At 53.1% G+C, this 57,671-nt stretch carries 49 protein-coding genes, 1 tRNA gene and 3 pseudogenes (2 of these 53 cut by a window edge); 29 read left to right on the forward strand and 24 right to left on the reverse strand.

All coding sequences use genetic code 11. The features are described from left to right. A protein-coding gene (locus ACKQAD_RS08485; RefSeq protein ID WP_409159756.1) for an alkylhydroperoxidase domain protein crosses the window boundary here: on the forward strand, window positions 1-415 show its 3' portion. The gene continues 719 nt to the left of window position 1, outside the view; only the last 415 of its 1,134 coding nucleotides appear in the window; its start codon lies off the left edge, out of view; it ends in the stop codon at window positions 413-415. 51 nt (window positions 416-466) lie between these two features. On the opposite strand, the gene ACKQAD_RS08490 is transcribed toward ACKQAD_RS08485, so the two are convergent. Then, on the reverse strand, window positions 467-976 hold the full coding sequence (locus ACKQAD_RS08490; RefSeq protein WP_409159757.1) for a phenolic acid decarboxylase: 510 nt from the start codon (window positions 974-976) through the stop codon (window positions 467-469). 102 nt (window positions 977-1,078) lie between these two features. Here ACKQAD_RS08490 and ACKQAD_RS08495 point away from each other — a divergent pair, with 102 nt between their 5' ends. Further along, window positions 1,079-1,951 (forward strand): LysR family transcriptional regulator, encoded by an 873-nt coding sequence (locus tag ACKQAD_RS08495; protein ID WP_409159758.1) that lies wholly within the window; start codon window positions 1,079-1,081, stop codon window positions 1,949-1,951. A gap of 45 nt (window positions 1,952-1,996) precedes the next feature. On the opposite strand, the pseudogene ACKQAD_RS08500 reads toward ACKQAD_RS08495, so the two are convergent. Then, window positions 1,997-2,089 (reverse strand): annotated as a pseudogene (locus ACKQAD_RS08500) (LysE family translocator); the annotation flags it as partial. 472 nt (window positions 2,090-2,561) lie between these two features. Between ACKQAD_RS08500 and ACKQAD_RS08505 the strand changes: the two are divergent. After that, window positions 2,562-2,681 carry a hypothetical protein gene (locus ACKQAD_RS08505; protein WP_409159815.1) on the forward strand — a complete coding sequence of 40 codons (120 nt, stop codon included), beginning with the start codon at window positions 2,562-2,564 and terminating at the stop codon, window positions 2,679-2,681. A 34-nt stretch (window positions 2,682-2,715) separates the two neighbouring features. Here ACKQAD_RS08505 and ACKQAD_RS08510 read toward each other — a convergent pair whose 3' ends face one another. Continuing rightward, window positions 2,716-3,621, reverse strand: a complete 906-nt coding sequence (locus ACKQAD_RS08510; RefSeq protein WP_409159759.1) for a siderophore-interacting protein — start codon at window positions 3,619-3,621, stop codon at window positions 2,716-2,718. A gap of 254 nt (window positions 3,622-3,875) precedes the next feature. On the opposite strand from ACKQAD_RS08510, the gene ACKQAD_RS08515 reads away from it, so the two are divergent. Together ACKQAD_RS08515 and ACKQAD_RS08520 are read left to right on the forward strand one after the other, a co-directional pair. Beyond that, a complete protein-coding gene (locus ACKQAD_RS08515) occupies window positions 3,876-4,127 on the forward strand; it encodes a type II toxin-antitoxin system Phd/YefM family antitoxin (RefSeq protein ID WP_409159760.1) in 252 nt (83 codons plus the stop codon). Continuing rightward, window positions 4,124-4,426: a type II toxin-antitoxin system RelE family toxin gene (locus ACKQAD_RS08520; protein WP_409159761.1), complete on the forward strand. Its 303-nt coding sequence runs from the start codon at window positions 4,124-4,126 to the stop codon at window positions 4,424-4,426. The genes ACKQAD_RS08515 and ACKQAD_RS08520 overlap by 4 nt, the downstream gene beginning before the upstream one ends. A gap of 550 nt (window positions 4,427-4,976) precedes the next feature. Here ACKQAD_RS08520 and hutG read toward each other — a convergent pair. From hutG to hutU, 4 genes are read right to left on the reverse strand one after another with little or no spacing between them, the layout of a single operon-like run. After that, window positions 4,977-5,780 carry an N-formylglutamate deformylase gene (gene hutG, locus ACKQAD_RS08525; protein ID WP_409159762.1) on the reverse strand — a complete coding sequence of 268 codons (804 nt, stop codon included), beginning with the start codon at window positions 5,778-5,780 and terminating at the stop codon, window positions 4,977-4,979. Further along, window positions 5,773-6,981: an imidazolonepropionase gene (gene hutI / locus ACKQAD_RS08530; RefSeq protein WP_409159763.1), complete on the reverse strand. Its 1,209-nt coding sequence runs from the start codon at window positions 6,979-6,981 to the stop codon at window positions 5,773-5,775. The genes hutG and hutI overlap by 8 nt, the downstream gene beginning before the upstream one ends. Window positions 6,982-6,991: 10 nt before the next feature. Continuing rightward, window positions 6,992-7,147 carry a hypothetical protein gene (locus ACKQAD_RS08535; protein ID WP_409159764.1) on the reverse strand — a complete coding sequence of 52 codons (156 nt, stop codon included), beginning with the start codon at window positions 7,145-7,147 and terminating at the stop codon, window positions 6,992-6,994. Further along, window positions 7,148-8,824 (reverse strand): urocanate hydratase, encoded by a 1,677-nt coding sequence (hutU, locus tag ACKQAD_RS08540; protein WP_409159765.1) that lies wholly within the window; start codon window positions 8,822-8,824, stop codon window positions 7,148-7,150. It lies immediately after the preceding gene. A 501-nt stretch (window positions 8,825-9,325) separates the two neighbouring features. Here hutU and ACKQAD_RS08545 point away from each other — a divergent pair. Genes ACKQAD_RS08545 through ACKQAD_RS08580 form a run of 8 tightly spaced genes read left to right on the forward strand, consistent with a single transcriptional unit; the run spans window position 9,326 to window position 17,108 of the window. Next, window positions 9,326-10,423, forward strand: a complete 1,098-nt coding sequence (locus tag ACKQAD_RS08545; protein ID WP_409159766.1) for an ABC transporter ATP-binding protein — start codon at window positions 9,326-9,328, stop codon at window positions 10,421-10,423. Beyond that, entirely contained in the window at window positions 10,420-11,064 is a 645-nt protein-coding gene (locus ACKQAD_RS08550; protein WP_409159767.1) for an ABC transporter permease, read from the forward strand. Before ACKQAD_RS08545 ends, ACKQAD_RS08550 begins: the two co-directional genes overlap by 4 nt. 3 nt (window positions 11,065-11,067) lie before the next feature. Further along, window positions 11,068-11,748, forward strand: a complete 681-nt coding sequence (locus ACKQAD_RS08555; protein ID WP_409159768.1) for an ABC transporter permease — start codon at window positions 11,068-11,070, stop codon at window positions 11,746-11,748. Window positions 11,749-11,781: 33 nt separating this feature from the next. After that, window positions 11,782-12,669 carry an ABC transporter substrate-binding protein gene (locus tag ACKQAD_RS08560; protein WP_409159769.1) on the forward strand — a complete coding sequence of 296 codons (888 nt, stop codon included), beginning with the start codon at window positions 11,782-11,784 and terminating at the stop codon, window positions 12,667-12,669. A 13-nt stretch (window positions 12,670-12,682) separates the two neighbouring features. Then, window positions 12,683-14,242, forward strand: coding sequence for an HAL/PAL/TAL family ammonia-lyase (locus ACKQAD_RS08565; RefSeq protein ID WP_409159770.1), 1,560 nt, complete (start codon window positions 12,683-12,685; stop codon window positions 14,240-14,242). After that, window positions 14,235-15,431, forward strand: coding sequence for a CaiB/BaiF CoA transferase family protein (locus tag ACKQAD_RS08570; RefSeq protein WP_409159771.1), 1,197 nt, complete (start codon window positions 14,235-14,237; stop codon window positions 15,429-15,431). The genes ACKQAD_RS08565 and ACKQAD_RS08570 overlap by 8 nt, the downstream gene beginning before the upstream one ends. A gap of 20 nt (window positions 15,432-15,451) precedes the next feature. Continuing rightward, the gene (locus ACKQAD_RS08575; protein WP_409159772.1) at window positions 15,452-16,348 is read left to right on the forward strand and encodes a 3-hydroxyacyl-CoA dehydrogenase family protein; all 897 of its coding nucleotides are present in this window, start codon (window positions 15,452-15,454) and stop codon (window positions 16,346-16,348) included. Beyond that, on the forward strand, window positions 16,341-17,108 hold the full coding sequence (locus tag ACKQAD_RS08580) for an enoyl-CoA hydratase/isomerase family protein (protein WP_409159773.1): 768 nt from the start codon (window positions 16,341-16,343) through the stop codon (window positions 17,106-17,108). Before ACKQAD_RS08575 ends, ACKQAD_RS08580 begins: the two co-directional genes overlap by 8 nt. Here ACKQAD_RS08580 and ACKQAD_RS08585 read toward each other — a convergent pair. From ACKQAD_RS08585 to ACKQAD_RS08605, 5 genes and pseudogenes are all read right to left on the reverse strand, one after another. Continuing rightward, window positions 17,095-17,673 (reverse strand): HutD/Ves family protein, encoded by a 579-nt coding sequence (locus ACKQAD_RS08585; protein WP_409159774.1) that lies wholly within the window; start codon window positions 17,671-17,673, stop codon window positions 17,095-17,097. The genes ACKQAD_RS08580 and ACKQAD_RS08585 overlap by 14 nt on opposite strands. Next, window positions 17,670-18,431 carry a histidine utilization transcriptional repressor HutC gene (hutC, locus tag ACKQAD_RS08590; protein ID WP_409159775.1) on the reverse strand — a complete coding sequence of 254 codons (762 nt, stop codon included), beginning with the start codon at window positions 18,429-18,431 and terminating at the stop codon, window positions 17,670-17,672. The genes ACKQAD_RS08585 and hutC overlap by 4 nt, the downstream gene beginning before the upstream one ends. Window positions 18,432-19,032: 601 nt before the next feature. Continuing rightward, window positions 19,033-19,198: pseudogene (locus ACKQAD_RS08595) on the reverse strand (IS256 family transposase); the annotation flags it as partial. Window positions 19,199-19,543: 345 nt separating this feature from the next. Continuing rightward, window positions 19,544-20,899, reverse strand: coding sequence for a glutathione-disulfide reductase (gene gorA / locus ACKQAD_RS08600; protein ID WP_409159776.1), 1,356 nt, complete (start codon window positions 20,897-20,899; stop codon window positions 19,544-19,546). Between the two features lie 128 nt (window positions 20,900-21,027). Further along, a complete protein-coding gene (locus tag ACKQAD_RS08605; protein WP_409159777.1) occupies window positions 21,028-21,870 on the reverse strand; it encodes a 23S rRNA (adenine(2030)-N(6))-methyltransferase RlmJ in 843 nt (280 codons plus the stop codon). A gap of 228 nt (window positions 21,871-22,098) precedes the next feature. On the opposite strand from ACKQAD_RS08605, the gene ACKQAD_RS08610 reads away from it, so the two are divergent. Next, complete coding sequence (locus ACKQAD_RS08610) at window positions 22,099-22,827, forward strand: DUF1266 domain-containing protein (protein WP_409159779.1); 729 nt, start codon at window positions 22,099-22,101, stop codon at window positions 22,825-22,827. After that, window positions 22,827-25,532: a J domain-containing protein gene (locus ACKQAD_RS08615; protein WP_409159780.1), complete on the forward strand. Its 2,706-nt coding sequence runs from the start codon at window positions 22,827-22,829 to the stop codon at window positions 25,530-25,532. The genes ACKQAD_RS08610 and ACKQAD_RS08615 overlap by 1 nt, the downstream gene beginning before the upstream one ends. Window positions 25,533-25,572: 40 nt before the next feature. Here ACKQAD_RS08615 and ACKQAD_RS08620 read toward each other — a convergent pair. Beyond that, a pseudogene (locus tag ACKQAD_RS08620) lies at window positions 25,573-27,263 on the reverse strand (Hsp70 family protein). 65 nt (window positions 27,264-27,328) lie between these two features. Between ACKQAD_RS08620 and ACKQAD_RS08625 the strand changes: the two are divergent. Then, on the forward strand, window positions 27,329-27,622 hold the full coding sequence (locus ACKQAD_RS08625) for a DUF2623 family protein (RefSeq protein WP_409159816.1): 294 nt from the start codon (window positions 27,329-27,331) through the stop codon (window positions 27,620-27,622). On the opposite strand, the gene ACKQAD_RS08630 is transcribed toward ACKQAD_RS08625, so the two are convergent. Continuing rightward, on the reverse strand, window positions 27,619-27,903 hold the full coding sequence (locus ACKQAD_RS08630; RefSeq protein ID WP_409159817.1) for an energy transducer TonB: 285 nt from the start codon (window positions 27,901-27,903) through the stop codon (window positions 27,619-27,621). The two genes, ACKQAD_RS08625 and ACKQAD_RS08630, sit on opposite strands and share 4 nt — an antisense overlap. A gap of 499 nt (window positions 27,904-28,402) precedes the next feature. On the opposite strand from ACKQAD_RS08630, the gene prlC reads away from it, so the two are divergent. From prlC to ACKQAD_RS08645, 3 genes are all read left to right on the forward strand, one after another. Beyond that, the gene (prlC, locus tag ACKQAD_RS08635) at window positions 28,403-30,445 is read left to right on the forward strand and encodes an oligopeptidase A (RefSeq protein WP_409159781.1); all 2,043 of its coding nucleotides are present in this window, start codon (window positions 28,403-28,405) and stop codon (window positions 30,443-30,445) included. Next, window positions 30,442-31,188 (forward strand): 16S rRNA (guanine(1516)-N(2))-methyltransferase RsmJ, encoded by a 747-nt coding sequence (rsmJ, locus tag ACKQAD_RS08640; RefSeq protein ID WP_409159782.1) that lies wholly within the window; start codon window positions 30,442-30,444, stop codon window positions 31,186-31,188. Before prlC ends, rsmJ begins: the two co-directional genes overlap by 4 nt. A gap of 152 nt (window positions 31,189-31,340) precedes the next feature. After that, window positions 31,341-33,236, forward strand: coding sequence for a bifunctional metallophosphatase/5'-nucleotidase (locus ACKQAD_RS08645; RefSeq protein ID WP_409159783.1), 1,896 nt, complete (start codon window positions 31,341-31,343; stop codon window positions 33,234-33,236). Window positions 33,237-33,294: 58 nt separating this feature from the next. On the opposite strand, the gene gdhA is transcribed toward ACKQAD_RS08645, so the two are convergent. Both gdhA and uspA read right to left on the reverse strand, forming a co-directional pair. After that, window positions 33,295-34,638 (reverse strand): NADP-specific glutamate dehydrogenase, encoded by a 1,344-nt coding sequence (gene gdhA, locus ACKQAD_RS08650; protein WP_409159784.1) that lies wholly within the window; start codon window positions 34,636-34,638, stop codon window positions 33,295-33,297. A 290-nt stretch (window positions 34,639-34,928) separates the two neighbouring features. Beyond that, window positions 34,929-35,366 (reverse strand): universal stress protein UspA, encoded by a 438-nt coding sequence (gene uspA / locus ACKQAD_RS08655; RefSeq protein WP_015842285.1) that lies wholly within the window; start codon window positions 35,364-35,366, stop codon window positions 34,929-34,931. A gap of 574 nt (window positions 35,367-35,940) precedes the next feature. Between uspA and uspB the strand changes: the two genes are divergently transcribed. Further along, window positions 35,941-36,276, forward strand: coding sequence for a universal stress protein UspB (gene uspB / locus ACKQAD_RS08660; protein WP_409159785.1), 336 nt, complete (start codon window positions 35,941-35,943; stop codon window positions 36,274-36,276). Between the two features lie 167 nt (window positions 36,277-36,443). On the opposite strand, the gene pitA is transcribed toward uspB, so the two are convergent. Further along, the gene (gene pitA / locus ACKQAD_RS08665; RefSeq protein WP_409159786.1) at window positions 36,444-37,949 is read right to left on the reverse strand and encodes an inorganic phosphate transporter PitA; all 1,506 of its coding nucleotides are present in this window, start codon (window positions 37,947-37,949) and stop codon (window positions 36,444-36,446) included. 277 nt (window positions 37,950-38,226) lie between these two features. Here pitA and ACKQAD_RS08670 point away from each other — a divergent pair, with 277 nt between their 5' ends. Both ACKQAD_RS08670 and ACKQAD_RS08675 read left to right on the forward strand, forming a co-directional pair. Continuing rightward, the gene (locus tag ACKQAD_RS08670; protein ID WP_409159787.1) at window positions 38,227-39,426 is read left to right on the forward strand and encodes a BaiN/RdsA family NAD(P)/FAD-dependent oxidoreductase; all 1,200 of its coding nucleotides are present in this window, start codon (window positions 38,227-38,229) and stop codon (window positions 39,424-39,426) included. A gap of 92 nt (window positions 39,427-39,518) precedes the next feature. Further along, a complete protein-coding gene (locus ACKQAD_RS08675; RefSeq protein ID WP_409159788.1) occupies window positions 39,519-41,126 on the forward strand; it encodes an EAL domain-containing protein in 1,608 nt (535 codons plus the stop codon). 40 nt (window positions 41,127-41,166) lie between these two features. Here the strand turns inward: ACKQAD_RS08675 and ACKQAD_RS08680 are convergent, their stop codons facing one another. From ACKQAD_RS08680 to ligB, 4 genes are all read right to left on the reverse strand, one after another. Continuing rightward, a complete protein-coding gene (locus ACKQAD_RS08680) occupies window positions 41,167-41,697 on the reverse strand; it encodes an Ail/Lom family outer membrane beta-barrel protein (protein ID WP_409159789.1) in 531 nt (176 codons plus the stop codon). 420 nt (window positions 41,698-42,117) lie between these two features. Continuing rightward, window positions 42,118-42,194, reverse strand: a tRNA-Pro gene (locus ACKQAD_RS08685). A gap of 131 nt (window positions 42,195-42,325) precedes the next feature. After that, complete coding sequence (gene eptB / locus ACKQAD_RS08690) at window positions 42,326-44,005, reverse strand: kdo(2)-lipid A phosphoethanolamine 7''-transferase (protein ID WP_409159790.1); 1,680 nt, start codon at window positions 44,003-44,005, stop codon at window positions 42,326-42,328. A gap of 243 nt (window positions 44,006-44,248) precedes the next feature. Continuing rightward, window positions 44,249-45,946: an NAD-dependent DNA ligase LigB gene (gene ligB / locus ACKQAD_RS08695; RefSeq protein WP_409159791.1), complete on the reverse strand. Its 1,698-nt coding sequence runs from the start codon at window positions 45,944-45,946 to the stop codon at window positions 44,249-44,251. Window positions 45,947-46,268: 322 nt separating this feature from the next. On the opposite strand from ligB, the gene gmk reads away from it, so the two are divergent. The 7 genes from gmk (at window position 46,269) to ACKQAD_RS08730 (ending at window position 55,564) form a co-directional block, all read left to right on the forward strand. Then, a complete protein-coding gene (gmk, locus tag ACKQAD_RS08700; RefSeq protein ID WP_409159792.1) occupies window positions 46,269-46,892 on the forward strand; it encodes a guanylate kinase in 624 nt (207 codons plus the stop codon). A gap of 53 nt (window positions 46,893-46,945) precedes the next feature. Beyond that, window positions 46,946-47,221, forward strand: a complete 276-nt coding sequence (gene rpoZ, locus ACKQAD_RS08705; RefSeq protein ID WP_005968230.1) for a DNA-directed RNA polymerase subunit omega — start codon at window positions 46,946-46,948, stop codon at window positions 47,219-47,221. An 18-nt stretch (window positions 47,222-47,239) separates the two neighbouring features. Next, window positions 47,240-49,339, forward strand: coding sequence for a bifunctional GTP diphosphokinase/guanosine-3',5'-bis pyrophosphate 3'-pyrophosphohydrolase (spoT, locus tag ACKQAD_RS08710; protein WP_409159793.1), 2,100 nt, complete (start codon window positions 47,240-47,242; stop codon window positions 49,337-49,339). Between the two features lie 5 nt (window positions 49,340-49,344). Next, entirely contained in the window at window positions 49,345-50,037 is a 693-nt protein-coding gene (gene trmH, locus ACKQAD_RS08715) for a tRNA (guanosine(18)-2'-O)-methyltransferase TrmH (RefSeq protein ID WP_225086302.1), read from the forward strand. Next, a complete protein-coding gene (gene recG, locus ACKQAD_RS08720) occupies window positions 50,037-52,118 on the forward strand; it encodes an ATP-dependent DNA helicase RecG (protein WP_409159818.1) in 2,082 nt (693 codons plus the stop codon). Before trmH ends, recG begins: the two co-directional genes overlap by 1 nt. Window positions 52,119-52,326: 208 nt before the next feature. Next, a complete protein-coding gene (locus ACKQAD_RS08725; RefSeq protein WP_409159794.1) occupies window positions 52,327-53,715 on the forward strand; it encodes a nucleobase:cation symporter-2 family protein in 1,389 nt (462 codons plus the stop codon). Between the two features lie 157 nt (window positions 53,716-53,872). After that, complete coding sequence (locus tag ACKQAD_RS08730) at window positions 53,873-55,564, forward strand: AsmA family protein (protein WP_409159795.1); 1,692 nt, start codon at window positions 53,873-53,875, stop codon at window positions 55,562-55,564. 239 nt (window positions 55,565-55,803) lie between these two features. Here ACKQAD_RS08730 and fabY read toward each other — a convergent pair whose 3' ends face one another. The 3 genes from fabY to yihX form a co-directional block, all read right to left on the reverse strand. Beyond that, on the reverse strand, window positions 55,804-56,745 hold the full coding sequence (gene fabY, locus ACKQAD_RS08735) for a fatty acid biosynthesis protein FabY (protein ID WP_409159796.1): 942 nt from the start codon (window positions 56,743-56,745) through the stop codon (window positions 55,804-55,806). 103 nt (window positions 56,746-56,848) lie between these two features. Next, the gene (gene dtd / locus ACKQAD_RS08740; RefSeq protein WP_409159797.1) at window positions 56,849-57,286 is read right to left on the reverse strand and encodes a D-aminoacyl-tRNA deacylase; all 438 of its coding nucleotides are present in this window, start codon (window positions 57,284-57,286) and stop codon (window positions 56,849-56,851) included. A gap of 62 nt (window positions 57,287-57,348) precedes the next feature. Next, window positions 57,349-57,671: the 3' portion of a glucose-1-phosphatase gene (gene yihX / locus ACKQAD_RS08745; RefSeq protein WP_409159798.1), read on the reverse strand. 289 nt of this gene lie beyond the right edge of the window; 323 of the gene's 612 nt are visible here — the last part of the coding sequence; its start codon lies off the right edge, out of view — the gene reads right to left on this strand; it ends in the stop codon at window positions 57,349-57,351.

The following is a 57,671-nucleotide window of genomic DNA, read 5'->3' on the forward strand; positions in this document are numbered from 1 at the left end:
GCGCACACTGACGGATAAAGGGATTTTCTATACCGCTGGCGGCCTGCCGCGCAAAGAACGCGAACTGATCGCCGCCGTCACCAGCAAGGTCAATGGCTGCATTTACTGCGCCTCGGTACACGCGCGTAAAGCCAGCCAGCTTTCCAAACAGGATAGCGATGTGCAGCGGCTGCTGGATGTCGTTCCCGGTGGCGATTTGGGCATCGGCCAAAGTCCGCGTTGGCAGGCGATTATTGATTTCTCAGCGCGCCTTTCCGCCACACCCGCGCAGGTCAACGCCAACGATCTGAAGCAGTTACAAGAACAAAGGCTGGATACAATGGAAATTGTCGATGTGGTGCAGTCAGCCGCCTTCTTCTCATGGGCCAACCGACTGATGCTAACGCTGGGCGAACCGTTCTGGCCGGAGCATTAACCCAATGCCTGCGCAAGCGGGCGGCACGGCATCCGTGCCACCTGTTGCTGCCTATTTTTTCAGGTTGGCAGGGAAATCCGCAGGCAATTCGCTGGCAGGACAGTTGATGACATCATTGTTGTTCTCTCCACAATCGTGGATGAACGTGATGGTGGCGAACTCATCAATGACTTCTGTAGGGTACGCCGGGCCCGCTTCGCGATACGCTTCCATTTCAGCGATGTGTTCGTTCTGGAAGCACACCGTTTTCTCTGGATTATTGATGATCCAACGCGGGAAGAAGATAGTGCCGTGAAAGAGCTTATCGGCAATGTTAACAATCAGGCTGACGTCTGTCCCCGTTGGCTCTGTCCATGAAATTTTATAAACCTCGCGGGCGACCTGCACGATATACACCTGCTGATCCTTCACCCAACGGTTGCCAACAAGACCGCTATGAATACGGTAGTCTATGGTGTTGGCATTTTTGACATACAGTTCGTAATTCCAGCCATTATCATAGGTATAGACCAGATGTTTTCCCACAAAATGGCTCAGATCGTGTTGATTAAATGATGGCATGATAGTTCTCCTGAAGTAGGTAAACTCACTCTATAGTTTTATTAATTCGATTAATAATGCTATTTTTATGGGTAAATAATTCAATATTTAGATATATTAACAATGATGGCAAAGACGACGCTGGAACAGTGGGAAATCCTTCAGGCGGTGATTGATTTGGGCGGCTATACGCAGGCGGCAAATGCGCTTCATCGCAGCCAGTCTTCAGTTAGCTACCAGCTTTCTCTGTTACAAGAGCGACTGGGCATCGCGCTACTCACCATCCACGGACGCAAAGCCGAGCTGACGCCAGAGGGTGAAAGCCTGCTGGCACAGGCGCGACCCGTAATACGGTCCATTCATGTATTGGAAACCCGCGCCCACTCTCTAAAAATGGGCGAACAGGCCAGCATCAATCTGGTTGTCGACAGTACCTTCCCCAAAGATCGCCTATTCCAGTTGCTCAGCGCCTTTCAAAAACAGCATCCGGCCACACGTATCCACCTGACCGAAGTGCTGCGTAATGAAACGCCGGAACAATTGAAAGCACGCGAGGCGGATATTTATGTCATCACATCGCGTGAACTCGACGGCATCGCCGGACAATGGCTGATGAACGTTGATTTCATCGCTGTCGCACACTGCCACCATCCACTTTTCTCACTCCCCACGCCGTTAAGCCATGAAGCACTGTCTCGCTACCCCTGCGTAGAGATTGTGACGCGCGCGACGCCGCATACGCAGCCCTCTTCTGCCGAAAGCTGGACATTCACCACGTTTGAAGCGGCCACACAGGCCGTTTTACATCAAGTGGGTTACGGCTGGTTGCCAGAAGCGCGGATTGCAGATCACCTCAATCGGGGTGAATTACAAATATTGCCGTTACAGCAAGGGGAAAGGCGCACCACCCCGCTCTATCTGTTAGCCGAAGAGAAAGGGCAGCCGCTCAGCAAAGAGATTCTGACGCTCATCGCACTGCTGTTCGGCAAGATTTGATGTCTGGGGGGATTGTCGATAATTTCGATACGTAACTCATGCCGCCTACCGCCGGGAAAGCGCCAGGCGCGCGGCGAAGGCCAGAAAGACAACACCTGTCGTTCGGTCCATCCATTTCACGACCGAGCCGCGACGCAGAAAACGCAACAGCGGGCACGTCGCGGCAAACGTAAAAGCCATCAGCGATTCGGTCAAAGTCACGGTGATTCATCACGCCAACAGGAAAACCACAGAATGCGCTATCCTCATCAAGAATGATGCAAGTTAGCTAACACACTAGCTTATTAGCGATCTCTGCCGACTATACGATAGGGCATGACCCCCCTTATTTTCAGTCAGGCCATACAACTCAACAGCACACAACGACAGCGAAAAATGAGACGCGCAGACTCAATGATCTAGAAAGCTGGTTAATCAATCAATTGCCTGAAGTAGCAGAAGATCTAAACCCCGGCGCAACGCAAAACGAGTCCGTGCCTACATACAGTCGGTGTGGCAGTGCCGAATGATTTTCTCGCGCTGTATTGCTGGCACTACGGGAAACGTATGACACAAAACACTGTGGGTTCCCTTCGCGTATAACTGGGGCGGTAACTATCTGGCTGTCGATCTGGATCCCGATGTACAAGGCACCCGTGGACAGGTGATCAACTGTGGACGTAACGAAGACAGAAAAATAGCCATTTCTCCCAGTCTTGATGCATTTCTCCACTGGACGATGGGGAAATAAACGCAGGAGGGAATCGCCCTCCTGACATTTTCTTTTAGCGGCGCGACCAGTAGGCCATAAAGTTGATCGTTTCTTTATCGAGGTGGCGCTCGTCCAGCAGGTAGCGGCGCAGCCGTTTGATGGCAGATGATTCCCCCGCCGCCCAGGCGTAAAACGGACGGTGCGCCGTTGCCCGCTCCCATAGTAGTTCATCTTCCGGCGTCTCCTGTGCGATCTCATCACGGTTGGTACAGGCGCTGGCGGGGATCTTCACGTCCTGTTGCACCGCAGCCAGCAAGCGTTCGCCCCATATCGCGCTGCCCGTTTCCTCACGCGGCAACCAGTGGATTTGTGTAAACGGGAAGTTTCCCGACGTTACGCAGTCCGCCGTTTTTGGTACTTCAAAAAAAGCCTGCACCGACGGCGGAGAAGGCTGGGTCGCCAACAGTTCGAGAATCCCCATTGCCGCTGGCAGCGCCGTCTCATCCGCAATCAGCAGCACCTGCTCAACACCATCGTGCGGTGCCCACTCATAGCCGCCGCTGTCGCCATCGGCTTCCGCGTTGGGCGCGACAATCTGTAACGTATCGCCCGGCTTGGCGTGGTTCGCCCAGCTTGAGGCTGGCCCGGTATCGCCGTGCAATACAAAATCGATCGACGCCTGCTGTGACTCACGCGAGACGGAGCGCAGCGTATAGGTACGTAAAATCGGACGACGCTCGCGCGGTAGCGCCAGATAGTCCTGATACCAAGTATCGCTCACAGCCATCGGCGTCAGTTCCCCGCTTTCACTGGCGAACAGCAGCTTGATACGCTGATCCGGCGCGTCCAGTTTCATCTGGCGCACTTCCGGCCCGGTAAACACACAGCGAGCTAATGAAGGCGAGAGCAGCGTCTTACTCTCTAAGCGTAAGTTGAACAACCGATAGGCTGAAGACGTTGTACGGGTAGCTGAAGACATAGTAAGAAAGCCGTATGTTTTGTAAGGAAAAATCAGTCAGCGGGATCAAACCCATTTGATGCAACTTACCATAAACAAAACACTAACGATAATCATTATCACCATTCAAGTAAATGCCGTGATAAAAGCAGCATTTTCTCCATTCCGTGGCAGGAAGCTATTCGGCACAGGCACAAAAAATCATCAAAAGACGTGTTAACAGGTCTTGGCTTACTTATTTTAAAGACCTGCTAACCCGTCATTACAGGTCTATCATGCCGAATATTATATTAAGTGATACCAGTGCCTGCGTCAGTGAACTGAAAAAGAGCCCGATGGCGACGGTCAACGCTGGCGGCGGCCTACCTGTCGCTATCCTGAACCGCAACCAGCCGGCGTTTTATTGTATTCCTGCGGGTCTCTACGAAAAAATGCTGGATGCGCTGGACGATCAGGAGCTGATTAAGCTGATCGGTGAACGAAAAAACCAGCCGCTCGTTGAGGTGGATTTGGATAGTTTCCTATGAACTATCGCGTCAAATTCAGGGAAGAGGCGCTAAAAGAATGGCTCAAACTCGATACGACTATCCAACAGCAATTCGCCAAAAAACTAAAAAAATGCTGCGAAAATCCCCATGCTCCTTCGGCAAAGTTACGGGAGATGAAGGATTGCTACAAAATAAAGCTCCGAACGTCAGGCTTTCGTTTGGTTTACGAAGTCATTGACCACATATTGGTTATCGCCGTGGTGGCGGTAGACAAACGTGAGCGTAGTGGCGTTTATCATCTGGCGAGTGAGCGAATGAGGCTGTCCCATATCCTATAAATTAGTGGGAGGTCACTACGCATCTTCATGATGTCTTTGCCATGGCTTCCTGACAGGACTCCAATGCCTTTAAACCAGGACGTATTTACGGGCTATTTGCTCGTATCCCGCAGTGGTTATCTTTGTGCAGTTCTGCATCGATGTCCACATCATGAAGCCTGGAAGGGATACCGCCTTCGCAATACCACTCTGACATCTGAAGGTAGAGATGTTTGAACTGCTGCTTAATCGCGATAACATTTCCCAGACTGTTTTTATTGTGAAAAAAGCGAGCGTTCGCCCCCCACAGTACATCATCAAACTTTATCGCCTTAAGAGTCCAGGTTGTGCACCGCCACTGCGCTTCCGACAGCATAGTTCATGGAAAGGATATTTTTAAAACGCCTTTCCAGTTTCCTAACCATGAACCAAGGCCTTCAGCTTTTTATTTTCCCAGAACGGCAACTAACCGGGCAGACGGACTAAGCCATTCTGCTGGATTTTATGACCCTTGCCTCATCTGCGCACCCAATGATGCCGGCAGATAAGGGGAAGGGGAAAAATGTAACGTTCAGGAGGCACCGTACTGCTCCCTCCCCCAGTGTAATGCAGTATTAATCAGCTTCTCCAAAAGGCGTTGCACCTGCCGACCCTTCTCAGGAAGATAGGCAAAGCTCTCTTCATCCATATAGCAGCACTGAGACATTTCCATCTGTACCGCATGAATATGGTTCGCGGGATCGCCGTGGTGGCGAGTGATATACCCGCCCTTAAAACGGCCGTTGAGTATTCGGCTGTAGTTCGGGAACGCCTCGCAGCTTGCCAGCAGCGCTCGGCTGAGTGATGGCGAGCAACTGGCACCATCGGCCGTGCCGAAGTTCAGATCTGGCAGACGCCCTTCGAACAACCGCGGTACCACGGATTTGATCGAGTGTGCGTCCCAGAGTAGAGCATAGCCAAATTTCTCACGCAGACGCACCAGTTCATCAGCTAACGCCTGATGATAAGGCTGCCAGACGTTTTCCAAAATCGCGGCCTTCGCCTCTTCATCTGGAGCACCTCCTGGCTGAAACAGGGCTTCGCCGTCAAAAAAGATATCAGTAAACAACCCGGTAGTCGCCGTGCTATAAAGCGGCTTATCGTCCGCCGGGCGGTTGATATCCACCACGTAGCGGGAATAGCGGGCGCACAGCGTACTGGCCCCCATGTCCGCGATGGTCTGATAAAGCAAGGGAATATGCCAGTCAGTATCTTCCAGACGCTGCGCCCTGGGCGTAAGGCCACGGGCGACCTCTGGGGTTAATAACGTTCCTGGATGGGGCATGCTAACCAGCAGCGGCAGGTTCCCCTGCCGGAAATCAAACGCCTTAATCACGATAAACCTCCTTACCTTGATAAATCACCTGTTTCGAAAGGGAGCCCCCCATCCAGTAGCTCAGTTCCGCCGGATGGTCAATATCCCACACCACAAAACTGGCCTCTTTTCCGGCTTCCAGAGAACCGCAAACCGCCTCCAGCCCCAGCGCCTTCGCGCCGTTAAGCGTCACCCCGGCCAGCGCCTCTTCTGGCGTCATGCGAAACAGAGTACAGGCCATATTCATCATCAGACGCAGGGACAACACCGGCGAGGTGCCGGGATTTAAATCGCTGGCGAGGGCAATAGGCACCCGGTACTGGCGCAGCAGTTCCAGCGGCGGAAGCTGTTTTTCACGCAGGAAGTAGTACGCGCCGGGCAGCAACACGGCCACCGTTCTCTGGCGAGCCATCTCGGCAATGTCTTCTTCGCACAAATATTCCAGATGATCCGCCGACAGCGCCTGGTAGCGAGCGGCCAGCGCCGCTCCATGCTGTAGCGACAACTGCTCGGCGTGGAGTTTTACCGGCAGACCCAGTTGCTGCGCCGTCTGGAATACCCGCTCCACCTGTGAAGGTGAAAAAGCCAGGTGTTCGCAAAACGCGTCCACTGCATCTACCAGCCCTTCCTGATGCAGCTCCGGAAGCAGTTTCTCGCAGATATAATCAATCCAGGCGTCAGCCCGATCCTGATACTCTACCGGCACCGCATGGGCCGCCAAACAGGTGCAGCGCACGGTTAGCGGCAACGATTCGCCCAACTGGCGAATCACCCGCAGCATTTTGCGCTCGTTTACCAAATCAAGGCCGTAGCCGGACTTTATTTCCAGCGCAGTCACGCCATCTTGACACAGCGCCTTAACCCGCTGCCAGGCATTTTCCAGCAGTTCGCTTTCACTGGACTGCCGCGTGGCGTTCACCGTGCTGGCGATGCCCCCGCCCGCTGCGGCAATTTCTGCATAGCTCGCTCCGGTAAGGCGCATTTCAAATTCACAGGCCCGATCGCCGCCAAATACCGCATGACTATGGCAATCTACCAGCCCCGGCGTGACGACCCGGCCCTGTAAATCCACACGGCGGGCGATGGGCAGATCCGGCAAATCCTCCTTGTTGCCGACCCAGAATAACGTTGCGCCGTCGGTCAGCATCGCACCATCAGCAAGCAGCTGGTAGCGGCCGCCCTGCATAGTGGTAATCTGACAGTGGTGCCAAAGGGTATACATGTCGCTCTCCTTAACGAGTTATCGCAGTACCAGCCTCCGCGTCGGTGGTCTGAATTTTGCGCAAGATGTAATACAGCGATGCCGGAATCGCCAGCGCGATAATCACCGCCAGCGCCACCAGAGGCGAAGGGGAACCCTTGCCGTCGCGTCCGCTTCGCCGTGGCAATTAATCCGCAATCATTGGCAGGTTGAGCCCTTGTTCCCTAGCGCATTCAATCGCGATGTCGTAACCCGCATCGGCGTGACGCATTACTCCGGTCGCCGGATCGTTGCTCAGCACTCTGGCGATACGTTCCGCCGCTTCGTCGCTGCCATCACAGACGATGACCACGCCAGAGTGCTGGGAGAATCCCATCCCCACGCCGCCGCCGTGGTGCAGAGAAACCCAGGTCGCCCCGCTGGCGGTGTTCAGTAAGGCATTCAGCAGCGGCCAGTCGGAAACCGCGTCGGAGCCGTCCTGCATTGCTTCGGTTTCCCGGTTTGGGCTGGCGACGGAGCCAGAATCCAGATGGTCGCGGCCAATTACCACCGGTGCTGACAGTTCGCCGCTGCGCACCATTTCGTTAAAAGCCAGCCCCAGTCGGGCGCGCTGCCCCAGCCCCACCCAACAGATACGCGCCGGCAGTCCCTGGAAGCTGATGCGCTCTCTGGCCATATCCAGCCAGTGGTGCAGGTGCTCATCATGCGGGATCAGCTCTTTCACTTTCGCGTCGGTACGGTAGATATCTTCCGGCTCACCGGAAAGCGCCGCCCAGCGGAACGGGCCAATCCCCCGGCAGAAGAGCGGACGGATATATGCAGGCACAAAGCCCGGGAAATCAAAGGCATTTTCCACGCCCATCTCTTTCGCCATTTGGCGGATATTGTTGCCGTAATCGAAGGTAGGAACCCCTTGCTTCTGGAAGGCAAGCATCGCTATAACGTGTTCGGCCATCGAGGCCTTCGCCGCTTTGATCACTTCCGCCGGATGAGACTGCGCGCGGGCGCGATATTCTTCCCAGCTCATGCCCAGCGGCAGGTAGCCGTTGAGCGGATCGTGGGCGCTGGTCTGGTCGGTCACCATATCTGGACGCACGCCGCGTTTGACCAGATCCGGTAAAATTTCCGCTGCATTGCCGTGCAAGGCAATAGATACCGCCTTCCCTTCTGCGGTATAGCGGGCGATGCGGGCCAGTGCATCATCCAGATCGCTCGCCTGCTCATCCACATAGCGGGTACGCAGGCGGAAGTCGATACGCGACTGCTGGCATTCAATATTCAGCGAACACGCTCCCGCAAGCGTAGCGGCCAGCGGCTGAGCGCCACCCATGCCGCCGAGGCCAGCAGTCAGCACCCAGCGCCCACGCAGGCTACCGTTGTAGTGTTGACGCCCGGCTTCCACGAAGGTTTCGTAAGTGCCCTGTACGATGCCCTGGCTACCGATATAGATCCACGACCCGGCCGTCATCTGGCCGTACATCGCCAGCCCTTTGGCGTCCAGTGCGTTAAAGTGCTCCCAGTTGGCCCAGTGCGGTACCAGGTTGGCGTTGGCGATCAGCACACGCGGTGCATTGCTGTGGGTTCTGAAAACCCCCACCGGTTTGCCGGACTGGATCAACAGAGTTTCATCATCATTGAGCTGCTTCAGGGTCTCAACTATCTTGTCGTAGCATTCCCAGTTACGGGCCGCCCGACCAATACCGCCGTATACCACCAGTTCTTTGGGATTTTCAGCCACATCAGGATCGAGATTATTCATTAACATCCGTAGTGGGGCTTCAGTCAGCCAGCTTTTAGCATTTAACGTGGTACCGCGTGGTGCCCTGATTTCAACATCACGATAACGGAAAAATTCACTGCTCATGCGCTTCACCTTCTGTCTTTTATTAAATCGGAGAGATGCTCGCTGAAAAATGGCATCTTTTTAAAAAAACACCCCTACATGTATATACATGCTAAGCACATATAATGCCAAAATGACGATTTTATTTTAAACCCAATAAAAACAATAATATAAAAATATTTTTTCAAAAAAAATTAATGAAAAATAAAACCCTCGCTTTAAATGCACTAATTTTGTGCGTTATATTTTATTTTTCACACCAAATTGATGCAAAAAACGATAGATTTTACCTAAAAACAACAAAACCACGCGCTGTGTATACCGAATACAGCCAATGAACACCACTCACCCTTCTCCCAAGAAATAAATTAACTAATTGTTATTTAATAAATTAAAAAATAAAAAAATAAAAAATTAATGTTATGGCATTTAATTTGCCTGTTGTACATACAACAATATACATAAATGATTTTACACGGACGTTTTACCAGTACGACAGAACGATGACCATAAGGCGTGACGATGATTACTTTTAATAATGTGACCAAGCATTACGACGATGGCACGGTAGTGGTGGATGGCCTGGATTTGGTTGCGCCGAGCGGTAAGATTACTGTTCTGGTAGGGCCTTCCGGGTGTGGCAAAACCACATCGCTACGGATGATCAACCGACTGGTGGAACCCTCCTCCGGCACCATTTTGCTTAATGGCGAAGCCACTAAGCTGATGGATGTGGTGCAACTGCGGCGACGGATTGGCTACGTTATTCAGAACGCCGGGCTGTTTCCACATAAAGATATCATCGACAACATCGCCACTACTGCCATCCTTAATGGCGTGGTGAAAAGTAAAGCCAGAGCCAGAGCGGCAGAACTTCTGGACGTTGTCGGCCTGTCTCCGCAACTGGCGAAGAGATACCCGTGGCAACTTTCCGGTGGTCAGCAACAACGTGTTGGCGTGGCTCGTGCGCTGGCTTCTGATCCGGAATTTATGCTTATGGACGAACCCTTCAGCGCCGTCGACCCGGTCATTCGCGAGCAATTGCAGGAAGAATTCCTGCGCATTCAAAAAGAGGTGGGTAAGACCATTATTATGGTCACTCACGATATTGACGAAGCCATGAAACTTGGCGATCAGGTCGCGGTTCTCAAACCCGGCGGTAAACTGGCACAACTGGCTACCCCTGGGGCATTACTCAACTCGCCGCAAAGTGAATTTGTCGCCGATTTTATTGGCCGCGACCGTGGCTATCGCAAACTGAGCTTCCACCACTCTGACCTGTTGCCCGGCTTGCAAGCAGAACTGACGGTGGAAATAGGCACCCCTGCTGCCCACGCTCGGAGCCTCACCACCCAGCACTGGCTGCTGGTCACCCACAACGGTAAAGTCTGCGGCTGGTTCGACACCCGACAGCAGGTTGCGGCGATTGTCCCGGAAGCTATCAACCTTGGCGCCACGTTTTGCCCGCAAGGCGGCACCTTGCGCCAGTTGCTGGACTCCGCGTTGAGCTCGCCATGTCATCGTGCAGTGGTGGTTGACGAACGGCTCGCTCTGGTGGGAACGCTGTCTCTTGAGGATGTTCTGGATGCCTGTAAATCAATGACCGAGGAGGAATCATGAGATTTGACTGGCTGTGGGGGCAAAGAGACCATATCCTCAATTTATTACTCTGGCACTGCTATTTATCCATTACGCCGATTGTGATTGGCCTGCTGTTGGCCATTCCAGCCGGCTGGGCGGTATATAGCATGCCGAGGGTAAAAAACATCATTCTCAACCTGTTCGGTTTACTTTATACCATTCCGTCTCTGGCGCTGTTTGTCCTGCTCCCGCCGCTATTGAACACGAAAATCCTCGACCCGATTAACGTAGTGGTAGCGCTGACGATTTATAGCTTTGCTCTGCTGGTGCGCACCGTGTGCGACGGACTGGATTCCGTCTCCACCGATACCCGCCAATCTGCCTTTGCGTTGGGTTACCAACCAATACAGCAATTTTTCCAGATCGATCTGCCACTCGCCGTACCAGTGATTGGTTCAGGCATGCGTGTGGCGGTGGTTTCTAACGTCAGCATTGTCTCTGTTGCCGCGCTGATAGGGGCTCCGCAGCTCGGCTCTCTGTTTACTCAGGGATTCCAGTTACAGTTTCTGACGCCAATCATCGCGGGCATCGCATTGTGTATTGTGCTGGCGTTTGTGCTGGATTATCTGGTGGTCGCAGCCACCCGTGCGTTATGCCGTTGGCAACCGAAAAGAGGATGATGTATGTCTGAATGGTTTTTCAATCTCAGCCACTGGTTCGGCGATGATGGCATCGTTCCTTTACTGTTGCAGCATATCGCCTATAGCACAGCGGCGCTGGTTATCGCGATTGCTATTGCCTTCCCAATCGGTTGCTACACCGGGCACACAGGAAAAGGCGAAGCACTGCTTATCGGCACCACCAACGCCCTGCGTTCCCTGCCCTCATTCGGCCTGATTATTTTACTGGTGATCCTGATGTCGAGCTGGTTTGAGTCGGATCTGGCCTTCATGCTGCCCTGCATTATCGTGCTGGTGGTATTGGCGCTTCCTCCAGTGGCACTAGGGGTTCACGCCGGGATTCGCTCTGTTGATCCCAGCGTGCATGATGCGGCTATCGGCATTGGTCTGACACCATTTCAGGTGTTGATGCAGGTGGAACTGCCCTGCGCCACGCCGCTGATTATCTCCGGAATTCGCAGCGCTGTCCTGCAAATCGTCTCTACCGCGACCATTGCCGCGTATGTATCGCTGGGCGGACTGGGGCGATTGATTATCGATGGACGGGCGGCGAACGATTTTGCTCAGATGACCGCAGGGGCGGTGCTTGTCGCACTGCTGGCTCTGCTCATCGATCTCCTTTTCTCTTTCTCCGAGAAAATTATGGTATCGCCGGGTCTTTCCCGACGAACCAAAAACCAGTGATGTCCAGCCCTTTAATTACAGAAGGTTTATACGATGAATATCAAAAAACGCTATTTGACGCTGTTCAGTGCCGCCATGCTGTCTGTCGCCTCTTCTGTCTGGGCAGTGCCCGCGGCGAGCACGAAAGTGATTATCGGTTCAGCAGATTTTCCGGAAAACCAACTGCTGGCGACCATTTACGCTCACGCGCTGGAAGCGCAACATATCCCAGTAGAGAAAAAACTCAATATCGGCAGCCGCGAGGTCTATATCCCAGCGCTGTTAGACGGCTCCATCACTGTTATCCCCGAGTACAGCGGCGCGCTGCTGAGCTACCTGGATGCCACCAATCAAGCCCACAGCTCGGAAGATGTTGCCAGTTCGCTGATGAGTAAACTGCCGAAGAACGTGAAGATGCTTAACCTCTCGACGGCGCAAAACAGCGATGTCCTGGCGGTGACCCGCAAAACGGCCGAAAAATACAACCTGAAAACGATTGATGACCTGAAGCCGATCGCTGGCGAACTGGTGCTCGGCGGCCCGGCCGAGTGGAAAACTCGCCACGAAGGTGTTCTCGGTCTGCGTGATGTATACGGCCTAAACTTCAAAAACTTCAAAGTGCTGGATGTCGCCGGCCCGCTGACAATCAACGCGCTGAAAAATAACCAGATTCAGGTCGCTGATTTAACCTCCACCACGCCAGAAATCAAAAAAGACCGCTTTGTCGCACTGGCCGATCCGAAACACCTGTTTGCGGCGCAGAATATTGTGCCGATTGTCGCCAGCAACGTGCTGACCCCAGAAATTGAAAGTACGTTGAATAAGGTTTCTGCGCAACTGACCACCAAAGACCTGATTGCCATGAACGAACAGCTTGGTGAATTCGCCAACATTGATGAGGTCGCGCATCAATGGCTGGTGAAACACGGTCTTAACAAATAAGGAACGGTTGCAGATGACGACACACGCCTCTTCTCCCGAACAGCATCAGGATGCCGTAATTTTAGGCAGAACGACGACCACTATCGAAGAGCTGGTACGTATCGCTGACGGCACGCCGGTCATGTTGGATCCTGAAGCGCTGACACATATGGATCATGTGAGCCGCTATATTCACCACGCCATTGCCGACGGCAAAGTGATTTACGGTCTGACGACCGGTGTCGGGGATCTGGTGACCAAACGTCTATCCGCAGACCAGATTGGCCTGATGCAAATGAACATGCTGCGCAGCCACGCTTGCGGCATGGGGCCGGCTCTCCCGGAACGGGAGGTGCGCGCCCTGATGGCAGTGATGCTGAAATCGCTATTACAGGGATACAGCGGCGTCAGCGCTGAGCTGGCGCGCCACATGTGCCAGATGCTCAATCAACGCATTACCCCGTGGTCACCTTCTGGCGGCTCGGTGGGTTATCTGATCGCCACTGCCCACATCGGGCTATCGGTTTTCGGCGAAGGACAGTGCTGGTATCAGGGCCAACTTCTGCCGTCTGACGTAGCGCTAGCCCGGGCCGGGATCGTCAAGCGAACGCCTGGCCCTCGTGAAGGTCATGCCTTAATCAGCGGAACCTATGAAATTACCGCCCTGGCCTGCCTGGTAATAGGCGATTTTGAACAATTACTGCCAGTAGCCGATATGGCGGGCGGCATGTGCCTGGAAGCCCTGAAAGGCAATACGCGCGGCTACGATGCCCGCCTGCATGCTCTGCGCCCGCACGACGGTCAACAGGAAACCGCACGTATTTTGCGCTGCCTGCTGCGCGATAGCGAGATCCTTGCGCAGTATCGCAATCACCGGGTACAGGATGCGCTTAGCCTGCGCTGCATTCCGCAGATCCACGGCGCCGTTCGCGATCAACTGGCTCACTGCCGCCAGATTGTGACCATCGAACTGAATTCCGTTACCGATAACCCGGTATTTTTAATCGAAGACAATGAGCTGGTTATTCTGCCGGGGGGCAACGGCCATGGCGCACCTCTGGCGCTGGCGCTGGATGCGCTGGCCGTGGCCATTGCCCAGGTGAGTACTGCCTCGCAGGCGCGTTCCGATCGCATTACCAACGTGCATCTCAGTGGTCTGCCTGCTTTCCTGGTCGGCGCTAGCGGCGCCAATTCCGGCATGATGATCCCGCCGTATGTTGCCGCCGCGCTGGCTGGAGATAACCGCAGCCTGGCCGCGCCTGCCAGCGTGCATACCGTCTCTACCTGCGCCGGACAAGAGGACCATATCAGCATGGGCGTATCATCAGCCCGCAAGGCCATGAAATTGGTAGAAAATGCCGTGGATATTGTGGCCATTGAGCTGCTGTGCGCCTGCCAGGCCATTGAATTTCATCGACCGCTACGCGCATCCTCCGGGACGGAACTTACTCTGTCGCTGGTACGCCAGAAAGTGGCGTTCCGCAACAGCGATACCGCGCTCTACCCGGATATGCACGCGCTACGCGATCTGATTGCCAGCGGTGTTCTGAGCCGCCAGCTAAACGCCCTGTTTGAGGAGATAAATCATGACTGAGTCATTACAAGCGCTGAGCGGCGTGCGGGTGCTCGATTTATCCCGCGTGCTGGCCGGGCCGTGGTGCGCTTCGCTGCTGAACGATCTCGGCGCAGAGGTGATTAAGATAGAAATGCCAGGCAGCGGGGATGATTCGCGCCGCTTCACGCCGCATATTGGTGGCGAGAGCAGTTACTTCATGCAGCTCAATCACGGCAAAAAAAGTGTCACCCTTGATCTGAAAAGCGCGCAAGGGCTGGAGATCCTGAAGCAACTGGTCGCCAGCGCAGACGTGCTGGTCGAGAATTTTCGCCCCGGCGTCACCGCACGCCTTGGCATTGATTACCCGACGCTGCAAGCAATAAATCCGCGCCTGGTGTACGTCAGTATTTCCGGCTTTGGTCAGTTGGGGCCACTAGCGCACAAAGCCGCCTATGACCATATCATCCAGGCGATTGGCGGCATTATGCAGGTCACCGGCTGGGCGGACGGTGAGCCGACTCGCGTGGGCGACGCCATCGGCGACGTGGTTGCCGGGCTATACGGCAGTTGGGCAGTTCTGGCGGCCTTACTACAGCGTGGCCTCAGTGGTAAAGGCCAGCATCTGGACGTTTCAATGCTCGATACCATGGTCACGTTGCAAATGGTCTCATTAACCCAATGGATGGGCGGACAACCCTCGGCCGGCCGGCTGGGCAACGCGCACCCAATCAGCGCGCCAATGGATAGCTACCGCGCGCAGGACGGGTATCTTGTGATCGCCGTCGCTAACGACAAACTCTTTCGCCAGTTGGCGGCAGCGATGGGACAGCCTGCGCTGGCCGATGATCCCCGTTTTTCCAGCGACCCGCAGCGCTTGGCTCATCAGCCGCTATTACGCGAAGAGATTGAACGCTGGCTGGCGGATAAAACCGTCAGTCAGGCACAGTCCCTACTGGATATTGCCGGGGTACCAGCCTCACCGGTGCTGCGGCTGGATCAGATTCTCGCCAGCGACTATGCCCGGCAGCGCGAGCTAGTTAAGCAAGTCTACCATCCGCAGGCCGGGAATATCTCAATTGTGCCGCAACCGGTAAAAATGAGCGGTGCCTGCGGGGAACCGGCATTGCTCCCGCCCCAGTTGGGAGAACACACGCATGCCGTTTTACGCGACATCCTTGGTATGGATGACGCAACCTTAGCGCAACTGCAAACGCAGGGCGTCATTTAACCTAACCAACGGAGGGAGAAATGCCGGTCATTAAAAACGTGGCGGTCATTGGCGCGGGGACCATGGGGGCGCGTATCGCCGCAGTCATGGCACGCGCAGGCTTTAACGTCCGTCTGTGGTCGCGTTCGACGCAGACGCTGCAAACGGCCCGCTCGCTGATTGAGTCGCTGGGCGTCACTGCTGCGGTTCACTACAGTAGCCGGCTGGAAACCTGCCTGGAGGATGCCGATATGGTCTCGGAAAACGTGGCCGAAGATGTAACGCTGAAACAGAGGCTGCTGCAAACCATTGAACAACAGGTTTCCGCAGACTGTCTGTTGACCACTAATACGTCTAGCGTCTCTATTTCTCTGCTGGCAACCGCGTTACGGGATCCCTCGCGGCTAATTGGCATGCACTGGTTTAATCCGGCGGATATTATGCCGATGATTGAGATTGTTCGCGGCGAAAAAACCCGCGAGGCCATTTGCCGACAGGTTCGGGAACTTTGTCAGCAGCTCGACAAAGAGACCATCACCGTAAATCAGGATATCCCTGGTTTCATTATCAACCGTTTACAATACGCCATGCTGCGCGAGGCGTTGTATCTGGTGAGTGCCGGTATTGGATCGGTGGAAGACATTGATCGCGCCGTACAGCGCACCCTGGCACCGCGCTGGGCGGCAATGGGGCCGATGAAGCTGATGGACTTCGCCGGGCTGGATACGGTCGAGAAAGTCGCCGCGATCCTGCTGCCGACGCTGGATAATAGCAGCACGTTACCGGACTGGCTGAAAGAGACCATCGCCACCGGTAAACTGGGGGCCAAAAGCGGCGCGGGTTTCTACTCATGGCCCGACGATAGTGCGCTTACCGCCATGCAACAGCGCGATAAGCGGGTAAAAAGCCTGATGGACGGGAACGCCGAAAATGAGTGAAATTCTCTGTCGTTATGACGAGGCTGTCGCCATTGTGACTTTGAATCGCGCGGCAAAATATAACGCCCTCACCGCCGGGATGCTGGACGCTCTGATCAGCACGTTAAAACATCTTGACCAGCAACCGGAGATACGGGCGATTGTGCTGCTGGGTACCCCGCGCGCATTTTCTGCCGGTGCCGATACCGGCACCCTAGCGGCAGCATCGTCCACCGAGCTGTGGCGCAGCGGCTTTAGTGAAAAATGGGACCAGATTGCCGGCATCGAAAAACCGCTGATTGCCGCCGTCTCCGGCTATGCGCTGGGCGGCGGCCTGGAGTTGGCGCTGCTGTGCGACATGGTCATCGCCGACGGCAGCGCGCAGTTGGGTTTACCGGAAAGTCATATCGGTATTATCCCCGGTGCCGGAGGAACGCAGCGTCTGGTTCGGGCGGTGGGAAAATCGCTGGCGATGGAAATGTTGCTGGCCGGAAGGCGCATTAGCGCAGAAGAGGCGCGCCAGGCGGGACTAATCAGTCAGATCGTCCCTGCCGGAGAGCTGGAAACACGTGCGCTGACCCTGGCAAAACAGATTGCCCAGGCGGCCCCGCTGGCGGTGCTGATGATTAAGAAAGCGGTCAATGCCAGCTACGAAATGCCTCTTAGCGCTGGGGTGGCTTACGAGCGTGCGCTGTCGGCGCTGATTGCGGACAGCGACGATCGGGCCATCGGGCTGGCGGCGTTTAAAAACAAGCAAACGCCGCAATTTACCGGGCGTTAATCGGTGTTGCGGGAGCGCTGAGCCTGACACAAGCCAGGCGAGTTTCCGCTCGGCGCATCAGGGCAACCGCTGTCGGTTCGTCGATCAGCAAGCTGTCGTAGCGTTGCAGGCAATAGTCCTGCGCGCCAGCCATGATTTCCAACGGCTCACCGGCATTGAACAGAAGCAGTGTTCCGGCGTGATGTGTCCACTCCCCGCCGTCAATCCAACGCACGGCCGCCCGTACCGTGGCGGCATCATAGATAACGTTAAAATCAAGCAACGGACCGCCGCTAATCTGGCATGAGACCTCGCTGTCGCCGTGGAAATCGCTGGCCTGAAATGGCGGTATGAAAGCGCTGCGCTGGCCGTCAATGGTCAGGTACATCCCGGCACCTTCCAGCACGCTGATATTTCTCAAATAACCGGGAAAACAGGAAAAAGGCCCGTCGGTACGGATGGTAGCGATAGAGATACGCCAGACGTACCGTTCACTGTCGGGATAACGCAACACTTCATGGGTGACCCCTTGTCCGTTTTTCCACAACATCTCCGTATATTGCTCATAGGACAGGTGCCGGATCATTTCCGCATATTCCCTTCCAGACGGTAGCGCGATCCCGGGTAGACCAGACGCACGCTGGTAACGATTTTTTTATCCTGGCGTCCGGTCCATGTACGGCGGTTAACCTGCAGGCAGGGCGTGTGCTCATCAATTTCCAGATAGGCGCACTCGACTCGGCTAATGTTCACCGCTTCGATAATATGTTCCCCCTCCACGATGGGCGCAATGGAGGAAAGATAGGCATTTGGCGTGACGCGAGTAAAGTCCTGTTGCAGGTAGTCCGGGACGATCAACGCATTGACCAGCCGATCTTCCAGCATTATCGGCACGCCATTTTCGTAGTGACAAATCAGGGAATGGAACAGACGACTGCCCCGGGGAAGATTAAGCACCAGCGTTTGCTGGGAATCGGCGTGTAACTGGGTCAGCTCCAGCACCCGCGCGTGATGCCGGTGGCCCCTGCTGGCTATCTCATCGGCGATGTTGTTGATCTCCAGTAGCGCCGACTGCCCACGAACCTCGGCGACAAACGTACCGACGCCCTGCATTCGCACCAGTAAACCTTCAGCGGTCAACTCGCGTAATGCCCGGTTGATCGTCATGCGACTATATCCTAACTGGCTAACCAGTTCACTCTCGGAAGGCACCCGAAAGTTCACCGGCCAAACGCCACTATGGACATTGGTTTTGATCATGTTTTTTACCCTTTCATAAAGGGGGGCTGGATGTTCAGGTAGCTCATCCATTAAATCCGTATTTGACCGGTCACTACGCGCCATAAATCATTCCTCATCTGCGACTTTGCCAGTTTACTCCATGACCTATTGGATGTATATATATGCATATGTATATACATTTCAAATACACTGAAAATAAGGTGATAAGATGGCAGTCTGGTTGGCAGAAAAAGCATTGTTGCCTGATGGCTGAGCAAATAACATCAGCATAACCGTGTCCGATGAAGGCATCATTACTGCGCTTGAAAAGAACGCGGTGCCGTAATGACTGGTGGACGCTGGGTGATTGAGGAGGGACATCATGCTAAAGAAGAACCGACCACTCAGGCATTTATTCAGGAGATGAAACAGTTGGCGGCCTAGGTAATGATGCCAACTTATGTGAAGAAAACATGAGATAAGGAGAGAGGGCTTATCCCCCATTAATATTAATGTATGCGTACATTAATATTAAAATACCCAACCTGCACCCCATTCAGGATCAGGATTCAGGTTAAAACAGGGATTTCAATGAATCTCACACTCCCGATAGGCGTTTGAGGACCAATGGAACGAAAACGTACATTAAGAATGTAATTCATTGATTATATTTTATAAAAAAACACCCCAACGCTGTAAATAATGCGGTGTAATTGCCATCCGATTAAAGGTGGTCGTTCAGGCGGTTACCAAACTCGAGAATAAAAACGGCTCATCGCCAGCCGCCAGTTCTGGATTGGCATGCTCCATTTTTTCGACGCCGACTGTATCGCCAGATAAACCACTTTCCGCACGGTGTCATCCGTTGGAAACACTTTTCGTTTCTTTAATCGCCTTGCGGATATCGGGCGCGGATAACTAAAAAAGGTATTTCCGCAACTGCGTTGCCGTGGCAGTTACCACGACGGTTCTGCTGCCTTCCTGCCCATGTGATTTCAGGAACGACTGCTACTCATGGCTGGCGTATTGGCTACCCTGGACGCACTTCTAAGAGTCCAGGCTGACTGGCAGAATTTTGTGAGTTTTACGTGCATGACTAATTTGTTTCTTTCCTAACCAAATCCCACAATACAGAAAGTGGTAAAAGTTATACCACCTTGATCTGCAAACCATAAAAAACTGGCTTTTTAAGCCAGTTTTTCAGAGTTAAACGGTGTTGGTATGATTTTTCTACACTAACGTGTCATGGTAACAAACTCTTCCGATGCCGTCGGGTGAATGGCGACAGTGTTGTCGAAATCTTTCTTGGTCGCGCCCATTTTGACGGCGACAGCGAAGCCTTGCAGCATTTCGTCCATACCAAAACCAATGCCGTGGATGCCGACGATTTTTTCCTCTTTACCCACACAAACCAGCTTCATACGGCACGGCTGGCGGTGCTGCGTGACAGCGGTATACATCGCGGTGAAGGCGGATTTATACACTTTCACCTGATCGTCACCGTACTGTTCACGCGCCTGTGGCTCGGTCAGCCCGACCGTGCCAATCGGCGGGTGGCTGAAGACGACGGTCGGGATGTTGCTGTAGTCCAGATGCTCATCCGGCTTGTTGTTAAACAGACGCTCGGACAAACGGCGCCCCGCCGCCACGGCAACCGGCGTAAGTTCGACGGCACCGGTGTTATCACCTACCGCGTAAATACCGGGAACGTTGGTGTTCTGGAATTTATCGACGTTGATGTAACCTTTGTCGTTCAACTCCACGCCAGTGACGCTCAGGTTCAGGTTATCCGTCGCGGGTTCGCGACCAATCGCCCAAATCAGGCAATCGACGGTTTGTGACTGACCGTTTTCCAGCTCCAGCGTCAGGCTGCCATCCGCATTCTTCACAATCGCTTTCGGGATTGATTCGGTATGCAGCGTCGGCCCTTCGGTGTTCATCACTTCCACCAGCGTATCGACAATCAGCGGATCAAAGCTGCGCAGCGGCGCGTGCTTACGCACAAACAGGTGGGTTTCAGACCCCAGTCCGTTCAGCACGCCGGCAATCTCTACCGCGATATAGCCTGCACCAACAATAGCAGTACGCTTCGGCAATGCATCCAGCTCAAAGAAACCGTCAGAATCGATACCGTACTCCGCGCCAGGAATGTCAGGGTGAACCGGACGACCGCCCGTCGCGATCAGGATATGGTCAGCCGTAATTTTTTCGCCGTTCACTTCCACCGTGTGCGCATCGACAAAGCGGGCAAAACCGTGGATGACATCGACCTTGTTCTTACCCAGCACGTTGTCGTAGGACTGGTGGATGCGATCGATGTAGGCGCTACGGTTCTTGACCAACGTGCCCCAGTTAAACTGGTTCACCGTGGTGTCGAACCCGTAATCAGGCCCGTACTGATGGATCGCTTCGGCAATCTGCGCCGCATGCCACATCACTTTCTTCGGCACACAGCCGACGTTGACGCAGGTGCCGCCCAGATATTTTGCTTCGATCAACGCACATTTTTGTCCATACATCGCCGCGCGGTTGATAGACGCAATACCGCCGCTGCCGCCGCCAATAGCAAGGTAGTCATAGTGTTTGGTCATCAGTGTATCCATGCTTAAGTGAGTAAAATTTGCCTAGAGTGTAACGCCAGAGCCATACGCCTCATAAAGGTTATGCCTATGGCTGCGATAGGAAAAACTGACCGTGTTTCCCACCACAACCGTGCGTATTACTCCGGTACGATTTGCTCCACCAGCGTATGGCCGGTGCCTTCCGGTACCAGCACGCTATGCAGCCACGGCAGCACGCTCTTCATCTGCGCTGCCAGCTTCCACGGCGGGTTAATCACAATCATGCCAGACGCCGTCATGCCGTAGCGATCGCTGTCCGGCAGCACCGCCAGCTCAATTTGCAGAATGTTGCGAATGCCCGTGGCTTCCAGCTCTTTCAGCAGGCGTTTAATGTGCTGACGCAGCACCACCGGATACCACAGCGCAAAGACGCCGGTGGCAAAACGTTTGTGCCCTTCCTGAATCCCTTTCACCACGGCCTGATAGTCCGTTTTCAACTCATACGGTGGGTCGATCAGCATGAAGCCGCGACGGGAAAGCGGCGGCAACTGGGATTTCAACTGCTGATAACCATCGTCACGCAGCACTTTGGTGCGCGAATCTTTCTGAAATTCATTACGCAACAGCGGGAAATCGCTGGGGTGCAGCTCGGTCAGATGAAGCTTGTCCTGCTCACGCAGCAACTGACGCGCAATCAGCGGGGAACCGGGGTAATAACGCAACTGGCCGTTGTGGTTATAGGTGCGTACCGCCTGCATGTAAGGGTCGAGTTCAGCCGGAATGTCGTCACGCTGCCAGATTTTCGCGATGCCATCCAGATACTCGCCTGTGCGCTCGGCGTGTTCGCCGCTAAGCTGATAGCGGCCGGCACCCGCGTGGGTATCCAGATACAGGAAAGGTTTTTCTTTCTCTTTCAGGGCGGTGATGATCAGGCTCTGAACAGTGTGTTTCAGCACGTCGGCGTGATTGCCGGCATGGAAACTGTGGCGGTAACTTAACATGCTTGCTTTCCGGTGAGGTTTTTATAAATAACGTCGATTAACCGACAGTATAACCGCCTGCGGCGGAAAATATCCCCTCAATACCGAAACAACCCCCCACCCTGCGAACCGCCCCGCAAACCCGCCATTTTTATCGTATTAAATCAGTAAATTGTGAAACATGGCCGTTTTTCATTCGATTGAAAGCTACCGATATTCAGAGACATAAAGTACGATCGCAGGCTAACCATGATGGAATTGGACATTATTCTGATGGAACCTGAATATCAGCGCTGGCTGATGGCGCTTTCCGCCCCGATGGTCGCACTCAATATCAAGTACGGCGCCCGCTTCCACGACCTGACCTTCTATGAGCCCGGCGAAACCATCAGTCTGAGCGACAGTTGGGGGATTACCTCCCGCTCAGGGTTGATCTCCATGATTAACGATATGACAGACAGCGGCCACGCCGAGCGTCTGGCGTATGACTATCAACTTTGGCACCACCTGACGGCATCCGAATGGCAACAACATTGCGCCAATCAATCGGAAGAAGCACAGGGTGCGCTCGCGCTGGTGGCCGAAACAGCGGCGCTATGCGGTGAAGGCGGGATCCGTGCCTGGGATCTGGGCCGCATGAGTTTTCTGAGCCGCATCGGATTACTCAACGGCTGGATTAGTGAAAAAGAGAACCTCTGGATTCATACCCGTCTGGCCGACAGGGCGCGTTACTATTACCGCAGTTGGGAGAATTATTACGCCGCGTTCTTGATCGGCCGCACTTACTGGCTTTCCTGGGATGAGGAAGACCCGGAATGCCAGCGCTACATTTTTAGCAACTGTAGCCAGATTCCTGACTACATTGACCAAATCGGCACGCTCTACGCCCACCCGGACTGCCCGATTCATGACCTCGACTGGGATGTTGATCCGATAGAAATGGATAAGCCCGAGTCCTTACCAGAAGCGGAAATATAATGGACACACAGTGTTGGGAGCGATTAGGCATTGAGCCGACGCAGGAGCTGGATGCTATCCGCCAGGCTTATCGTCAAAAAATACCGCAGTTTCACCCGGAAACCGACCCCGAGGGCTTTAAGCAGCTACGTGACGCGTACGATACCGCCTGCAAGTTGGCGAAGAATCCCATACCGTCGGGCAATGAAGAACACGCCGCCGCCGAATCACACAACGCTCCTCCAGCCGCCGAGCATGCCGATCCCGAGGCAGATACGCTTGTCGCTGCATTTGATCAGCTGTTAAACAATCCAGCCGAGCGCTTCGTCCCACTGCATTGGGAACACTACATTCAGTTGCTGAATCAGCACACTTTTGAGGTGATCGATCGCATTCGCTGGCCGTTGCTCCAGCGCCTGATGCGCGAATCTTGTCTCTCCACCCGCTGTGTCCGCACACTGGCCGAACGCCTGCGCTGGCAGCAACGGCAGGGAGAGCTGTCAGGCGATGGCGTCGACGATGTTCGTCACTTCCTCGACTCACTCGACTACGACGATCTCTTCGATTTTTCCCTGTTGTCGCACCTGAGTCTGCCCGCACAACTGGAAACTATCTTCTATTTCCAACAGGCGAATGGAACGTACTGGAATCGTCCGGCGTTGATGCTGGGCACGCTGCTGCGTAACCCGACCGCGATTTATTGGCCTGACAGCCCGGCGCTAATGCAAAAACTCGCACGCTGGCACAGCCATGCAGGCGTCCCTAGCGCCATACTGCGTGATTACTGCCTGCAACAGTTGGACGCCGCCCCGCACGATGCGGAATGGCTCTCGCTCAGCGCCATGCTGTGTTCACTTACCGGAGAGAACGAACACGCCTTCACGCTGTGGCTGACGCTTTATCAGCACACTCACCATGCACAGGCGGAGCAGTGGCTGATCGACTGGTGTAAACAACATCAGCCGGATACGCTTCCCTTATTGATTCAGTCGTTTAACACCACGCCAGCGCCAGATCTGACGGGGTTAGCGCTGGACGATCCGCGTCAGCGTTTCTTTATTTCACAGCACAACACCCAAATGCTGATACGTTGGGGAGAAGCGCTGAAACTGCCGCTGTCGCCCATGGCAGAAAGCTATGCCCGCTGGAAACTGGGAAAACAGGATCTCCAAAGCATCTATCAGCACCTGCAACACAGCGGGGACGCGATTCAGGATCGGCTGTATTGGCACGCCAGCATGTTAACCGTGGGGAATGAGCGCCTGTTGCAGGACATTCTGGAACAGCCGTTGCCCGACGAGCCGCTGTATGCGTTGATCTTGCAGGGATTGCAGTTTCAGGCAACACAGCGTTTATCCTGGCTGGCAACCTCCGGCGCGATTCATGCTTTCACGGAGTGGCTGTATTCGCCGTCAGAAGCGGAGTTGCCCAGCGCGTTTACCAATCAGAAATCCTCCGCCTGCCTTCAAGCGAAAACCTGGCTGCGGCAATGGCGTCCGCTGTCACTGAATCAGTTGAACAAGCTGTATAACAGCGGCATACATACGGAGGAAATCGACCCGATCAATGATTGTCTGGTCAAGCTGTCCGCACGCTACGAGTGCGATGCCTCTCTGGTGCCACAAGGGGTGGAGAAGCCGCAGGATCTCAGCGCCAGAGACGAGCTGAGACAGGCGATACTGATCGCCTTAATGATGACCGATCCAGCGTCTTGTCTGGGCTTACCGCACCAGTCGGTGCTGCCAGAGCTGGCATTAACCCACCCTGCACACTCACTCTCCCGGCGCTTTCGCAAGGCGGAATGCCGCGATGGCGATGCCGTCACACCACTAAAAAAGCAGCTCGATCTTATCGACCCGCTGCACTATCACTGCTGGATGAACGTCCCTGTCTCTATTGAGGAATATCTGAGCAGCGGAGAGATTTATAGCGAGTCTGCGGCGAGCCATTTTTATCTTCATGATGAACACTGGCGAACGGAGCTGGCGACATCGCCCATCATTTACCAGATCTTTTTCCACGCGTTTTATGCCCTTATGGGAGAAGAGGAACAGACCGAACAACACCTTGAACAGTTAGCCGCGATTCCCGTGGAAATGGAGCAGGAAGACGCGATTCGCACCGCCTTTACCGAAGGGTCAGATGAACTGGAAAAACAACTAAAACAGTTCTCCAATGACAAACGGGTCACGCTCATCGGCAAGCTGATTCAGCGCTGTGCGCAGAATGGCACCTTTCTGTTCGATAACAGCGAACAGACGTTCCTGGCCGAGCATGTGTCCTACCCACATGAAGACGTGACGCTGAGGCTGGTCGCAAAAGTGCTGCTGCAATGCGCCGATCGGCGCGAACGCCTGTTCAAAGCATCACAGGCTAAAAAGAGCTACTGGTGGCAGTTCTGGCGCACGAACGCTCGTATTGGCCGTCTTGGTTTCCTGATGCAGGGCGGGTTGGGAAGTTATTTTCTCTATCGCGCAAACGACTGGATAGGATCGCCGCCGCCCTATATTGAAGGGCTGCTGATGGTGCTCATCGTGCTCAATTTGCTGATTGCTGCGCGTCGACGCTATAACGATATCGGTTCCAGTACGCCGTGGGGGATGAGTGTCTTTAGCATCCTGATACCGATATTTCTGTTGCTCCCTCTGTTGGCGCCAAGCATTAACCGCTGGAACCAATTCGGCGCGCCACCAACGGGTAAGAAAACCGACGCCACAACCACCTGACGCGAATGATTCGGGCGGCACAGCGCGTGCCGCCTAAACGTCAACGAGAGACCTCATCCAGATACTGCTCAATACGTTGCCGCGTTTCGTTAATGGCGGGGGCATATTGCCCCGCCAGCACCTGTTCAAAATCGCGCAGCCAGAAGCCGATCTGCTCACGTTCTTCCAGACGCGTCTGCGCCCAGGCTTTTTCCAGCCGAGCCAGCAGGTTACGGTTCATCAGATTGTCTCTGGGATGAATCTTCAGCGCTTGCAACTTCTGGCGACTTTTCTGCTGTTGTTCAGCACTCAACCCCGTCGGGCTGCGATCGATCACTTTCGTGAAGTTATCGCCGCTGTCCGGCAGATTCACATCGACTTCCAGTAGCCCATTGATGTCATAGCTGAAACGCACCTCAACAGATTGCTTATACGATTTCGCTTTTATCGGCATGATAAATTCATCGATAAACACGTTGTTATCGACGTAGGGGCTTTCCCCCTGATAGATCGCAATGCAGATGTTGTCTTGTCCGGGTGACCCCGTGGAAAACGTCTCTACCCGCGAGGTCGGCACCACCGTATTGCGCTCAAGTATCGGGGAAAACAGGCCGTTTTGCTTATCGTTGGCGGTCTTAATTCCAAGGGTGTACGGGCAGACATCCGTCAGAATCACTTCTTCAATATCCTGCTCGCGTAGCCGACAGGCAGCCTGTACCGCCGCGCCTTTGGCGACAACGGTATCTGGGTCCAGATGCTGATAAGGTAATTTGCCAAACAGCCGGACCACCAGCTTCTGGATAATCGACATCTTTGATGCTCCGCCAACCAGTACCACATGATCTAACTGCTCTGGCTTCAGGCGAGCATCGTGCAGCGCCTGTTCTATCGGCGCACGAATGCGGTTCATCAGCGGCAGCCAGGCCGCTTCGATTTCTTCATCATCCAGCACAATGCACCAGTCTTTCTCGCGCCAGTGCCACACGAATTCATTTGATTGGGAAGGAAAACCGGGCTGACATTTCAGCGTTTCGGCATGGCTGTAAAGACGTGCCAGATCCGTCGCAGAAATCGCCGACTCCTCAAGCTTCCACGCTTTCAGGCAGCTTTTCACTATCGCTTGCGTGAAATCCTCTCCCCCAGATAGTTGTCACCCGCCGAGCTGTGTACCTCGATCAACGGAAACGTATATTCCAACACGCTGACGTCAAAAGTACCGCCGCCTAAGTCGAAGACCAGCGTACGCCCCAGCGCCTGCGTGTGTAAGCCGTAAGCCATAGCGGCGGCGGTAGGTTCATTGATTAAGCGAACGGCTTTTAGCTCCGCCAGTTCCGCCGCAAAACGCGTCTGCTTGCGCTGTTCATCGCTGAAATAGGCGGGTACGGAGATCACCACATCCTTGATGGGGTACCCGAGATAACTTTCCGCATCGGCTTTGAGTGATTTCAACACCATGGCTGACAGTTCGGCAGGAGAGAACGTTTTGTCCCCAAGTCTGAAGGTTTTCTTGCTTCCCATGTAGCGCTTAAACAGCGACGCCGATACCTGCGGATGCGTCGTTAAACGGGAAATAGCGGGTTTGCCCACCAGCATACTGCCGTCGTCATCAATGCTGATGGCCGAAGGAGTGAAGTTGTCATTCAGCGCATTCGGTATCAGGCGTGCCTCGCCATTTTGCCAAACGCTAATCAGGCTGTTTGTCGTGCCGAGATCGATACCAATTGCCGGAGAAGCATCTTGCGGGTGCATCATGCTGTTATTCCTTATTAACCATTCCGTACAAAGACCCAGTCCCATTCAGGAAGCAGGGCAATAGTATATACGTCTTGTTCAGGAAAAGACCGCGCCCAACGGATTCAGGAATATTTTTAAAATCTACCAACGACACCTCCCCTTACTGCTGCAATTATCGGCGCAGCTATATCTGCGGCTATGCTCATAATCTGGCGGAAACCAAAGGCGACCGTCAGCAGGCCGCCTTCGAGGCCGGGTTGTTGTCACGCCGCTACGGGCTCGAACGAGAGAGGGTCGCAGAGTTCTTTACTGAACAAGGCAACCTTTATGCGATTCGATTTTTTTATGCAGACTATGATGCCCACATCGCTCGCTAGCGGCTGGCTTCGCGTAAATCAAAACTAATAGGGATCGTGATAGTAAGAGTAAGCTGCGCGTTATCCCCAATCACTTCTACTGGCGGAGCCGGAAGCGACTGTGCACGTTGCGGTAAGGCGACAGACTCCTTATCCAGCAGTGTCACACTGCTGCTGGCTAGTGAGACAGCCAGAACCTTCCCCGCCCGATCCAACGTCACGCGAATCTGAGCGACGCCCTGCAATCGCTGTCTCGCCGCCTGCGCGGGATAGCGTTTATAGCGGCTCAGGTGTGCCAGCAGTTTACTGCTCCAGTCCGCAACGCCTTTAGCACGCGGCGGCGCTGCATACCATTAAGTGTCGACAGGCTCTGATGAGCAGCCCGCGCCACCGCCAGGGCGGGTTTATGCGCGATGCGTCCGCCATCATGATTGTTTATCGCCATTGTCATTACCCTGAAATATTAAAAAAAGACACATCAGGTAGGTCATGCGAAAAACAAAATCGGGCAGAAAAATAGCAAGCATTTTCAGGAAAACGCATTCAACGCGGCGTTACCGCCCCAGTTCAGGTGAGCAATGAGGCTTCTCCGTAGCCGCAAAACGCCCCTTTGGTCACGAACAACTCCCCCTCCACCATTGATTTTCACGACGCTTGACCTCATCTTAGTAAGTTATCTGCAATAGATATCCGCTTTGTCGCATTTCTCTCTTCAACGGATTGCCCACAGTAGCCCGTTTGGAACGGCAAGATGAAGAATCGATCGGCAACGATATCACCCACAATTATCAGGACGACCCCATGACGAATCCATTACTGACCTCATTTACCCTGCCCCCGTTCTCCAGCATCAAAATTGAAGATATTGTCCCGGCGGTGAAATCCGCACTGAATGAATGCCGCGAGACGGTAGAGCGTGTAGTGGCACAAGCGGGGCCGTTTACATGGGATAATCTATGCCAGCCGCTGGCAGACAACGACGATCGTCTTAGCCGCATCTTCTCCCCCGTCAGTCACCTGAACGCGGTGAAGAACAGCCCGGAGCTGCGCAGCGCTTACGAACAGTGCCTGCCGCTGCTGTCTGAACACAGTACCTGGGTCGGCCAGCATGCCGGCCTGTACCAGGCTTACCGCAACCTGCGCGACAGCGAGCATTACGCCACGCTCAGCGTGGCGCAGAAGAAATCCGTTGATAACGCGCTGCGTGATTTTGAACTGTCCGGTATCGGCCTGTCGCCGGAAAAGCAGAAACGCTACGGCGAAATCTCTGCTCGGTTGTCCGAACTCGGTTCGCAGTACAGCAATAACGTGCTGGATGCCACCATGGGCTGGAGCAAGCTGATTACCGATGTCGCTGAGCTGGATGGCATGCCGGAAAGCGCGCTGGCAGCGGCCAAAGCACAGGCGGAAGCCAAAGAACAAGACGGTTGGCTGCTGACGCTGGATATTCCGAGCTACCTGCCGGTAATGACTTACTGCACCAATCAGGCGCTGCGCGAAGAGATGTATCGCGCCTATGGCACCCGCGCTTCCGATCAGGGGCCGAACGCAGGCAAATGGGACAACAGTGAAATCATGGCGGAAGAGCTGGCACTACGCCATGAGCTGGCACAGTTGCTGGGCTTCGACAGCTATGCGCATAAATCGCTGGCAACCAAAATGGCGGAAAACCCGCAGCAGGTACTCGATTTCCTGACCGATCTGGCGAAACGTGCACGTCCACAGGCTGAAGAAGAACTCGCACAACTGCGTGCCTTCGCCAAAGAACACTACGGTGTAGATGAATTGCAGGCCTGGGATATCACCTACTACAGCGAGCAGCAGAAACAACACCGGTATTCCATCAGCGATGAGCAACTTCGTCCGTACTTCCCGGAAAACCGCGCGGTGAACGGCCTGTTCGAAGTGGTTAAGCGAATCTACGGCATCACCGCCAAAGAGCGCAAAGATGTGGATGTATGGCATCCGGATGTACGCTTCTTCGACCTGTTCGATGAAAGCGGTGAACTGCGCGGCAGCTTCTACCTTGATCTGTACGCCCGCGAACACAAACGCGGCGGAGCCTGGATGGACGACTGCGCGGGTAAACTGCGTAAAGGCAACGGCGAACTGCAAAAACCGGTCGCTTATCTGGTCTGTAACTTTAACCGTCCGGTCAACGGCAAACCGGCCCTGTTCACGCACAACGAAGTCACCACGCTATTCCACGAATTCGGCCACGGCCTGCACCACATGCTGACCCAGATCGAGACCGCCGGTGTCGCAGGCATCAACGGCGTACCGTGGGATGCGGTCGAACTGCCGAGCCAGTTCATGGAAAACTGGTGCTGGGAACCTGAAGCGCTGGTCTTTATTTCTGGTCACCATGAAACCGGTGAACCTCTGCCGCAGGAACTGCTGGATAAAATGCTGGCGGCGAAGAACTATCAGGCCGCACTGTTCATTCTGCGCCAGTTGGAGTTCGGCCTGTTCGATTTCCGCCTGCATGCCGAGTTTGATCCTGTGAAAGGCGCACAGATTCTGCCGACGCTGGCCGAAATCAAAGCACAGGTTGCGGTGGTGCCAAGCCCGAGCTGGGGCCGTTTCCCGCACGCGTTCAGCCACATCTTTGCGGGTGGTTATGCCGCAGGCTACTACAGCTATCTGTGGGCCGACGTGCTGGCAGCCGATGCCTATTCCCGCTTCGAGGAGGAAGGCATCTTTAACCGTGAAACCGGCCAGTCGTTCCTGGATAACATCCTGACCCGCGGCGGTTCCGAAGAGCCGATGGAGCTGTTCAAACGCTTCCGTGGCCGTGAACCTCAGTTGGATGCCATGCTCGCGCATTACGGCATCAAGGGATGAACATCTGCCTAATCGCAGAAGAAGGCGCCGATACTGGCGCCTTATCTTCTCTGGCCGCGCGCTGGGGGCTAGTTTCCGATCCTGATACGATGATGGCGCTGGTGCTAACGGCGGAACGTCTGGAATTGCGCAAGCAAGATGAGCCAAAGCTCGGCGCTATTTTCGTCGATTTCGTCGCCGGAACAATGGCACATCGTCGTCGCTTTGGCGGCGGACGTGGAGAGGCCATCGCTAAAGCCGTGGGGATCAAAAAAGATTACCTGCCGGATGTCGTGGATGCGACCGCCGGGCTAGGGCGCGATGCTTTTGTGCTGGCGGCACTAGGCTGTCGGGTACGTATGGTGGAACGCAATCCGGTGGTTGCGGCGTTGCTGGACGACGGGTTGCAGCGTGGCTATCGGGACGCAGAAATTGGCCCGTGGTTACAAGAACGGCTGACGCTGCTGCACGCGTCGAGTATGACCGCGCTACGCGATATCACGCCGCCACCGGATGTGGTTTACCTCGATCCGATGTTCCCACACAAACAAAAGAGCGCGCTGGTGAAGAAAGAGATGCGGGTATTTCAGTCGCTGGTAGGTGCGGATGACGACGCCGATGCGCTGCTGGAACCCGCGCGCGCGCTGGCGAAAAAACGCGTTGTGGTGAAGCGACCGGACTATGCGCCGCCGCTGGCCGGCGTACCGGCACAATCCATGCTGGAAACCAAAAGCCACCGTTTTGATTTCTATCTTCCCGCCTAAGAAATCTCGTCGCCGCGACGCTAAGCGTATCGGCGACTAAGAACTTAGCCTGCTTCGCATTTCCTACGCTGCTTTTGCAAAGTCTGTGGCACTAATGAGAAGCAAATCGCATAATTCCGCGCTATGACTTCTCATTACACTAAGATGACATAATGAAAAAAACGCTTTTGTCACTTCTGCTTTGTTTGAGTACCTCTGCGATGGCCGTTCAGGAACCGGTAAATATTACGATTCTGGGGACATCTGATCTGCACGGCACGTTCGTTCCCTGGGATTACGCCACTGATACTGCCAACATGGCGGGCAGCCTGAGCCAGATCGCGACACAGGTGCAGAAGGTTCGCGCACAGCAGCCTAACGTGATTCTGGTTGATGCGGGCGATACGATTCAGGGTAACTTTGTCGAAACCTTCAAAAATGACAAAACCAGCCCGATGATCCTCGGTTTTAACGCGCTGAACTATGACGTTTGGGTTCTGGGCAACCACGAGTTCGATTTCGGCCTGAACGTGCTCTCCACTTCTCTCGACCAGTTCAACGGCACCGCGCTGGCGGGCAACATTTTTTGGGAGAGCGGTAAACCTTACTTACCTGCCTATAAAATTGTCGAACGGCAGGGCGTGAAGATTGGCATCATCGGTATGGATACACCGATGACCGCAGAGTTCGCCAAGGGTACTGACCGTGTGAAAGGGTTGAACTTTACCGATCCTGTCGGGGCGGTAAAAACCGTTATTCAGCACATCCACGATAAGGTCGATGCTATCGTTCTGGTCGCCCATATGGGAATCGATAACGAGAACCAGCGGCCGGGAACCGGTGTAGGCGACATTGCTCGCGCAAACCCTGAATTAGCCGCCATCGTCGCGGGTCATATGCACGTAAAAGTGGATAAAGAGGTGATAAATGGCGTGATTGTCACCGAACCGGACAAATATGGTCGCGCCCTGTCGCGCATCGATTTGCAGTTTGAACAACAGAATGGCAAATACGTGCTGATCAACAAAGACAGTTATACTTATGCGATTAAGGACGTGGATTCTGACCGCAAGATGGAAGACATCTATGAGCCTTATCACAACACCTTGCGCGCCAACGCCAACCGTCCGATCGCACAGCTTCTCGGGCACGATCTGGTGCCGCAAGATGCCGTGAAAGGCATTCCTCAGGTACACGTGCAGGACACAGGCATCAGCGCACTGTTCCAGGAAGCCAGCCGTCATTACGCCCCTAAAGCACAGGTTATCGCACTGCAAATTGATAACGATCGGCCTAAGCTGAACGTCGGCACCATCGCCGCGAAGGACATTGCCTTTAACTATCAATATGCTGGTGGTGAGATCACGGTTTACCAACTCACTGGAAAAGATCTGAAGAAATACATGGAATGGTCAGCGGGTTATTTCAATCAGCTACAGGACGGTGATGTCACTTACAGCTTCAATCCGCAACGCCGCGCGTCCAAGTATTCTACCAATGATTTCTTCGACGGCGTGACGTACACCATCGATCTGACGAAACCCGCCGGACAGCGTATTACTGACCTGAAAATGAATAACGGTACGCCGGTTACCGACGACATGCCGATTCGTCTGGGTATGAACAGCTACCGTATGGGCCACTTAACGCAGAAAGGCGGCGTGCTGGAAGGTATGCAGTTCCCGGTACTGTCGGATACCAAAGTGGAATATGGCGAAGAAGCAGGGACGATTCGTAACCTGACCATTCGTTATCTCACCGAGGTGAAAAAAGGTCAGTATGAAGGAACGGTGCCGCAGCGCTGGAAGCTGGCAGGATTGCAGGGCTATGAACGCGAACGCGGCATTGTCGAATCGCTGCTCAACAGCGGAAAAATCAGCGTACCGACCTCAGACGATGGCCGCTACAGCAACGTGCAATCCATCAACGTGAAATCCCTGCTGCTGCCGAATGCCGCACAGAGAGAGAAACGCGTGGCGGAACTGACGCAACAGCGCGACAGCGCCACCGATGCGTTGACCAAACAGCGGCTGAACGATCGGTTGACGATTATCGCGGCCATTAATTAACCGACGCTCCCTTGCCGCACGCTTTATTCTGCGGCAAGGGTAAACCCTGGATGGCGGATTACACCACGCCCTGCGCCAGCATCGCGTCGGCTACTTTGACAAAGCCCGCGACGTTAGCACCGCGCACGTAGTTAGTCTGGCTGTCTTCACCGCCGTACTGCACACACGCACTGTGAATATCCAGCATGATGTGATGCAGATGCGCATCCACCTTCTCGGCTTTCCAGCCCAAACGTGCCGCGTTCTGCGCCATTTCCAGCCCGGATGTCGCCACGCCGCCAGCGTTGGCCGCTTTGCCCGGCGCAAACAGCACGCCGGCATCCAGGAACGCATCGGTGGCTGGGATCGTGGTTGGCATGTTAGCGCCTTCTGCCACGGCTTTCACACCATTAGCAATCAGCGTCTGTGCCGCTGGCAGATCCAGCTCATTCTGCGTGGCGCACGGCAGCGCGATGTCTACCGGCACTTCCCACGGCGTTTTGCCTGCGAGGTAAGTCAGTTTCGCTTCACGCGCATAATCTTCCACGCGGCCATAGCGTTTATTTTTGATCTCTTCCAGCAGCGCCAGTTTCTCTGGGGTAAACCCGTTTTCATCCACCACCGTGCCGTTAGAATCCGATGCCGTAACCACGCGCGCGCCCAGTTCCATCGCTTTTTCAATCGCATACTGCGCCACATTGCCCGAACCGGACACGGCAACACGCATACCTTCAAAGCCCAGACCGTGGCGTTTCAGCATCGCTTCCGTGAAGTAGATCAGGCCGTAGCCCGTTGCTTCAGGGCGAATCAGGCTGCCGCCGAACGACAGCCCTTTACCGGTGAAGACGCACGCGGTGTTGTTGGTCAGCTTCTTCATCATGCCGGTCATGAAACCGACTTCGCGGCCACCCACGCCAATGTCGCCCGCCGGAACGTCCGTATCCGCACCCAGATGACGATACAGTTCCGTCATCAGCGCCTGACAGAAACGCATGATTTCACCCTGGCTTTTCCCTTTCGGGTTAAAGTCCGAGCCGCCTTTCCCACCGCCCATTGGCAGCGTCGTCAGCGCATTCTTAAACGTCTGCTCGAATCCGAGGAATTTCAGAATCGACAGGTTAACGGATGGGTGGAAACGCATACCGCCTTTGTACGGCCCGATCGCAGAGCTGAACTGGACACGCCAGGCGCGGTTCACCTGCACCTGACCTTTGTCGTCCGTCCACGCGACGCGAAACTGAATCACACGTTCCGGTTCTACCAATCGCTCCAGCAGGCTGTAATCCGCATAATGAGGATTCTGCTCCAGAAAAGGCCACAGAGTAGAAAGCACTTCATTAACGGCCTGTAGAAATTCAGGCTGATGCGGATCGCGTTGTTGAACAGAATCAAGAAAACTTGCCAGAGATACGATTTGTGCCATGAACAGCTCCTGATTGAACGAATAAGCTCCCTTCTGCTTCTTTATTTTTAGACACGCAGAAGCTTGTGGGATCGGTGAAAATGATGTTGTGTCCTTGGGACTATAGCACTGGCGATGGATATTTAAGCAAGTGTTTTATTTTCAGATAAACTTTATAATCCAATGAGATAGGAAGGGTTTTTCTGCATTTTAGGAAGGTGGGGGTTACATAAGCTTTTGTTATACAACAAAAGGCACAGCTCAAAGCCGTGCCTTTTATCACTGAAAAAAAATGCAAAAAAAGCTAATTTTTATTCATCTTCATCATCACGCAACGGCACGATGAGCATATCGACATGCACGGTATTAATCAGTTGGCGCGCCGAAGACATTAGTTTGCTCCAGAAGTCCTGATGGTGGCCGCATAGCACCAGATCGGCGTCATATTTCTTAATGGCATCAACCAGCACTTGTCCTAAATCGCCGCTGCCACTCAGCGTCTCGCTGATGGGGTAGCCCGCATTCTGTGACAGTTCGGTCAACGCGTTCTGGGTTTCTTCGGAGATACGCTGTTGCATGTCGCCCAGATTGACGTCGATAAGCCCCGTGTAGAGATCGGAGTAGTTCACATCAACGTGGATTAACGAGACTTTCGCATTGTACGGTCTTGCCATTGAAACGGCTTTTTCCACTAACACTTTGCTTTCTGGAGAAAGGTCAACAGCAATAAGGATGTGTTTGTAAGCCATAATAAGACTCCTTCCGTAAAGACTAATTAAGGGTTAGCAGCTATTTCTCCTGCCAATCTGATACTTAACAGCGGATTATAGAATAACACTCATCCGCACTATCGGACTGTTCAGTCGATCACAACCCGTTTTTAAACCTGTTAATTCTATTGATAAGTGTAGTAGAAACCGCTCCTTTTCACAGTTAAATCGCGCAGCTTCTCCTTTCGGAAAGGGCATTATCTCGCCGAAAATCGTCCTTCATGCCGCTTGCCCCTGCCTCTCTGGCACAAAAGAACATTCTTCTTCTACACTACAAGTAGGGGGCAACGAGCCTGTCCGCTCCCCCTGGGATGAAACACGAGAACGGGGCTAGCCGTGATGCTGTTGGCTATCCACAATGACAATAAAATCGTGCACAAGCGCGTGGCATAACTATTCGTTCATAGAAAAACATTCGTTCGTAGAAAAACATCGCAAACAAATGTCGTAGATCTGCGTCGCGGATAATCGTAACGCTTGTCATCTTCCACGGGTGGGTAACGGGAAATGTGTCGCCACCCTATCTGACGAATAGAACGACCGGGAGGGAAGCATGATTAGTACATTTGCGCTTTTCTGGGCTTTATGTATCGTCTGCATCATCAATATGGCGCGGTACTACTCTTCATTGCGCGTGTTACTACTGGTTTTGCGTGACTGTGACCCGCTGCTTTACCAATACGTTGACGGAGGAGGGTTTTTTACATCGCATGGTCAGCCAAGTAAGCAAATTCGGCTGGTACGCTACATCTACGCACAACGCTATCTTGATCACCACGACCCGGAATTTATTCGCCGCTGCGAGCGAGTGCGGGGACAGTTCCTGCTCACGACCGCCCTGTGCGGCCTCATCGTCATCAGTCTGGTTGCCATGATGATGTGGTATTAAGCGTCGGGACTGACACGATCACGGGTATTAGCGTAGTCATTGTTGCTAACACAAGCATTGTTATTAACATAAAAATTGTTATTAACACCATCATCGGTATTAACACCATGAACGTCGATAAAAAGTAAAAAGGCGATTCCCCACAGAATCGCCTTTTTTTATGACGGTTAGATCAGCTTCAACGCCAGCCAGTACAACGTACCGGACATCAGCATCGAGATAGGTAGCGTCAATACCCAAGCCAGCAGAATGCTTCTTATCGTTTTGCCCTGTACACCACCGCCGTCGGCAATCATCGTCCCGGCAACCGCCGAGGACAATACGTGCGTGGTGGAAACCGGCATGCCAGTGTAGCTGGCAACACCAATCGACAGAGCCGCCGTCACCTGCGCCGAAACGCCCTGTGCGTAGGTCATGCCTTTCTTGCCAATCTTCTCACCGATAGTTACCGCTACGCGTTTCCAGCCCACCATCGTGCCTAAAGACAGCGCCAATGCGACAGCGACAATAATCCAGAGAGGCGCATACTCAACCGTCTGCAACATGTCTTTGCGCAGGTTGCTCAGGTAGCGTTTATCTTCACCCGATGTCTCTGGCAGCTTGATCACCCGATCCATCGTGTCCGAGATACACATCAGCAGACGACGCACACGGCTACGATCGTCAGGGTTTAACTGGTCGTAACTTTTCAGGTTATTCAGCAGGCCCTGTGTATGCTCGATCGCAATAATCACACGCGAACTGTCACAGTGGAACGCTTTCTGACCGTTGCCGGGAATCGTGTTTTCCGTCGCAGGAATCACTGGGGGAGACAGGTCGATAACATGTGCCAATGCATCGCCATGCTGCCTGTAGTATTCCTGCAAATTAACAACAGCATCGCGGGTACGGCTGATGTCATAGCCAGACGCGTTCATGTTGACAATGAACCCAGCTGGCGCAACGCCAATCAGCACCAGCATAATCAAGCCGATACCTTTCTGACCGTCGTTTGCCCCGTGAGAAAAGCTCACGCCAATCGCCGATAAAATCAGCGCGGTGCGCGTCCAGAATGGCGGCTTACGCTTGCCGTCCTGCTTTTCGCGATCGACAGGCGTCAGGTGCACACGCTTACGCTTTTTACTGTTGTTCCAGAACCGACGCAACAGCAGCAGCATCAGGCCCGCAACCACCATGCCGACAATCGGCGATAGCAGCAGCGACAGGAAAATACTGATCATTTTCGGCACGTTCAACGCATCGACGACGGAGGTATTCGTCAGTAGCGCGTTAGTCAAACCAATACCGATAATGGAGCCGATCAGCGTGTGAGAACTGGAGGCGGGAATACCAAAATACCAGGTACCCAGATTCCAGATAATGGCGGCCAGCAGCATGGAAAATACCATGGCCAGACCGTGCGCCGAACTCACGTTCAGCAGTAAATCCGTGGGGAGAAGGTGAACAATTGCATAGGCTACGCTCAGGCCGCCCAGCAGAACACCGAAGAAATTAAAGATACCCGCCATAACAACGGCAAACTCTGCGCGCATGGCGCGGGTATAAATAACAGTAGCAACGGCATTCGCGGTATCGTGAAAACCGTTAATGGCTTCATACATAAGTACAAATAACAAAGCCAGTATCAACATCAGGCCGGTGTAGTAATCCAGTCCGGCAAATAAATGTAGCATAAACGTTAGGCCATTTAGTGGTCATGAACGCGGCGCATTATCGGCGACAAGCAGGGGTTGGGAAAAGCAAAATATGACATTTTTTTGACTTAATCTGTGATGGGGATCGGAGGGGGAATCACTTAATCAATAAAAATCAAATAATTATATATTTTTACTAAAATTCTCAAATTGTTACACTGGTATCGAACAAAAACCAACACTACAATTTGCCGCCTTACGGCTTTCAGCCTGTGGCAATCCAAGAAGATAAAATCACTCATCGGAGAAATGCATTGTGGAACAGTTTGACGCTGTCATCATCGGTGCCGGTGCAGCAGGCATGTTTTGCGCGGCACAGGCAGGACAACGCGGACTGCGTGTTCTACTGCTCGATAACGGCAAGAAAGCTGGCCGGAAAATATTGATGTCCGGCGGCGGTCGCTGCAACTTTACCAATATGTATGCAGAGCCAGCGGCCTATCTCTCTCACAATCCTCACTTTTGTAAATCGGCACTGGCGCGTTATACCCAATGGGATTTCATCAGTCTGGTCAACAGCCACCACATCGCTTATCACGAGAAAACGCTCGGCCAGTTATTTTGCGATGATTCCGCGCAGCAAATCGTGGACATGCTGGTAACAGAATGTGGGCAGGCGAACGTCACCCTCCGTCTGCGCAGTGAAGTTACCTCGGTGGAGAAATCAGACGATCTGTTCACCGTCCAGCTAAGCAACGGCACAGCATTCCAAAGCGCATCGTTGGTCGTTGCCTGCGGCGGTCTGTCGATGCCCGGCCTGGGTGCGACGCCGTTTGGCTACCAACTTGCCGCACAGTTCGGCATCAACGTGCTCCCAACTCGCGCAGCACTGGTGCCATTTACGCTGCACAAGCCGCTGCTCGAACAATTACAAACCCTCTCCGGCGTCTCCGTGCCTACCGTCGTCACCGCAGAAAATGGCGTGACGTTCCGTGAAAACATCCTGTTTACGCACCGTGGGCTATCTGGCCCCGCTATTTTGCAGATTTCCAGCTATTGGCAGGCGGGTGAATTCGTCACCATCAACTTGCTGCCCGATCGCGATCTCACCCAGCTCATCAACGATGAGCGCACCGCGCACCCAAACCAAAGTCTGAAAAACACGCTGGCGCAGTGGCTGCCTAAGCGACTGGTTGAATGCCTGCAAGCGTTAGGGCAACTGCCGGACGTCACGCTGAAGCAGCTCAACAGCACACAGCAAACGCAGATTGAGCAGAGCCTGCAACAGTGGCGTATACAGCCAAACGGTACAGAAGGCTATCGCACGGCCGAAGTGACCATCGGCGGCGTTGACACCCGCGCGCTGTCCTCCAAAACGATGGAAGCCAACGCGGTGCCGGAGCTGTATTTCATTGGTGAAGTCGTTGATGTGACCGGCTGGCTCGGTGGCTATAACTTCCAATGGGCATGGAGTTCAGCATGGGCATGTGCGCAGGCGCTGCCTTTCTGCAAATAGGCACTATAATAACCTCTATTCAGCACTCTCCTTTAATTTACGGAGAAAAGGACGTCTCTACATAGGCCTCTACTGCCAGAAAGGAGATGTGGATGAGTCCCAGACGTAGCAAACATAACATCAATCTGTTGCAGCTACTGGTTGCCGGCATGCTGCCGTTGCTGCTTGGATTGCTGTTCACGTTTGTTGAATCCAGGTTAATGGTAAAGCGTGATTTGGAATCCACTGCGCAAATCGCGATGAATCATGCCGAGAATATCTCGACACAAGCATGGAAAATGGTAGACCGTCTCCAGCCCTTTCATGGTCAGCCCTGCGACGCCATCGGCGACGAACTGCAACGCCTAGGTTCGGTCTTTTCTTACTTTCGCTCAATCGGCGTGATCCATAATACCGAGGTCTATTGCTCTTCAACATTTGGCAACACGCTGACGCCAATGAATCGCGTCATTCTACAGCCGCTCCCAGAGCGCTATTCTGAACGCTGGAGCCTGTCAATTGCAGGCTCCGACAACGTGAAAGAACGCCCGGCGCTGATCTTCGTCCAGATGCCTCTTATGGATTACGGCGCTTACGCCATGGTCGATGCGCAATATCTGATCGACCCCATGATGGCGATAAGCAAAATTCGCGATTACCAGCTTATCCTGCAAATGGATAACGGGCACCCAATTCAAACTGGCCCGGCGATTACGCCCCGTACTGGCCTATTTTCTACCTCTGCGTTTGAAATCAAATCGAATCGCTTCCCGATAACCCTCAATGTCACCGCCCCCGCCTCTCAAGAAATAACAAACTGGAAGCAGGCATTCTTCACGTTTCTGCCACTGGCGATTATTCTCTCTTTGCTGTTCACGACGGCGATGTGGTACTGGCAAAAACGTAAATTATTATTCCGCGACGAAATCCGTAAGGGCATCGCTAACGGCGAGTTTTCCGTCTATTACCAACCCATCTATGATGCAGAATCGCGAACCTGCACCGGCGTTGAGACATTACTGCGCTGGCGACGCAGCAATGGGAAGTGGATCAGACCCGATATATTTATCTCGGCCGCTGAAGCAGAAAGTATGATTATTCCCATCACCCGGCATGTATTTGATCTGGTGGCGTCAGATATTGCCAGTTGGCAGGTAAAACCGGGGTTTCATCTGGGGCTCAACGTTGCAGCCGAGCACTTGCATCACCCCAATTTTGTTTCAGACGTACACCGCTTCGCAGAGAAGATCGCCTCTCATTCATTAAGCATTACGCTGGAACTGACAGAACGTAACCTCATCAGTAACGGCCCTGAAATCATACAGCGCCTGCATCAGCTGCGTGAAGATGGCTTTATGATTGCCATTGATGACTTTGGCACCGGACACTGTTCCCTCTCTTACCTGCAAAATTTCCCGCTGGATTTCCTGAAAATAGACCAGGGATTCGTTAGCGCCATTTCATCACCGGATGAAGAAGCACCTATTCTTGATGCCATTATTAATCTGAGCCATCGCATCAAGCTTCAATCCGTAGCGGAAGGCGTAGAAACCGAGCAACAGTTGATGTATTTACAGCGACGTGGCGTCAAATATATTCAGGGGTTCCTTTACGCTAAGCCGATGGACAATGAATCGTTTCTCGTCTGGCTTCACTACAATGGCAATAAATCGATAGAGAGCTTTATGATGAAAAATAAAGAGGGGAAGAAGAATGACTAACCGGCGGAAACATGTCCACCGGTTTTCTATGCCAGATCAATCAGAAACGATAGCCGACGCCAATATTAAAGGCATCTACACGCGTTTCATAAATCTTCGTGCCTTCGTAGCCAATATCAATCGCCCAGTTGGCTACTGGCGTAATTTGAATACCGGCACCATAAGCAAAGCGGGTCTCTTTCTCACTTCCGGAATCAGCAAAAGTACCGTAATCGTATTTCCAGTCCACTTTCCCATGACCAACACCCGCTAAACCATAAACGCTGACATAGTCGTTAAAGCGGTAGGATGGGCCAGCCATCAAGGAATAGTATTTAAGTTTAGTCGTGTCATTGGAGTTGAAGTCACGATCATAATAATCTTCTTTTGCTCCCAGATAAGTGAAAGAACCAATAATGCCAAGAGCAGAATCACCTTGATAATGGTATTTGGCTGTAATCCCTTTTGGATCTTTAAAGTCATCGACTTTCGCCTGAGCATAACCCAAAGATACCGTTTGTGTTGCCTGAGCAACAGACATTCCCATGGCGCAAGCAATCAGCGTGGAAAGCAGCAGTGTTGTTTTTTTCATGATCGAAACATCTTCCATGTTTGAATAAAAAGACGGTTTCAACACAGCGGATATATAAATATCGCGAATGTTGAGCGCACATAAACTTACATTTAAATACGTCGAGGTAAAGTCAGTCTTATTTTTAAACAACTCCAATGTTTTTATTTTAACCGTTAGAAAACAAAAAGATAAATAACAAAAAGGATAATTAACACCCGATTTATTGTTCAGTTTTTGGGAACATTCTGAACTCAAAGCAAGGGAAATATAGCAATAAACGATGCAAGAAAAGGTCGATACAAAACCCTATTTTTACAAAGGACTAATTTGACAAAAGACGGTTCTTATAAGCAAACTGTTTTATAAACGAGTAGTGTGAATAGACGATGTTACAAGAGGAGACGAACGAGGAACGATTTTTTTACTGAGGAAGAAAATTGGTCGGCGAGAGAGGATTCGAACCTCCGACCCACTGGTCCCAAACCAGTTGCGCTACCAAGCTGCGCTACTCGCCGAATGCGGGCGCATCTTACTGCTACCCTATTGAAGCGTCAATACCTTTTTAGCAAAAGGATTTCGGCTGCCGTTAAAGTGTCCATCCCTTGTATTGACAGCGTGAAACCGACGTCCTTGTCCGTGATTCATATCAATTAGCAGGTCTCTGACACCAGTTATTTTTAGGGTTAATACCGCCGTCAGGCGACGTGTATCCCAGACAGCCGAGAATCGTGTCAAACAGCTCTTCATGGCGATGTGTTTTGCCAACGCGCTGTTGCGCTTTCAACTGCTCAAACGCATGCAGATTATCAGTGTCAGCCAAAAATTTATCCGAGGTCCATACCATCATCGGTGAACGGAACTGCTCAGGCGGTGCCATCTCACGTGGTGTGCCGTGCAAATGGTAGTTCTCATCAATCGATTCGCCGTGATCGGAAGCATAAAACACGATCGCTTTCTTATCCCGAACCTGATCGATCACGCTATCAATAAAGCTATCGGTATACAGCACGCTATTATCGAAAGCATTAATCAACTGCTCGCGCGTACAGGAGGCATCCACGCCCATACACTCTGGTTGATAGCGCGCATAACTGCGAGGATAACGCATGGAATACAGGTAGTGAGAACCTTTGGTATGCAACACAATCAGGTGCTTACCTTTGGGATAGCGTGCCAGTGACTCCTTGACCTCATCAACCAGCAACATGTCCTGCACCGATTTACCGTCATTGTGTTTCTCTGACGCAATCATTTCGCGGAAAGAGTAGTTGTTCGCCTCAATGCTATTGTAGAACCACACCTCACTTTGCATGGCAAACAGCTCGGAGGTAAAGCCCAGTTCTTTCAGTATGGCAAAGATATTCCGCTCTTTCAGCGTTCGCTGCGGGTTGTCTTCCGTACCGCCTTCTCGCACAAACATACAGCGCATGGAAAGCTTGGTTGAGGTATCACATGACTGACCACGGAAAGCGACCAGATTTTTTTCTTTCGATAGCTTTGGCGTCGTATCCCGCTCGTAGCCTAATAGCCCCATATGATCCCAGCGGGTTGTTTCACCGATAATGAAAATCACGTAGGTATCATCAATGCCTTTCGGCGGAACATAGGTGAAATGCTGAGCAGGATCGAACAGATTGGAAGAATCCTGACTCTCGCCATACTTGGTGTAAGCAAATAACCCTAAAGCAGACAACCAGTTGGAAGGAAGATACGAGTGAGCGACTACGCCGCCATAGCTCGGCAAATCCACATTAGATTCCCGCTCGGACACCGACTGAATGTTGTCCATATAGCGAAGCGGCATCCAAACCAGCGCAACGACGGCGACAAGAACCAGAAGAGGAATCAAACGCTTTCCCGGCGATTTAAGCTGTTCGATCAGCGTATGGCGCAGCGAATTCTTCCAGATCAAAAAGAGTGGTAGTGCACTCACCGCCAGCATCCACAGGAAAAAACGAAAACCGATAACTTCTTTAGAAAGATCGATATCTGTGGTCATGACCGCAGCAATGATGCCATAGCCGATCACGACATTAAAAAACGTCATGTAATAGCTAGCAGCAACGGAAATCAGCACCAGGAGAGAAGCGATAATCCGATAAAAACGACGTCCCCCGAGTGAAATAATTCTCATTAGGAAAAAGGTAAATAAGATACTCGCCGTCAATTCGACAAGAGCGGGAATAAACGTTGGAACCTGGTTACCAGTAGAGAGCAAAAAATAGTCAAATCGACGATAATACACTGATATATTTAGAAAAAGACCAATATAGACCGCCAGGACAAACGACAATTTGGGTTGCGAAAAAGATGCTACAAACTTCATTATTGACAAGTGCTCCAACAAAACCTTTCTTATTATCTGAAGCTATACGACAACATCCCTATGCCTGAGTTCAAGGAAATAACCAGACTCTCGGGCATTTTATATCGCAAAACAGCAAATAGGATTTAACCGTTTAATTAGTAAATTTCACTTATATTTAAGTGAAAAAAAGAAAAAACGGCCCTTTTATGTGAATGAATCCACGAAAAAATAAAAAGTACGATCCCAACTTGTTCTGAAGAATCAGTACCGCTTATCTATTATGCCCTCACGAACTAATCGGGCAATAAATTCCACCACGGTGGGATGCTTCAGGAACGCCATAATCTCTTCTGCACGCCGTTCTCCAATACCAGAGATCTGTAGCCACTGTTGCGCCGTCCATTGCCGTAACGTGAGCCAATCCACCTGACCCAAGGTGCTAATTGCAGAACGGGGAACAGGGAGGCCCAGCGCAAGTAGCCAGCGAGATAACGGCATCAGCCGTGCTGACTGCAAGCGCTGATAGATATCTCGCGCCCGCTTATCGCCCATACCATTGACCACATTAAGCTGTGCCTCCGTAAGAGATAGCCATGACAGCACATCTTCCAGTAAACCATGCTGCATCAGGCGCAGCCACATCCCGTCACGCATGCCCGCCAGATTTAACCCGTGCTCTCCACTCAACCAGACTAAGCGAGCCAGAAATTGCTGCTGGCAAACCACACTATACCGAAAACAGCTAAAAGCATGGAAATTATGCTCACTGGGGGGAACGATGGTTGGCCGTTCAGTCCCCCGCCACACGACATTATCCAGACGTGGAATCCCCTGCCCAGCCAGACTGACGCTCACCCGATCGCCGGGCAACACGTCCCACTGTTTCCAACGAGACAGAGAGCCTACATTCACCCGACTGACCGACTTGTCATCCAGTTTCAGAGGATTAAGTTTTAACACCACGGCGATCTTACCCGTCCGCCCTACAGAAAATACGACATCAGTGACTTCCGCAACCTGGTGAACAGGCGGATATTTCCACGCGATCGCCCAATCGGCCGATGTATTACGCCAATAGCGCCCCAGCGGCTCTTTAGTCTGGCGGATAACCACACCATCCGTCACGAAGGGCAGCGGGTTGTGATACCAGTGATAACGCCATTTTTCCGCGTCAGCGAATGACCCAATAGCGTGGGTATAGTCCGCCGTCATGGCAAACCCCATTTCCTTCAATTTCTCCAGACGTTCGGGCATCGTCATTGGGCCATCCGGCCATTCCCAGATAAACAGCCCCATCTGCGACAACACAGAAGATGGCTGATGACGACGCATTTCACCGGCCACGACCGAGCGTGCATTCACACCGCCCTGAATACGCTGTCGATGATCGGTCATCTTCAGGAAAAGCTCTCCTTGTAATACCAGTAAGGAAGGCGCATCGGTCAATAAATGAGGGATTCCCGGAATCAGGCGAACTTTTTCCGTCCAGTCTTCACCTTGCAGGCCGTTACCCCGGCTAACCGCGGACATGAGCTTACCGTGCTGATAGACTAGCGTAACAGCCACACCATCCACTTTTGGCTGAATCCATAAATCCTCACGCTGGGCAATCCATTGTACCAACTGCCCGCGATCGGACAATTTTTTCAATCCCGTATGGGCAACAGGGTGAAGCTGCTTGCCATGATCGGGTAACCGGACAGGAACAACGTTTTGGGGCTGAAAACAACCTAACCACAGGTTTAGTTGTTCCCGCAGTTGATCATAAACATCATCGGCTACCGGGCTTTTCCCTTCTGTATAATACAAGTAATCCCACCGTTCTAACTGATGACGTAATGCATCAATTTCTTTGCTGGAACGCGTGTTATCCCAATCGGGGCACACCGCACCAGCCACAGGGAAACTACTGCTTCCAACCACGAAGATAATCAAAAATGCTCTGATCCTGAGCCACATAACTCCCTCTTATCATCCAGTAGCGAATGGCCGCAGTACATAGCAACAGAGGGGAAAATGCGAGGCGAAAAAAGGAGAAATGCCAAACGCGCCGCAAGATGATTCATCATTTGCTACTCATGTAAAAAAGGAAGGAACACGCCTCGCAATCTAAAAAACAAACGTTGGCAAACGATTTGCCTGATGACATAACGAAAAAACAATCAGCGGAGAATTTACCGTAACGCGACTGATGACATATTGGCGTGTATAATGCGGGGATATACGCATTCTCCTGCTGCGTATCGACATTCACCATCGTAACCATGAATAAAACTTCATTATGGCTCAAGGCACGTTATATATCGTTTCTGCTCCCAGTGGAGCCGGGAAATCCAGCCTGATTCAGGCGTTATTAAAAACTCAGCCGCTTTACGACACTCAGGTATCAATTTCGCATACTACTCGAGCTAAACGACCGGGAGAAAATCACGGCGAACACTATTTCTTCGTCGAAGTCGATGAATTTAAGCGTATGATTCAGGAGAACGAGTTTCTGGAGCACGCTGAAGTCTTCGGCAATTACTACGGTACATCCCGACCGGCCATTGAGCAGGTATTAGCGACTGGCGTTGATGTTTTTCTGGATATCGACTGGCAAGGGGCCAAGCAAATCCGCGCCCAGATGCCGAAAGCGCGCAGTATTTTCATTCTGCCGCCATCAAAAGAAGAGCTCGCTCGTCGCCTGCGCGGCCGCGGACAAGATAGCGATGAAGTCATTGCTCGCCGTATGTCTCAGGCAGTGGCTGAAATGACGCACTACGGCGAGTATGATTACCTGATTGTGAATGATGATTTCGATCTGGCATTGCTCGATCTGAAAACCATTATTCGCGCCGAACGTCTGCGTTTGAGCAGACAACAGATTCGGCATGATGCATTAATCACCAAACTATTGGCAGACTGACGCCTCTTTCAGTATGATGCGCAGTCATTTTATTTCCTGTGGAGTAGCACATTATGGCACGCGTAACTGTTCAAGATGCTGTAGAGAAAATTGGTAACCGTTTTGACCTGGTGTTGGTCGCTGCTCGTCGCGCCCGTCAAATCCAGACTGGCGGCAAAGATCCGCTGGTTCCTGAAGAAAACGATAAGTACACCGTGATCGCACTGCGTGAAATCGAAGAAGGTCTGATCAACAACCAGATTCTGGATGTTCGTGACCGTCAGGAACAGCAAGAGCAGGAAGCCGCAGAGATTCAGGCGGTTACCGCGATTGCTGAAGGTCGTCGTTAATCACACCACGAGTCGCCCTTGTATATTTTTGAAAGCCTTAATCTGCTTATTCAGCGTTATTTGCCAGAAGATCAGATCAAACGTTTACAGCAGGCTTATTTAGTTGCACGTGATGCTCACGAGGGACAGACTCGCTCCAGCGGTGAACCCTATATCACACACCCTGTTGCCGTCGCCTGCATTCTGGCGGAGATGCGTCTCGATTACGAAACGCTGATGGCGGCACTGCTGCATGATGTCATAGAGGACACCCCCGCCACCTATCAGGACATGGAACAGCTTTTCGGTAAAAGCGTTGCGGAACTGGTAGAAGGCGTTTCCAAGCTGGACAAACTGAAGTTCCGCGATAAGAAAGAAGCGCAGGCTGAAAACTTTCGCAAAATGATCATGGCGATGGTGCAGGATATTCGTGTCATTCTGATCAAACTTGCAGACCGTACCCATAATATGCGCACGCTGGGCTCATTGCGCCCGGACAAACGCCGCCGCATTGCTCGCGAAACGCTGGAAATATACAGCCCGCTGGCACATCGGCTGGGTATCCATCACCTCAAAACCGAGCTGGAAGAACTGGGTTTTGAGGCGCTGTATCCAAACCGTTATCGCGTCATTAAAGAGGTCGTCAAGGCCGCACGCGGTAACCGCAAGGAAATGATTCAGAAAATCCTGTCGGAAATCGAAGGACGTCTGACGGAAGCCGGGATCGCCTGCCGCGTCAGCGGTCGCGAGAAGCACCTGTACTCCATCTACTGCAAAATGCACCTGAAAGAGCAGCGTTTTCATTCCATCATGGATATTTACGCGTTTCGGGTGATCGTGAAAGAAGTCGATACCTGCTATCGCGTGCTCGGCCAGGTTCACAGCCTGTATAAGCCGCGCCCAGGTCGGGTAAAAGACTATATCGCCATTCCTAAAGCCAACGGCTACCAGTCGCTGCACACGTCTCTGATTGGCCCGCATGGCGTGCCGGTCGAAGTGCAAATTCGCACTGATGATATGGATCAAATGGCGGAAATGGGTGTCGCCGCGCACTGGGCCTATAAAGAAGGCGAAAGCAGCACCACCGCACAGGTACGTGCTCAACGCTGGATGCAAAGCCTGCTAGAACTCCAGCAAAGCGCTGGTAGCTCATTTGAATTTATCGAAAGCGTGAAGTCCGATCTCTTCCCTGACGAGATGTACGTCTTCACGCCAGAAGGCCGTATTGTCGAACTTCCCGCTGGCGCGACGCCCGTCGATTTCGCCTATGCGGTACACACCGATATCGGCCATGCGTGCGTCGGCGCGCGCGTCGATCGTCAGCCTTACCCGCTGTCACAGTCGCTCACCAGCGGCCAAACCGTTGAAATTATTACCGCGCCAGGCGCCAGACCGAATGCCGCGTGGCTTAACTTTGTGGTGAGCTCCAGAGCGCGTTCCAAAATCCGTCAGATGCTGAAAAACCTCAAGCGTGATGACTCCGTAAGTCTTGGCCGCCGTTTACTGAACCACGCGCTGGGCAACGGTCGTAAGATCTCCGGCATCCCTGAGAAATCTATTCAGCTTGAGCTCGATCGCATGAAGCTCGCTACGCTGGACGATCTGATGGCGGAAATTGGTATGGGTAATGCCATGAGCGTCGTGGTGGCGAAAAATCTGCTGAACGAACAATCTGAGCTGGGAACAACCGGGCTGCGCAAGTTGCCGATCAAAGGCGCAGATGGCGTCATGATCTCCTTTGCCAAATGCTGCCGCCCTATCCCTGGCGACCCAATCATCGCCCACGTCAGCCCCGGTAAAGGGCTGGTTATTCACCATGAATCCTGTCGCAACATTCGCGGCTATCAAAAAGAACCTGAAAAATTCATGGCGGTAGAGTGGGATAAGGTGACGGAACAAGAGTTCATCGCCGAAATCAAAGTCGATATGTTCAACCATCAAGGCGCACTGGCGAACCTGACAGCAGCGATCAACGCCGCAAATTCCAATATTCAAAGTATCAACACGGAAGAGAGGGATGGCCGCGTATACAGCGCCTTTATCCGCCTCACCACCCTCGATCGCGTTCATCTGGCCAATATTATGCGTAAAATTCGCGTGATGCCGGATGTTATCAAAGTTAACCGTAATCGAAATTAATCGTCATGACCCCTCAACGTTATGCGCGCATAAAAGAGATGCTGAACTGTCGTCAGCCGGATCTGACGATTTGCATGGAGCAGGTGCATAAGCCCCATAACATTTCTGCCGTTATCCGTACCGCGGATGCCGTCGGTGTGCATCAGGTTCATGCGATTTGGCCCACCAGCCGGATGAAAACGCTGGTTTCCTCCGCCGCGGGTAGTAATAGCTGGGTGCAGGTGAAAACCCATCGCAATATCGGTGATGCAGTTGGTCACCTGAAAGCCGAGGGCATGCAGGTTCTGGCGACCAATTTATCTGAACACGCGGTCGATTTTCGGGAAATTGATTACACCCGCCCGACCTGTATTCTGCTCGGACAAGAAAAAACCGGTATTACAGCCGAAGCGCTCAAACTGGCCGATCGGGATATCATCATTCCGATGACCGGCATGGTGCAATCGCTGAATGTCTCCGTGGCCTCGGCGCTGATCCTGTACGAAGCGCAGCGTCAGCGCCAGATCGCTGGCATGTACCAGCGTGAGGACAGCCCGTTGGATGAGGAAGAACAGCAGCGCCTGCTTTTTGAAGGGGGCTATCCGGTACTGGCACGCGTCGCAAAACGTAAAGGGCTGCCTCGCCCCCATATCGACCATCAGGGTCAGATTGTCGCGGATACCCCGTGGTGGGCCGCGATGCAATCGTCGGAGTGCTGATGAAAGGCCGCCTGCTGAACACCCAACCGCTGAGTACACTTACCGGCGTGGGTGCAAGTCAGGCAGCGAAGCTCGCGCGACTCGGGCTGGAAACCGTGCAGGATCTTCTGCTGCACTTACCTCTTCGCTACGAAGATCGCACGCATCTTTATCCTATTGGCGACCTCCTTCCTGGTATGTATGCCACCGTGGAAGGTGAAATCCTACGCAACGACATCACCTTTGGCAGCCGTCGCATGTTGACCTGCCAAATCAGCGACGGCAGCGGTATGCTGACCATGCGCTTCTTTAATTTCAGCGCCGCGATGAAAAACAGCCTCGCACCGGGACAGCGCGTTACCGCTTATGGCGAAATCAAGCGCGGTAAAATCGGTGCGGAAATTATCCATCCTGAATATCGAGTTCAGGGGGAGAGTACGCAGGTCGAGTTACAAGAATCGCTTACTCCGGTTTACCCATCCACAGAGGGTGTTCGTCAGGCCACGCTCCGCAAACTTACCGATCAGGCATTGGCATTGCTCGATGCCAACCACATTGATGAGTTGTTACCTGAATCCCTGAGCCGCTCGCTCATTAGTTTGCCGGATGCCTTGCGCACGTTACATCGCCCCCCGCCGGATATGCAGCTCAGCGAGCTGGAACACGGCAAGCACCCAGCACAGCAGCGGCTGATTATGGAAGAACTGCTGGCGCATAACCTGAGTATGCTCGCCGTGCGGGCAGGGGAACAGCGGCATAAAGCCTCGCCGCTACAGGCGCAGGACAGCTTGAAGCAGCAGTTGCTCGCCGCCCTGCCTTTCACCCCCACGCAGGCGCAAAAACGTGTCGTCGCTGAAATTGAAACGGATATGGCGAAAGACTTCCCAATGATGCGTCTGGTGCAGGGCGACGTAGGTTCAGGGAAGACACTGGTCGCTGCGCTGGCAGCATTACGTGCCATTGCCAACGGCAAACAAGTCGCACTGATGGCACCCACAGAGCTTTTAGCCGAACAGCACGCCCATAATTTCCGCCAATGGTTTGAGCCATTAGGCCTTGGAGTAGGCTGGCTGGCTGGCAAACAAAAAGGGAAAGCGCGCCAGGCGCAGCAGGATGCCATCGCTAGCGGTCAGGTTTCCATGGTTGTCGGAACGCACGCCATTTTTCAGCAGCAGGTTAAATTCAACGGGCTGGCATTGGTCATTATTGATGAACAACACCGCTTTGGCGTACATCAACGCCTTGCGCTGTGGGAAAAAGGCGAAGAACAGGGCTTTCATCCTCATCAACTGATTATGACTGCTACACCGATTCCCCGTACGCTGGCGATGACAGCCTATGCCGATCTGGATACGTCCGTCATTGATGAACTGCCGCCGGGCAGAACGCCCGTCACCACGGTTGCCATACCGGATTCACGCCGTAGCGACATCATCGAACGCGTGAATAACGCCTGTCAGCAGGAAGGACGGCAGGCCTATTGGGTGTGTACACTGATTGAAGAATCCGATCTTCTGGAAGCACAGGCAGCAGAAGCCACCCGCGAAGAACTGAAGGCAGCTCTGCCGAATCTCAAGGTTGGATTGGTTCACGGCCGCATGAAAGCGCAAGAAAAGCAAGCGGTGATGAAGGCCTTCAAACAGGGCGAACTACAACTGCTGGTGGCGACCACCGTCATCGAGGTGGGTGTAGATGTACCGAATGCTAGCCTGATGATCATTGAGAACCCGGAGCGTCTGGGTCTGGCGCAGTTACACCAATTGCGTGGTCGTGTCGGGCGAGGCGCGGTGGCATCTCACTGCGTACTGCTCTACAAAACGCCAATGAGCAAAACCTCACAGAAACGGCTTCAGGTTCTACGCGATAGCAACGATGGCTTTGTTATCGCTCAGCGCGATCTGGAAATTCGCGGACCGGGCGAATTATTAGGTACGCGGCAAACCGGCAATGCCGAGTTTAAAGTGGCCGACCTCCTGCGCGATCAGGACCTGATTCCACAGGTACAGCGCGTTGCACGCCACTTGCATGAGCACTATCCCGAACATGCCATTGCGCTCATCGAACGCTGGTTACCAGAGCGTGCACGCTACACCAACGCCTAATAGCAGCAACGTATTCTTCATTTTTCTTAAAACCTCGCCGCCAACACACATGCAGCCTGAAGTATGACATTGCATATACACTTAAATAATAAGGTTTTGCTCATTCAGATAAAATCTATGTCTAAAAGATGAGTTGGCAAACGTTTGCTTTCGACAAAGAGATCATTAAAATGCGCTCTTTGTCGTTTCAGGAACGCCAACTTACATCATGACTACCACCACGGAAACGTCCCAAACAGAAGTCGCCGCCGCACCTCAGCGCAGTGAACTCATCTATCGTCTTGAAGACAGGCCACCGCTGCCGCAAACGCTATTCGCCGCCAGCCAGCATCTGTTGGCCATGTTTGTTGCGGTGATTACTCCCGCGCTACTGATCTGTCAGGCATTAGGTTTACCCGCTCAGGATACGCAACGCATCATCAGCATGTCGCTTTTCGCTTCCGGCCTAGCCTCTATTCTGCAAATTAAAACCTGGGGCCCCGTCGGCTCTGGTCTGCTGTCTATTCAGGGCACCAGCTTTAACTTTGTGACACCGCTGATTATGGGCGGACTGGCGCTGAAAAATGGTGGAGCGGATGTTCCCACCATGATGGCAGCGCTGTTCGGTACGCTGATGGTTGCGTCCTTCACCGAAATCATTCTTTCACGCTTCCTGCATTTAACCCGCCGCATCATTACCCCGCTGGTTTCCGGCATTGTGGTAATGATCATTGGTCTGTCGCTGATTCAGGTCGGCCTGACTTCTATCGGCGGCGGCTATGCCGCAATGGGGAATAACACCTTCGGCGCGCCCAAGAATTTACTGCTGGCAGGAGTGGTGTTGCTGGTTATCATTCTGCTGAATCGCCAGCGTAACCCCTACCTGCGCGTCGCCTCGCTGGTGATTGCCATGGCGGTGGGTTATCTGGGTGCCTGGATGATGGGAATGCTGCCGGAAAATACGTCTTCGCAACACGATACGGCCATCATGGTGCCCACGCCGCTGTATTACGGTTTAGGCTTTGACTGGAACCTGCTGATCCCTCTGATGCTGGTCTTCATGGTGACATCGTTAGAAACCATCGGCGACATCACCGCGACCTCCGACGTGTCTGAGCAGCCGGTCAAAGGCCCGCTGTATATGAAACGCTTAAAAGGCGGCGTGCTGGCAAACGGTCTGAACTCGTGTCTTTCCGCCGTATTCAATACCTTCCCTAATTCTTGCTTCGGCCAGAACAACGGCGTCATCCAGCTTACCGGGGTTGCCAGCCGCTATGTGGGTTTCGTGGTGTCGCTGATGCTGATCGCGCTGGGGCTGTTCCCTGCCGTTAGCGGATTTGTGCAGCATATTCCAGAGCCGGTTCTGGGCGGTGCCACTATCGTGATGTTTGGTACGATCGCCGCTTCCGGTGTGCGCATTGTGTCCCGCGAACCGCTGAATCGTCGTGCGATCATGATTATTGCGCTGTCGCTGGCCGTTGGTCTTGGCGTGTCGCAGCAGCCGCTGATTCTGCAATTCGCGCCGGATTGGATTAAAACGTTACTGTCTTCCGGTATTGCCGCTGGCGGGATTACCGCAATCGTGCTGAATTTGGTCTTCCCACACGAAGAAAAATAGCGCCAGCCCGCAATAATTTCTGTTCAGTTCATGTAAAAGCGAACGGTGATGCAATACCGCTCGCTTTTTACTGTCTGTAACAGCATTACCTATTGAGCCTTCAGGGAAATTGCGGCATAAGAACAGTTCTCCCTGACGATTGGCATGGACTGACACGATGAAATTTATCGGGAAATTATTGCTGACCCTGCTGCTGCTGGCCTTTTTAGCGCTCGTGGTCGTATACGTATTACTGCAAACCCGTTGGGCGGCAGGCTGGGTGAGTAATTGGGTAAACCAGAACACAGACTACCAGTTGTCACTGGGCAAAATTAATCATGACTGGTCAACAGCCGATCATATCCAATTTAGCGACGTCAGTTTCGGCCAGAAAAATCAGCCGCCGACACTCGTTGCAAAGCAGGTTTCAGCCGGATTTAGCGTGCGTCAAATTACCGATCCGCGTCATTTTGCCAGCCTGAAATTAGAAGGCGGTACGCTAAATCTTTCCTCACAGGCCGCCACACTCCCTATCGAGGCCGATGTGCTACAGCTGCGCACGATGGCACTGCAGGCGAAAGACGGCGATTGGCGGCTGAATGGTCAACAGATTAACGGTGGAATGACACCGTGGCAGCCCGAAGCGGGCTATCTGCTGGGCAAACAGGGGCAGTTCCAGCTCAGCGCCCGTTCACTCGAACTCAACGATATTCCTGCCAGTCAGGTCTTGGTTCAGGGCGAAATCAACCATAACCAGCTGATTCTTAGCAATTTCGGTGCCGATGTTGCCCAAGGGCAGCTAACGGGCAACGCCAGTCGCGCAGAAGACGGCAGTTGGCAGATCGGTAACCTCCGGCTCAGCAATGTCCGTTTGCAAACGCAGAGAACGCCAGAAGCCTTCTGGCAGCCCGTTACTGAACTGCCTTCCGTTACGGTTGACCGTTTTGATCTGATTGATGCCCGTATCGAAGGGCCGGGATGGGCGTTTATCGACCTGGATGTTGCCCTGCAAAATGTCACGTTTAAGCAGAATGACTGGCAGAGCGAAGGCGGAACACTGTCGTTCAATGCAACCGACATTGTGAATGGCAACATGCACCTTATCGACCCTATCGTGAATCTGGATTTGTTACCGGCGGGCGTTAACATCAAGCAGTTTTCTGCGCGCTGGGAAGGGGGTTTACTGCGAACCAACGGCAACTGGCAGCGTAGCAACCGACGTTTACAGCTGAATGAATTTGTTGTCGCAGGGATGGAGTACACACTCCCCAGCGACTGGCGTCAGCGGTGGCAAGCGACGCTGCCATCTTGGCTGGCAGAAGTGAATGTGCAAAAATTCACGGCTAATCGCAACCTGCTGATCGATATCAACCCGGATTTCCCCTTCCAGCTCACCGCACTGGATGGCTATGGCAGTAATCTGTTGCTGGCTCGCAACCACCAGTGGGGGGTATGGGAAGGATCGCTTAATCTTAATGCCAGCGACGCGACGTTCAATAAAGTCGATGTTCGCCGCCCCTCAATGGCGCTGGTGGCCAACGACAACCAGATAACCATCAATGAACTCAGCGCATTTACGCAAAATGGCATGCTGGAAGCCAAAGCGACCATCAATCAGCAACCGGCACGCAATTTCTCCCTGTCGCTGACAGGACGTGCCGTGCCTCTGGAGGTTCTGACGCGCTGGGGATGGCCAGAACCCACCACCGCACCGACCAGTAATACGAATCTGCAATTGCAGTTAAATGGACGACTCACCGCCGATACGCCGCTGAAGCCGACACTAAACGGTACGCTGCAAGGTGTGGATAGCAATGACCGCCCTATCAGACAGCAAATGCATCAGGGAACCGTGACAGAAACGCAGTAACTATCGGATCGCCAAAATGCGGATCTTCAAAACGCAGGTTTTCAACATATCCGAATATCCACCATGACGTCGCGTGTTGAAACCGCAGTGTTGAAAAACATAGTCGTGTTGGAAAAACATAGTAGACCCCGTGATTTTCACGGGGTGCTATGGTCACAGGGTGCGACGGCTACGAGATACTGCTGACTGGCATGAGGAATGGTGTACTAATGAGAAGAACGTCATAGTCGGTGGTCGGGTTAATCTACTTCAGAGCCGCCCTCTTCCAGCGGCGCATCCGGTTGAGCAGGCAGCACGATATACACCCCTTCAAATAACGCCCCTTTACTGTCATCACCGAAGAGCTCGACATCTAGCTGCACGCGCGCTTTACGTCCACGCGCCAGACGATCCAGATCGCCACTCAGCGACCCTAAATCGGCAACGGCGCTCGGTCGGCCACTCACCGGTGTACTGTAACGGATGTGCGCATCCGCCAGAATAATCGTTCCGCCGAGGTGCCGTTCACGCAGCAGCAGCCAGATCAGTCCCCAGCCGGTAAGCGTAGCAAGAGAAAACATGCTGCCAGCAAAAAGCGTGTGGTGCGGGTTCTGATTGCCCGTTTCAGGCATAGTGGTGATAAATTGTTTCCCGGTGTACTGGCTGATCCGTACCCCCATCTTTTCACTCAGAGGGATGTGATCGTACCAGGCCTGTTGCAACTGTCCGCACCAATCAGGGCGGTGCAAAATATCATCCAGCGTCGCCACCGGTTTGATCATCAGAAAGTGCCGCACAGGCGTCGTTTGTGGCGCAGTGATCTCTCCCTGATTAACAAAGCCTAACTTGGAGAAGAAATCCATTGCGTCTTCACGGGCGCTACAGACCACGCGCTTGACGCCTTCCTGACGCGCGACAGACTCCAGGGTAATCGCAAGCAACGTGCCTAACCCTTTTCCCCGCACGTCGGGATGAACCGCTAAAAAGCGGATTGCCGCCTCATTATCCGCATTGATGGAAAGGCGCCCAATCGCGACCAATCTTCCCTGCTCATCCACCACGGTTTGGTGATGCGCCAGGGCATCGTAGGCGTCACGCTCAGAGCCTAGCGGCTGGCGCAGCGGTTTACGCAGCATTTCCCAGCGGAATTGATAGTACGCATCCAGTTCTTCTGCGCTTTCAGGTACTCTCAGATGATACATAACCCTTCCTCTATACCGAGATGCCCCATTGCATCGGGGCTCATAAGATCAGACTGCAGACAAACTGATACACAGCGCGATAACCGTGACGGTGCCTGCAACGCTATGTCTGTAGCCAGAACGTCACCGGGCCGTCATTCACCAATGCCACTTTCATATCCGCCGCAAACTGCCCTGTTTCCGTGTGAACGCCTTGCTCACGACACTGTCCGACAAAATACTGATAGAGGCGATCGGCCTCCGAGGGATGCGCACCGCGAGAAAACCCAGGCCGCATGCCACGCTGCGTATCAGCCACCAGCGTAAACTGCGAAACCACCAGCACGTTGCCGCCAGCCTGACGAACATTGAGGTTCATTTTCCCATCATCATCACCGAATATGCGGTAACCCAACACACGCTCGCAGAGTCGCGTGGCTTTTTGTTCGTCATCCCCCAGCTCAACGCCCAGCAAGATCAGCAAACCTTTATCGATTTTCCCAATCACAGTGCCTTCTACCGTAACGCTGGCGTGGGATACTCGCTGAATTAGCGCAATCATAAAATCCAACTACTCATGATGTCATCATTCCCAATAGGGGCCGTGTGCCCCTGCGATATAAATCATGCTTTAGCTGTCGTCGCCTGCATAGCGAAAAAGTCCGGCACCACCTGACGATCGGTCACTAGAATGCTGTGAATGCCCAAACTCTGTGCAGCATCGACATTCGCGGCATTATCATCAAAAAAGACGGCCTTCGCTGGCGTCACGCCTTCCTGCGTCAGAACATAGTGGTAAATCGCCAATTCTGGCTTACGTAATCCAATGTCTTGTGACAGATAGATTCTGTCGGCCGATGCCCCCACTTCCGGAAACAACGCTGGCCAATGTGAACAATGGAGGCGATTGGTATTCGACAGAATCACCACGCGGTGACCTTCCTGAC

Origin of the sequence: Pectobacterium artocarpous, assembly GCF_046159765.1 — a bacterium.
GTDB lineage: Bacteria > Pseudomonadota > Gammaproteobacteria > Enterobacterales > Enterobacteriaceae > Pectobacterium.

Excerpts from the sequence above, each read along its gene's own strand:
- ACKQAD_RS08490 (WP_409159757.1), bottom strand. The coding sequence starts at position 976 with ATGCCATCATTTAATCAACACGATCTGAGCCATTTTGTGGGAAAACAT.
- ACKQAD_RS08495 (WP_409159758.1), top strand. The coding sequence starts at position 1,079 with ATGATGGCAAAGACGACGCTGGAACAGTGGGAAATCCTTCAGGCGGTG.
- ACKQAD_RS08510 (WP_409159759.1), bottom strand. The coding sequence starts at position 3,621 with ATGTCTTCAGCTACCCGTACAACGTCTTCAGCCTATCGGTTGTTCAAC.
- ACKQAD_RS08515 (WP_409159760.1), top strand. The coding sequence starts at position 3,876 with ATGCCGAATATTATATTAAGTGATACCAGTGCCTGCGTCAGTGAACTG.
- ACKQAD_RS08520 (WP_409159761.1), top strand. The coding sequence starts at position 4,124 with ATGAACTATCGCGTCAAATTCAGGGAAGAGGCGCTAAAAGAATGGCTC.
- hutI (WP_409159763.1), bottom strand. The coding sequence starts at position 6,981 with ATGTATACCCTTTGGCACCACTGTCAGATTACCACTATGCAGGGCGGC.
- hutU (WP_409159765.1), bottom strand. The coding sequence starts at position 8,824 with ATGAGCAGTGAATTTTTCCGTTATCGTGATGTTGAAATCAGGGCACCA.
- ACKQAD_RS08545 (WP_409159766.1), top strand. The coding sequence starts at position 9,326 with ATGATTACTTTTAATAATGTGACCAAGCATTACGACGATGGCACGGTA.
- ACKQAD_RS08550 (WP_409159767.1), top strand. The coding sequence starts at position 10,420 with ATGAGATTTGACTGGCTGTGGGGGCAAAGAGACCATATCCTCAATTTA.
- ACKQAD_RS08555 (WP_409159768.1), top strand. The coding sequence starts at position 11,068 with ATGTCTGAATGGTTTTTCAATCTCAGCCACTGGTTCGGCGATGATGGC.
- ACKQAD_RS08560 (WP_409159769.1), top strand. The coding sequence starts at position 11,782 with ATGAATATCAAAAAACGCTATTTGACGCTGTTCAGTGCCGCCATGCTG.
- ACKQAD_RS08565 (WP_409159770.1), top strand. The coding sequence starts at position 12,683 with ATGACGACACACGCCTCTTCTCCCGAACAGCATCAGGATGCCGTAATT.
- ACKQAD_RS08570 (WP_409159771.1), top strand. The coding sequence starts at position 14,235 with ATGACTGAGTCATTACAAGCGCTGAGCGGCGTGCGGGTGCTCGATTTA.
- ACKQAD_RS08575 (WP_409159772.1), top strand. The coding sequence starts at position 15,452 with ATGCCGGTCATTAAAAACGTGGCGGTCATTGGCGCGGGGACCATGGGG.
- ACKQAD_RS08580 (WP_409159773.1), top strand. The coding sequence starts at position 16,341 with ATGAGTGAAATTCTCTGTCGTTATGACGAGGCTGTCGCCATTGTGACT.
- ACKQAD_RS08585 (WP_409159774.1), bottom strand. The coding sequence starts at position 17,673 with ATGATCCGGCACCTGTCCTATGAGCAATATACGGAGATGTTGTGGAAA.
- hutC (WP_409159775.1), bottom strand. The coding sequence starts at position 18,431 with ATGGCGCGTAGTGACCGGTCAAATACGGATTTAATGGATGAGCTACCT.
- gorA (WP_409159776.1), bottom strand. The coding sequence starts at position 20,899 with ATGACCAAACACTATGACTACCTTGCTATTGGCGGCGGCAGCGGCGGT.
- ACKQAD_RS08605 (WP_409159777.1), bottom strand. The coding sequence starts at position 21,870 with ATGTTAAGTTACCGCCACAGTTTCCATGCCGGCAATCACGCCGACGTG.
- ACKQAD_RS08610 (WP_409159779.1), top strand. The coding sequence starts at position 22,099 with ATGATGGAATTGGACATTATTCTGATGGAACCTGAATATCAGCGCTGG.
- ACKQAD_RS08615 (WP_409159780.1), top strand. The coding sequence starts at position 22,827 with ATGGACACACAGTGTTGGGAGCGATTAGGCATTGAGCCGACGCAGGAG.
- prlC (WP_409159781.1), top strand. The coding sequence starts at position 28,403 with ATGACGAATCCATTACTGACCTCATTTACCCTGCCCCCGTTCTCCAGC.
- rsmJ (WP_409159782.1), top strand. The coding sequence starts at position 30,442 with ATGAACATCTGCCTAATCGCAGAAGAAGGCGCCGATACTGGCGCCTTA.
- ACKQAD_RS08645 (WP_409159783.1), top strand. The coding sequence starts at position 31,341 with ATGAAAAAAACGCTTTTGTCACTTCTGCTTTGTTTGAGTACCTCTGCG.
- gdhA (WP_409159784.1), bottom strand. The coding sequence starts at position 34,638 with ATGGCACAAATCGTATCTCTGGCAAGTTTTCTTGATTCTGTTCAACAA.
- uspA (WP_015842285.1), bottom strand. The coding sequence starts at position 35,366 with ATGGCTTACAAACACATCCTTATTGCTGTTGACCTTTCTCCAGAAAGC.
- uspB (WP_409159785.1), top strand. The coding sequence starts at position 35,941 with ATGATTAGTACATTTGCGCTTTTCTGGGCTTTATGTATCGTCTGCATC.
- pitA (WP_409159786.1), bottom strand. The coding sequence starts at position 37,949 with ATGCTACATTTATTTGCCGGACTGGATTACTACACCGGCCTGATGTTG.
- ACKQAD_RS08675 (WP_409159788.1), top strand. The coding sequence starts at position 39,519 with ATGAGTCCCAGACGTAGCAAACATAACATCAATCTGTTGCAGCTACTG.
- ACKQAD_RS08680 (WP_409159789.1), bottom strand. The coding sequence starts at position 41,697 with ATGAAAAAAACAACACTGCTGCTTTCCACGCTGATTGCTTGCGCCATG.
- eptB (WP_409159790.1), bottom strand. The coding sequence starts at position 44,005 with ATGAAGTTTGTAGCATCTTTTTCGCAACCCAAATTGTCGTTTGTCCTG.
- ligB (WP_409159791.1), bottom strand. The coding sequence starts at position 45,946 with ATGTGGCTCAGGATCAGAGCATTTTTGATTATCTTCGTGGTTGGAAGC.
- gmk (WP_409159792.1), top strand. The coding sequence starts at position 46,269 with ATGGCTCAAGGCACGTTATATATCGTTTCTGCTCCCAGTGGAGCCGGG.
- rpoZ (WP_005968230.1), top strand. The coding sequence starts at position 46,946 with ATGGCACGCGTAACTGTTCAAGATGCTGTAGAGAAAATTGGTAACCGT.
- trmH (WP_225086302.1), top strand. The coding sequence starts at position 49,345 with ATGACCCCTCAACGTTATGCGCGCATAAAAGAGATGCTGAACTGTCGT.
- recG (WP_409159818.1), top strand. The coding sequence starts at position 50,037 with ATGAAAGGCCGCCTGCTGAACACCCAACCGCTGAGTACACTTACCGGC.
- ACKQAD_RS08725 (WP_409159794.1), top strand. The coding sequence starts at position 52,327 with ATGACTACCACCACGGAAACGTCCCAAACAGAAGTCGCCGCCGCACCT.
- ACKQAD_RS08730 (WP_409159795.1), top strand. The coding sequence starts at position 53,873 with ATGAAATTTATCGGGAAATTATTGCTGACCCTGCTGCTGCTGGCCTTT.
- fabY (WP_409159796.1), bottom strand. The coding sequence starts at position 56,745 with ATGTATCATCTGAGAGTACCTGAAAGCGCAGAAGAACTGGATGCGTAC.
- dtd (WP_409159797.1), bottom strand. The coding sequence starts at position 57,286 with ATGATTGCGCTAATTCAGCGAGTATCCCACGCCAGCGTTACGGTAGAA.